51 protein-coding genes (2 of these 51 only partly in view) are annotated in these 57,671 nt (G+C 56.1%); 28 read left to right on the top strand and 23 right to left on the bottom strand.

Annotated elements, in window-relative coordinates; genetic code table 11:
- On the top strand, window positions 1-971 hold the 3' portion of the coding sequence (locus ABID47_RS09915) for a sensor histidine kinase (protein ID WP_354496298.1). Its footprint begins 391 nt before the window's first position; 971 of the gene's 1,362 nt are visible here — the last part of the coding sequence; its start codon lies beyond the left edge, outside the window; it ends in the stop codon at window positions 969-971.
- A 124-nt stretch (window positions 972-1,095) separates the two neighbouring features.
- Here the strand turns inward: ABID47_RS09915 and ABID47_RS09910 are convergent, their stop codons facing one another.
- Entirely contained in the window at window positions 1,096-1,422 is a 327-nt protein-coding gene (locus ABID47_RS09910; RefSeq protein ID WP_354496296.1) for an ArsR/SmtB family transcription factor, read from the bottom strand.
- A gap of 89 nt (window positions 1,423-1,511) precedes the next feature.
- On the opposite strand from ABID47_RS09910, the gene ABID47_RS09905 reads away from it, so the two are divergent.
- The gene (locus tag ABID47_RS09905) at window positions 1,512-2,972 is read left to right on the top strand and encodes an MFS transporter (protein ID WP_354496294.1); all 1,461 of its coding nucleotides are present in this window, start codon (window positions 1,512-1,514) and stop codon (window positions 2,970-2,972) included.
- Between the two features lie 8 nt (window positions 2,973-2,980).
- Here ABID47_RS09905 and ABID47_RS09900 read toward each other — a convergent pair whose 3' ends face one another.
- Window positions 2,981-3,946 (bottom strand): NADP-dependent oxidoreductase, encoded by a 966-nt coding sequence (locus ABID47_RS09900; RefSeq protein ID WP_354496292.1) that lies wholly within the window; start codon window positions 3,944-3,946, stop codon window positions 2,981-2,983.
- Window positions 3,947-4,104: 158 nt separating this feature from the next.
- Here ABID47_RS09900 and ABID47_RS09895 point away from each other — a divergent pair, with 158 nt between their 5' ends.
- From ABID47_RS09895 to ABID47_RS09870, 6 genes are all read left to right on the top strand, one after another.
- Window positions 4,105-4,677 (top strand): TetR/AcrR family transcriptional regulator, encoded by a 573-nt coding sequence (locus ABID47_RS09895; protein ID WP_354496290.1) that lies wholly within the window; start codon window positions 4,105-4,107, stop codon window positions 4,675-4,677.
- Window positions 4,678-4,801: 124 nt separating this feature from the next.
- Entirely contained in the window at window positions 4,802-5,302 is a 501-nt protein-coding gene (locus tag ABID47_RS09890; RefSeq protein WP_341874524.1) for a DinB family protein, read from the top strand.
- Between the two features lie 70 nt (window positions 5,303-5,372).
- Complete coding sequence (locus ABID47_RS09885; protein WP_354496287.1) at window positions 5,373-6,365, top strand: helix-turn-helix transcriptional regulator; 993 nt, start codon at window positions 5,373-5,375, stop codon at window positions 6,363-6,365.
- A gap of 88 nt (window positions 6,366-6,453) precedes the next feature.
- On the top strand, window positions 6,454-7,902 hold the full coding sequence (locus ABID47_RS09880; protein ID WP_354496285.1) for a spore germination protein: 1,449 nt from the start codon (window positions 6,454-6,456) through the stop codon (window positions 7,900-7,902).
- Window positions 7,899-9,002 (top strand): GerAB/ArcD/ProY family transporter, encoded by a 1,104-nt coding sequence (locus ABID47_RS09875; protein WP_354496283.1) that lies wholly within the window; start codon window positions 7,899-7,901, stop codon window positions 9,000-9,002. The genes ABID47_RS09880 and ABID47_RS09875 overlap by 4 nt, the downstream gene beginning before the upstream one ends.
- Entirely contained in the window at window positions 8,999-10,108 is a 1,110-nt protein-coding gene (locus tag ABID47_RS09870) for a Ger(x)C family spore germination protein (protein WP_354496281.1), read from the top strand. The genes ABID47_RS09875 and ABID47_RS09870 overlap by 4 nt, the downstream gene beginning before the upstream one ends.
- A 70-nt stretch (window positions 10,109-10,178) precedes the next feature.
- Here ABID47_RS09870 and ABID47_RS09865 read toward each other — a convergent pair whose 3' ends face one another.
- The 7 genes from ABID47_RS09865 to ABID47_RS09835 form a co-directional block, all read right to left on the bottom strand.
- The gene (locus ABID47_RS09865) at window positions 10,179-11,774 is read right to left on the bottom strand and encodes a glycoside hydrolase family 43 protein (protein WP_354496279.1); all 1,596 of its coding nucleotides are present in this window, start codon (window positions 11,772-11,774) and stop codon (window positions 10,179-10,181) included.
- 2 nt (window positions 11,775-11,776) lie between these two features.
- The gene (locus ABID47_RS09860; protein WP_354496277.1) at window positions 11,777-12,754 is read right to left on the bottom strand and encodes a pectinesterase family protein; all 978 of its coding nucleotides are present in this window, start codon (window positions 12,752-12,754) and stop codon (window positions 11,777-11,779) included.
- 37 nt (window positions 12,755-12,791) lie between these two features.
- Entirely contained in the window at window positions 12,792-13,682 is an 891-nt protein-coding gene (locus tag ABID47_RS09855) for a dienelactone hydrolase family protein (protein WP_354496275.1), read from the bottom strand.
- Between the two features lie 3 nt (window positions 13,683-13,685).
- Window positions 13,686-15,056 carry a glycoside hydrolase family 28 protein gene (locus ABID47_RS09850; protein WP_354496273.1) on the bottom strand — a complete coding sequence of 457 codons (1,371 nt, stop codon included), beginning with the start codon at window positions 15,054-15,056 and terminating at the stop codon, window positions 13,686-13,688.
- Window positions 15,053-16,198 carry a glycoside hydrolase family 88/105 protein gene (locus ABID47_RS09845; protein WP_354496271.1) on the bottom strand — a complete coding sequence of 382 codons (1,146 nt, stop codon included), beginning with the start codon at window positions 16,196-16,198 and terminating at the stop codon, window positions 15,053-15,055. The genes ABID47_RS09850 and ABID47_RS09845 overlap by 4 nt, the downstream gene beginning before the upstream one ends.
- A gap of 161 nt (window positions 16,199-16,359) precedes the next feature.
- Window positions 16,360-17,889, bottom strand: a complete 1,530-nt coding sequence (locus ABID47_RS09840; RefSeq protein ID WP_354496269.1) for an extracellular solute-binding protein — start codon at window positions 17,887-17,889, stop codon at window positions 16,360-16,362.
- A 77-nt stretch (window positions 17,890-17,966) separates the two neighbouring features.
- Window positions 17,967-18,932 carry an ABC transporter permease gene (locus tag ABID47_RS09835; protein ID WP_373309525.1) on the bottom strand — a complete coding sequence of 322 codons (966 nt, stop codon included), beginning with the start codon at window positions 18,930-18,932 and terminating at the stop codon, window positions 17,967-17,969.
- A 292-nt stretch (window positions 18,933-19,224) separates the two neighbouring features.
- Here ABID47_RS09835 and ABID47_RS09830 point away from each other — a divergent pair, with 292 nt between their 5' ends.
- Complete coding sequence (locus tag ABID47_RS09830) at window positions 19,225-20,115, top strand: carbohydrate ABC transporter permease (protein WP_076170336.1); 891 nt, start codon at window positions 19,225-19,227, stop codon at window positions 20,113-20,115.
- Window positions 20,116-20,181: 66 nt separating this feature from the next.
- Here the strand turns inward: ABID47_RS09830 and ABID47_RS09825 are convergent, their stop codons facing one another.
- Complete coding sequence (locus ABID47_RS09825; protein WP_354496267.1) at window positions 20,182-22,425, bottom strand: AraC family transcriptional regulator; 2,244 nt, start codon at window positions 22,423-22,425, stop codon at window positions 20,182-20,184.
- Between the two features lie 160 nt (window positions 22,426-22,585).
- On the opposite strand from ABID47_RS09825, the gene ABID47_RS09820 reads away from it, so the two are divergent.
- The 5 genes from ABID47_RS09820 to ABID47_RS09800 all read left to right on the top strand — a co-directional run bounded on the left by ABID47_RS09820 (window position 22,586) and on the right by ABID47_RS09800 (window position 28,895).
- Window positions 22,586-23,599, top strand: coding sequence for a LacI family DNA-binding transcriptional regulator (locus ABID47_RS09820; RefSeq protein ID WP_354496265.1), 1,014 nt, complete (start codon window positions 22,586-22,588; stop codon window positions 23,597-23,599).
- Window positions 23,600-23,705: 106 nt separating this feature from the next.
- The gene (locus ABID47_RS09815) at window positions 23,706-25,115 is read left to right on the top strand and encodes a tagaturonate reductase (protein WP_354496263.1); all 1,410 of its coding nucleotides are present in this window, start codon (window positions 23,706-23,708) and stop codon (window positions 25,113-25,115) included.
- Between the two features lie 11 nt (window positions 25,116-25,126).
- Window positions 25,127-26,614, top strand: coding sequence for a UxaA family hydrolase (locus ABID47_RS09810; protein WP_354496261.1), 1,488 nt, complete (start codon window positions 25,127-25,129; stop codon window positions 26,612-26,614).
- A gap of 52 nt (window positions 26,615-26,666) precedes the next feature.
- A complete protein-coding gene (uxaC, locus tag ABID47_RS09805) occupies window positions 26,667-28,088 on the top strand; it encodes a glucuronate isomerase (protein WP_354496259.1) in 1,422 nt (473 codons plus the stop codon).
- 96 nt (window positions 28,089-28,184) lie between these two features.
- A complete protein-coding gene (locus tag ABID47_RS09800) occupies window positions 28,185-28,895 on the top strand; it encodes a rhamnogalacturonan acetylesterase (protein WP_354496257.1) in 711 nt (236 codons plus the stop codon).
- Window positions 28,896-29,103: 208 nt separating this feature from the next.
- Here ABID47_RS09800 and ABID47_RS09795 read toward each other — a convergent pair whose 3' ends face one another.
- The 4 genes from ABID47_RS09795 to sigZ form a co-directional block, all read right to left on the bottom strand.
- Window positions 29,104-30,312: an MFS transporter gene (locus tag ABID47_RS09795; RefSeq protein ID WP_354496255.1), complete on the bottom strand. Its 1,209-nt coding sequence runs from the start codon at window positions 30,310-30,312 to the stop codon at window positions 29,104-29,106.
- A gap of 84 nt (window positions 30,313-30,396) precedes the next feature.
- Window positions 30,397-31,008, bottom strand: a complete 612-nt coding sequence (locus tag ABID47_RS09790) for a TetR/AcrR family transcriptional regulator (protein ID WP_354496253.1) — start codon at window positions 31,006-31,008, stop codon at window positions 30,397-30,399.
- 182 nt (window positions 31,009-31,190) lie between these two features.
- Entirely contained in the window at window positions 31,191-33,176 is a 1,986-nt protein-coding gene (locus ABID47_RS09785; RefSeq protein ID WP_354496251.1) for a copper amine oxidase N-terminal domain-containing protein, read from the bottom strand.
- A 160-nt stretch (window positions 33,177-33,336) separates the two neighbouring features.
- Entirely contained in the window at window positions 33,337-34,074 is a 738-nt protein-coding gene (gene sigZ, locus ABID47_RS09780; RefSeq protein WP_354496249.1) for an RNA polymerase sigma factor SigZ, read from the bottom strand.
- 368 nt (window positions 34,075-34,442) lie between these two features.
- On the opposite strand from sigZ, the gene ABID47_RS09775 reads away from it, so the two are divergent.
- Window positions 34,443-35,462 carry an aldo/keto reductase gene (locus ABID47_RS09775; RefSeq protein ID WP_354496247.1) on the top strand — a complete coding sequence of 340 codons (1,020 nt, stop codon included), beginning with the start codon at window positions 34,443-34,445 and terminating at the stop codon, window positions 35,460-35,462.
- Window positions 35,463-35,614: 152 nt separating this feature from the next.
- Here ABID47_RS09775 and ABID47_RS09770 read toward each other — a convergent pair whose 3' ends face one another.
- The 3 genes from ABID47_RS09770 to ABID47_RS09760 all read right to left on the bottom strand — a co-directional run bounded on the left by ABID47_RS09770 (window position 35,615) and on the right by ABID47_RS09760 (window position 39,280).
- The gene (locus tag ABID47_RS09770) at window positions 35,615-36,379 is read right to left on the bottom strand and encodes a class I SAM-dependent methyltransferase (RefSeq protein ID WP_354496245.1); all 765 of its coding nucleotides are present in this window, start codon (window positions 36,377-36,379) and stop codon (window positions 35,615-35,617) included.
- Between the two features lie 348 nt (window positions 36,380-36,727).
- Complete coding sequence (locus ABID47_RS09765; RefSeq protein ID WP_354496243.1) at window positions 36,728-37,951, bottom strand: amidohydrolase; 1,224 nt, start codon at window positions 37,949-37,951, stop codon at window positions 36,728-36,730.
- Window positions 37,952-38,056: 105 nt separating this feature from the next.
- Window positions 38,057-39,280, bottom strand: a complete 1,224-nt coding sequence (locus ABID47_RS09760; protein WP_354496241.1) for an amidohydrolase — start codon at window positions 39,278-39,280, stop codon at window positions 38,057-38,059.
- 161 nt (window positions 39,281-39,441) lie between these two features.
- Here ABID47_RS09760 and ABID47_RS09755 point away from each other — a divergent pair, with 161 nt between their 5' ends.
- Complete coding sequence (locus ABID47_RS09755) at window positions 39,442-40,332, top strand: LysR family transcriptional regulator (protein ID WP_354496239.1); 891 nt, start codon at window positions 39,442-39,444, stop codon at window positions 40,330-40,332.
- Window positions 40,333-40,467: 135 nt separating this feature from the next.
- Here the strand turns inward: ABID47_RS09755 and ABID47_RS09750 are convergent, their stop codons facing one another.
- Together ABID47_RS09750 and ABID47_RS09745 are read right to left on the bottom strand one after the other, a co-directional pair.
- The gene (locus ABID47_RS09750) at window positions 40,468-41,097 is read right to left on the bottom strand and encodes a nitroreductase family protein (protein WP_354496237.1); all 630 of its coding nucleotides are present in this window, start codon (window positions 41,095-41,097) and stop codon (window positions 40,468-40,470) included.
- Between the two features lie 109 nt (window positions 41,098-41,206).
- Window positions 41,207-41,806: a phospholipase D-like domain-containing protein gene (locus tag ABID47_RS09745; protein WP_354496235.1), complete on the bottom strand. Its 600-nt coding sequence runs from the start codon at window positions 41,804-41,806 to the stop codon at window positions 41,207-41,209.
- A 156-nt stretch (window positions 41,807-41,962) separates the two neighbouring features.
- Between ABID47_RS09745 and ABID47_RS09740 the strand changes: the two genes are divergently transcribed.
- The 9 genes from ABID47_RS09740 to ABID47_RS09700 all read left to right on the top strand — a co-directional run bounded on the left by ABID47_RS09740 (window position 41,963) and on the right by ABID47_RS09700 (window position 50,255).
- The gene (locus tag ABID47_RS09740) at window positions 41,963-42,148 is read left to right on the top strand and encodes a hypothetical protein (RefSeq protein WP_435530601.1); all 186 of its coding nucleotides are present in this window, start codon (window positions 41,963-41,965) and stop codon (window positions 42,146-42,148) included.
- 220 nt (window positions 42,149-42,368) lie between these two features.
- On the top strand, window positions 42,369-42,716 hold the full coding sequence (locus ABID47_RS09735; RefSeq protein WP_076170354.1) for a Na-translocating system protein MpsC family protein: 348 nt from the start codon (window positions 42,369-42,371) through the stop codon (window positions 42,714-42,716).
- Window positions 42,717-43,080: 364 nt separating this feature from the next.
- Entirely contained in the window at window positions 43,081-44,124 is a 1,044-nt protein-coding gene (locus ABID47_RS09730; RefSeq protein WP_354497278.1) for an ABC transporter substrate-binding protein, read from the top strand.
- A gap of 133 nt (window positions 44,125-44,257) precedes the next feature.
- Window positions 44,258-45,202, top strand: a complete 945-nt coding sequence (locus ABID47_RS09725; protein WP_354496233.1) for a nucleoside hydrolase — start codon at window positions 44,258-44,260, stop codon at window positions 45,200-45,202.
- 15 nt (window positions 45,203-45,217) lie between these two features.
- Window positions 45,218-46,039, top strand: a complete 822-nt coding sequence (locus ABID47_RS09720) for an ABC transporter permease (protein WP_076170355.1) — start codon at window positions 45,218-45,220, stop codon at window positions 46,037-46,039.
- 4 nt (window positions 46,040-46,043) lie between these two features.
- On the top strand, window positions 46,044-46,832 hold the full coding sequence (locus ABID47_RS09715; RefSeq protein WP_116232370.1) for an ABC transporter permease: 789 nt from the start codon (window positions 46,044-46,046) through the stop codon (window positions 46,830-46,832).
- A gap of 16 nt (window positions 46,833-46,848) precedes the next feature.
- On the top strand, window positions 46,849-47,904 hold the full coding sequence (locus ABID47_RS09710; RefSeq protein WP_145947083.1) for an ABC transporter ATP-binding protein: 1,056 nt from the start codon (window positions 46,849-46,851) through the stop codon (window positions 47,902-47,904).
- An 18-nt stretch (window positions 47,905-47,922) separates the two neighbouring features.
- Window positions 47,923-49,638 (top strand): adenine deaminase C-terminal domain-containing protein, encoded by a 1,716-nt coding sequence (locus ABID47_RS09705; RefSeq protein ID WP_354496231.1) that lies wholly within the window; start codon window positions 47,923-47,925, stop codon window positions 49,636-49,638.
- A gap of 329 nt (window positions 49,639-49,967) precedes the next feature.
- Window positions 49,968-50,255, top strand: coding sequence for a hypothetical protein (locus ABID47_RS09700; protein ID WP_163878269.1), 288 nt, complete (start codon window positions 49,968-49,970; stop codon window positions 50,253-50,255).
- A gap of 32 nt (window positions 50,256-50,287) precedes the next feature.
- On the opposite strand, the gene modB is transcribed toward ABID47_RS09700, so the two are convergent.
- Window positions 50,288-51,001, bottom strand: coding sequence for a molybdate ABC transporter permease subunit (gene modB / locus ABID47_RS09695; RefSeq protein WP_354496228.1), 714 nt, complete (start codon window positions 50,999-51,001; stop codon window positions 50,288-50,290).
- Window positions 51,002-51,004: 3 nt separating this feature from the next.
- Window positions 51,005-51,862, bottom strand: coding sequence for a molybdate ABC transporter substrate-binding protein (gene modA / locus ABID47_RS09690; RefSeq protein WP_354496226.1), 858 nt, complete (start codon window positions 51,860-51,862; stop codon window positions 51,005-51,007).
- Window positions 51,863-52,085: 223 nt separating this feature from the next.
- Between modA and ABID47_RS09685 the strand changes: the two genes are divergently transcribed.
- Window positions 52,086-53,039, top strand: coding sequence for a helix-turn-helix transcriptional regulator (locus ABID47_RS09685; protein WP_354496224.1), 954 nt, complete (start codon window positions 52,086-52,088; stop codon window positions 53,037-53,039).
- 193 nt (window positions 53,040-53,232) lie between these two features.
- Here ABID47_RS09685 and ABID47_RS09680 read toward each other — a convergent pair whose 3' ends face one another.
- A complete protein-coding gene (locus ABID47_RS09680; RefSeq protein ID WP_354496222.1) occupies window positions 53,233-54,453 on the bottom strand; it encodes an acyl-CoA dehydrogenase family protein in 1,221 nt (406 codons plus the stop codon).
- 395 nt (window positions 54,454-54,848) lie between these two features.
- On the opposite strand from ABID47_RS09680, the gene ABID47_RS09675 reads away from it, so the two are divergent.
- Both ABID47_RS09675 and ABID47_RS09670 read left to right on the top strand, forming a co-directional pair.
- Window positions 54,849-55,238, top strand: a complete 390-nt coding sequence (locus ABID47_RS09675) for a MerR family transcriptional regulator (protein ID WP_076170364.1) — start codon at window positions 54,849-54,851, stop codon at window positions 55,236-55,238.
- Window positions 55,239-55,304: 66 nt separating this feature from the next.
- Entirely contained in the window at window positions 55,305-56,132 is an 828-nt protein-coding gene (locus ABID47_RS09670) for an NAD(P)-dependent oxidoreductase (RefSeq protein WP_354496220.1), read from the top strand.
- A 187-nt stretch (window positions 56,133-56,319) separates the two neighbouring features.
- Here the strand turns inward: ABID47_RS09670 and ABID47_RS09665 are convergent, their stop codons facing one another.
- Window positions 56,320-57,671: the 3' portion of an ABC transporter ATP-binding protein gene (locus ABID47_RS09665; protein ID WP_354496218.1), read on the bottom strand. It continues 457 nt past the right edge of the window; only the last 1,352 of its 1,809 coding nucleotides appear in the window; its start codon lies beyond the right edge, outside the window; it ends in the stop codon at window positions 56,320-56,322.

Below are 57,671 nucleotides of genomic sequence, written 5' to 3'. Positions count from 1 at the left end.
TCAGCGTGATCTCCAAGGTGAAGCTTGGCATTTCACATGGCGTCGGCTTTCTGCTGATCGTCAGCGCGGTGGTGTTTATTGTTGATGCCCTGCTGGCTGCCTATTGGATCTCCCGCCGTCTGACTTCCCCGCTTCGCCGGCTGGTTTCTGCGATCGAGCAGATTAAGGAAGGCCGGCATGGTGTGCAGGTTCCGGTCACGACCAAAGATGAGTACGGCGAGGTCGCTTCCGCCTTCAACCGGATGTCCCTGCAGCTGGGCCGGGCCGAGGATGCGAGGCGCAATCTCGTGGCCGACGTCGCGCATGAGCTACGAACCCCCCTCTCCATCATGAGGGGAAAGATGGATATGCTGCAGCAGCAAGGCGAAGCGATCGAACCCGAGCAGCTGCTTCCGCTGCAGGATGAACTGATCCGGCTCACCCGGCTCGTGGATGACCTGCATCAGCTCTCACTGGCCGAGGCAGGCAAGCTGTCGTTTGAGTTCAGCCGGACGGACGTTCGTGCCCTGCTGGATCAGACGCTCGAGCGGCTTCTGCCCCGCGCGCAGGATGCCGGCATTGCCATGACGCTGGTGAGCCAAGCCGGCTCCACGATGATCCCGGTCGACTCCGGCCGGATAACCCAGGTCTTTCTCAACCTGCTGACCAATGCCGTCCGGCATACGCCGCATGGCGGTTTGATCCAAGTGATCCTGTCGGAGGCACAGGATGCAAACGGACGGCCATGGCTGGAGATCGCGGTGAAGGACACCGGCACCGGCATCGCCCCCGAGAATCTCCCGAACCTCTTCGACCGCTTCTACCGGGCCGATGCCTCCCGCTCGCGGCACAGCGGCGGAATGGGGCTTGGGCTCGCCATCGCCAAGGAGTTCGTCGCGGCGCATCAAGGCACCATCGAGGCCGAAAGCTCACCGGGCGAGGGGACCACGTTCCGGGTCCGGCTGCCATTCAGCCGGGAGGAGCAGGCCTGAACGCGGGTGACTGCCCTGTCTGGCCTCAAATCGAAACAACCCCCGACGTTGTCAGGGGTTGTTTGTGCTTACGGATAAGGGGCAGGCATCAGCTGATCTGTCTCCAAACGACCGCTCCGCTTTCCTATTCATACAGCCAGCTTAAATCTTTCGTGAACTGCTTCAGCCTTTCCGGCTGCAGCGAATAATAATGCCGTTTTCCCTCCCTGCATTCCTTGATATACCCCTCATCCTTAAGCTCCTTCAAGTGGTAGGACAGCTTAGACGGCGATACGTCTCCCAGCTTAAGCTGCAGGTCCGCGGGGCATACGGCCGCAGGCTCGAACGTACAGACAGGAGACTGGAAATCCGGCTGCCTGCCCATTTTAATCATCACCAAAATTTTCATCCGGATCGGGTCGCTGAGTGCTTTGGCCGCTTTGGCCATCTCGGTTTCGTAATGGGATCTCATAGAAAATATTATACACGCTCCGTATTGACATTTCAATTTTTGTTGAAATATAATCATTTCAAAACATTTTGAAATGAGGTGCTTTTCGCGTGTCATCACGAGACCCGTTGTCAGCAAGTCCAAGGGGCGAGGTCATTACCGCTGCCCATTCTGCCGCCACTCCGGCGATGTCAAAGAAAGCCTTGGGCTGGAGCCTCGCCATCCTCGCTTTCGCCCAGCTGATCTACTCCCTTGACATTAATATCGTCTTTGTTGCGCTCCCCGAAGTGGGCCGTGCACTGGGCTTTTCGGAACAATCCCTTCAGTGGGTCGTCAGTGCCTATACGATTTTCTGCGGCGGCTTCCTCCTTCTTGGCGGACGTGCCGCAGACCAGCTCGGGCAAAAAAGGATGTTCATATCAGCACTGCTCCTGTTCGCGCTAGCCTCCTTGCTTGGAGGGCTGGCATGGAGTCCGCTGGTCATCATCCTGGCCAGAGCGCTGCAAGGCATTGGAGCCGCTTTTCTTTTTCCGGCGACCCTATCCCTTATCAACCGGCTGTATGAAGAAGGACCTAAGCGCAACCGAGCCCTCGCAGTCTGGGGCGGAGCGGGAGCCAGCGGATTGACCTTGGGCTCTCTCCTCGGCGGCATTCTGACGAACGCCATAGGGTGGGAAGCCGTCTTCTTTGTCAACGTATTGTTTGCCGGCGGTGCAGCCCTGGCCGCACTCGCTGCCATTCCGCGGGACCCTGTCCGATCCGGAAAAGGCAGCTTCGATTTGCCCGGTGCGCTGAGCTTTACCGGCGCTGCGACTTTACTCGTGTATTGCCTCGTTCAGGGACCTGAGGCAGGGTGGGGCTCCGCCGGCATCCTGATATGCGCCCTTCTGTCCCTGGTGTTATTTCTCACGTTTGCCTGGATCGAAAACCGCACCTCCAATCCGCTGATGCCGCCGCGTCTTCTCCGGAGACGGAGCCTGGTCACGGGCATGATCATAACCTTTCTTTACATGGGTACCTTTGGAGCCATCCCCTACTTCCTGACGGTACTGTTCCAGAATGTGCATCAATTCAATGCCCTGCAAACCGGACTTGCCTTTATCGTGCCATCGCTATCCATTGCCCTTGGAACCCAATGGGGCGAAAGGCTTGCCACGCGCTACGGCATGCGCAGCACGATTCTGACCGGCATCATGATCGGCATCGTGGGCACCGCCCTCATCCCGTTGGGGGCGTATGCCGACTCCGGCTATCTGCTTATCGTGCCCGGATTGATCATTTCCGGCCTCGGCCAGGGCGTCGTATGGACCGGCATGTGGATCGCCGCTTCCGCGGGCGTGGCTCCATCAGAGCAGGGCGTGGCCTCGGGTATGGCCTCGACAACGCTGAATATCGGCAACGCCATCGGCATGGCCTTCCTGATCTTCATCGCCAATTCCGGTATCGCCGGTCAAAGCGGCGGCTCGCTTCTGGTCGCGCAGGCAGCAGGCGTCCGCACCGCCATGTATCTGGCTGCCGCCGGGATGATCATCGGTGGAGTCGCGGCCTTGTTCCTTCCGCGAAAAAAATAAGGATGTTGTTATCGATCCGCCGTGCTGCTTACACGAATAATGATCTTCCCCCTGGCTCGCCGGCTTTCGCTGAGCTCATGAGCCAGGGCGGTCTCTTTTAAAGGAAACATCCGGTCGATGACCGCTCGAAGCTGCCCTTCCTCCACTAAACGGGATATCCGGTCCAAATCCGCTGTCGTGACCGGCAGCATCGCAACTTCGTGAACCTCAATCTGCCCGGCGGCCGCCTGATCGGTGTCATAATTCCCCCACGTGACCGGAACCAGCGATCCTCCAGGCGTGATCACCTCCAAGAGCCGGTTTCCTTCGGTTCCGCCAACCGTATCGACCGCAAGCTGGACTGGATCAACGGCCTTCGTCCATGATCCGGACGAATAATCGGCAAATTGATCGGCCCCAAGCTCACGCAAAAATGCTTCATTCCTGCCGGAGGCTACGCCTGTCACCTCGGCTCCCTTCCATTTGGCGAGCTGCACGGCGAAGTGGCCGACGCCGCCGGATGCACCGTAGATCAGCACCCTTTGGCCGGCCTTCAGGCCTCCTTGAACGAACAGTGCGTTCCAGGCCGCACAGGCCGACTGCGGAAGGGCGGCCGCCGCTTCATGGCTGATGCTGCGGGGCTTTCGTGCAAGCTGCGCGGCAGGCAGAGCCGCATATTCTGCACACGCGCCGCTGTTCGCCGTCATGCCAAAAACCTCGTCACCGACCCGCAGAGACGTGACGCCCGCTCCGACCTCTTCGACGGTGCCGGAAATATCCCAACCGGGAATATACGGCAGCGGAAAACGGTCTCCCGCCATCCCCGAGCGGATCTGCCAATCTCCCGGATTGATCGATGCCGCATGCACGCGGACCAACACTTCGCGCTCGTTGACTAACGGAACCGGAACATCTTCATACTGCAGCACTTCGGGCCCTCCGTGCCGGTGATACCGGATCGCTTTCATGGTTTCTTTTCGCTGATAACCAGGCATGTTCACCTTACCTCCATAGATTGATTCTTTTCCTGCCACCCCCTACAATAGGGAAAACATGGGCCGGAGAAAATCGTCAATCCTCCGCGTTTGACCGTTATCCGACACCTGAGCCTCATTGTTGAATATTACATAGGTATAAAGGAGGCGGCACATACATGGAATACAGAGGCGTTCCGCAGGACCGGCGAAGCAGGCGCTCGGAGAATCTGCTGAAGCAGTCGTTCGCAGAGCTGATGAAAGAAAAGGGCTTTACCGCCATGACGGTTCGAAATATTACCGAACGTGCGGATGTCAACAGGGGCACCTTTTATTCGCATTATCCGGACAAATACGCCCTGCTGGAACAATCGATCCGAGATAAGCTCCATACCCGCCTGCAGCAGCATCTGCCCCCGGATGCCGGATGGAACAGCGATCATCTTCAGATGCTGGCCGTGAACCTCCTTGAGCATTTCCGGTCCCTTCACGGTCGCTGCAGTCCGGTGGAAACGATCAACCCTGTCTTTGAACGAACGATGCAGCAGGAAATCAAATCGCTGCTCACGGCCTGGCTGCAGCGGCTCGAACCGGAGGATTTCGGCTGGAACGTTCCATTGGATACCGTAGCCCTTGCGGCCAGCTGGACCCTTTACGGCGCTGCCCTTGAATGGAGCCGGGGAACAGCTGCGTGCCCCGCAGAAGAAACAGCCAGTCATATTGTCCAGTTGATCCTTCGAGGAACGGCTTAGCGGTTGCTCACATTAAAAATAAATAAATACAGCAGCATTCCAAAAATCACTGACCGAAACTGTCAGTGATTTTTGTGTATACTGCTATTAAACCGAACAAAACTTCAAAAAAATGGAGGAATGCATGATGTTTACAAGCATTAAAGATTTTGCAGCGGAATGGACCAACGAAGCGGAAATGACCCAGAAGATCATGAATGCGCTGACCGATGAATCGCTCGGGCAGGCCATAACGGACAAGCACCGGACCCTGGGCGGGCTGGCATGGCATCTCGTGGAATCCGTTCATTATATGACATCGCTCGGGCTGGCGTTTGATGCACCCGATAACAGTGACGAAGTAAAAAAATCGGCCGCTGCGCTTGCCGGCCAGTACGAGCGGGTCAGCCGGGCCATTCTCCAAGCGGTCGAGACGCAGTGGACGGACGCCAAGCTTCTGGAGACGCAAACCATCGCCGGCCAGGAGTGGAACAACGGAGGTTCGCTGCGCTTTACCCTCATGCACCAAGCCCACCACCGCGGACAGATGACCGTCCTGATGCGGCAGGCCGGATTGAAGCTGCCGGATTTGTACGGTCCGACTTACGATTCATGGGTGGAACAAGGAATGGAACCGCTCGCCTAGACGCGTTACAATGGAGCTGATACCCGGGATCGTATCCCGGGTAACTCTCTTTTACGAAAGGATTTCTCCGATGTCCAAAGCTGATAACATGCTCTCGATCCTCTGGATGCTCCGGTCCGGCAAAAAAATGACGGCACAGCAGCTTGCCGACGAGCTGGAGATCCATGTCCGCACAGTGTACCGGTGCATTGATTCGCTCTGCGCAAGCGGCGTCCCGATCATTGCCGATTCCGGCCCGAACGGGGGATTCCAAATCCTTGGAACCTTTGCCGACTCGCCGCTCATGTTCGATGCGGAAGAGCAGAAAGCCCTCGTCCATGCTTCGGTGTTTGCCCAGGAAGCTGGGTATCCTCACACCGATGCCCTTGGCAGGGCCGTGGACAAACTGAAACGGTATACGAACGAGAAGCAGCTCACGCAAATTGAACGCCACAGCAGCGGGCTGTCCGTCCTTCAGCCGCCCATCGATTCGGAGCAAAAAGGGCGGCTGCAATGCCTTGAGGAAGCCGCTGGACAAAGGCAGACCCTCCGGATGGTATACGGCGGCTCCAATGGAGATGCCGGAACCGGATCGGTACGGGAGTTCGATCCTTACAGCATCATCCATTGGAAAGGGCAATGGTACACCACTGGATACTGCCATCTCCGCAAGGATTTGCGGAACTTCCGCGTTGACCGGATTGTGAGCCTGGACGTGACGGATCGGCATTTTGAGCGCCCCGAGAACTTTTCGGCCAAGGACGTTCTGCTGGAACAGCTGCTGCCGGACCCGGCTGGCGATCCTTCCCTGGTTACGGTCCGGATTCAGGCTCACGATCATGTCCTGAACGAACTGAAGCAGCACTGGCTGCTCGGACATGCACTGATTGAGCGAAGCCCAGGGGAAGCGGTATACCGGCTTGATTCCACCTCTCTGCATTCTTACGTCCCCTACTTTCTTCTTCCCTACGGAAAAGCGCTGACCATCGCCGAGCCGGAATCGCTGGTGCTACGTATGGCCGAAGTCAGCCGGGGAATCGCGAAACACTACGGATCGATGCTGTCAGGATTGCCTTCAGAGTAACCTCACCATCCTCCTGCATAATTTGATGCAGGATTTGGAATAATTAGGGTCATTCGAAGGCAAAGTGTCATGCAAAGGATGATCGACCGTGGAACCCAGCAAAGGTGCAACGATGCTTCAGCATCTCCAGTATACGTCCTCTGAATTTCTTCTTCCCCGGCTCCAGGAGGCCTTTCAGCACGCGGCCGACTTCCAGGCCGTCTGCATCGGTGAATCGGACGCCGGCAAGCTGTATTTGTTGTACCTTACGACGCTTGTCGGCTCCGATCATTTCATATTCAATGTGAACCGGCAGCCGCAGGACGGTGTCCTGACCACACTGCACAGTTATTACGGCACCAGCTATTCGGCTGGTGATTTTTCCGCTTGCGAAAAAGCGGTATGCGCCGGCAAAACCGTGCTGTGCACTGCGGAGTCCGCCAACGGCCTGATTCTGGCAACGGAGAATCCGCAGCAGCGGGGGCTGCAACAGCCGCAGACGGAGAACGTGATTCAGGGGCCGATGTACGGTTTTATCGAGAACTATCAAACCAATATCGCCCTCATACGCCAGCGGATGCAAACCTCCCGTTTGAAAATTTGGGAGACCAGCGTCGGAGATCTGACCAATACGAAGGTGGGCGTGGTTTACCTGGAAGGGGTGACCGATCCGGGTCTCGTCCAATACACCTGCGGTCAAATCAGCGCCATCCAAGCGGACGGGATCCAGGAATCCGGCGAACTGCTGCGGTTCATGAACCCCGGATCCTCCCGCCTCTTCCCTGCCGCCGTCACGACGGAACGCCCGGACCGGGTAACGGCCTCCCTGTTAAACGGCAAGATTGTCGTTTTGATGGACGGAACGCCGTTTTCGATCATCGCCCCGGGGTCCTTCTTTGATTTCTGGGAATCCCCCGAAGATCAATATTTGACGCCGCTGATCGCGTTATTTTTAAGGTGGCTGCGGTTCATCGCACTCATGATCAATCTGTTTCTGCCCGCCTTCTACGTGGCGGTCACTTCGGTAAACATTGATCTCAACCGTCTGGAGATCAGTCTGGCCGCCGCCGGCAGCAGGGAAGGGGTCCCTTATCCCGTGTGGATCGAGTCCCTCATCATGCTGTTTCTTCTGGACTGCATCGTTGAGGCCGGCATACGCCTGCCAAGGTCGATCAGCTCCACCGTTACGATGGTTGGCGGGGTGGTGCTGGGACAGGCGATCATTCAAGCGAATATTGTGAGCAATTTGCTGGTGATCATCGTCGCAACGACGGCGCTGACCAATTTTATCGTCGTGGATTATCAGATGGGCCTGGTTCAGCGGATTTTGAAATATTTCATGCTCGCCGGGGCCAGCGTCATCGGAATTCTCGGCATATTCATCTGCTTTGCCATTCTGGTCATCTGCCTTTCCCGCATCCAATCGTTCGGCGTCTCCTATTTGACTCCGATCGGTCCCGGTGCCCGGATCCGGTCCATGAGTCTTGGGCTGATCGGCGGTTCCCGCAAATTTTCACTCAGCTACTGGATTACCTTCGGAAGAGGGTCGAGACAATGAATCCATCGAACGAGGAACTGAAGATCTCCATGCCCCAATACTTCGTCCTGCAAATGATGGTATTCGGGGCGATCTCCTTTCATGTGTACCCTTGGCTCGTCCTGCAGTCCACCACCCAGAGCTACTGGATCCCAATCCTGATCTGGATGCTGCTCGGACTGCTGGGAGCCTGGCTGTTCAGCCGGGTCCTCGCGCTGCATAAAGGAAAAGACGCCTATACGATTACAAAGCGCGTGCTTGGGTGGCCGGGGGTCATTCTTTTTATCGTTCCGCTGCTCTGGTTTATGTGGAGCGCCATGGTGATCATCGTCCGGGCTCACAGCGAGATCATCTCGATGACGATCCTTCACACCACACCGCAGTGGTTTTTGGACGGGATGATCTTTATTGGCGTCTTTCTGGCTTTCGGAGGAATCGGTTCGATTATCCGCGCTTCCGTCCTGTTTCTGCTTATCAGCTTTCCGCTGTCCGTCGGGCTCGTTTTGCTGGGCTTCGGTGATCTCGATTTTAATCTGGGCAAACCGTGGCTCTATACCAATGGGGATTTTCTGACCAGCCCGAAATTCTATACGACATCCTTCATCTGGGCCGGTTATCTTTACTATGCGGCTTGCGGCAGATACGCCAAACAGCCGAAGAAGCTGTGGCGGCCTTATACCGTGGCTGCGCTCTGTTTTCTGCCTTTACTGGCCGCCTCCGTCTATCAGCCGGCGCTGACGTTTAGTCCGGAGATGTCAAGAATTTTGACGCTTCCTTATATCAGCAAAATGGACTCGGTAAGCTATTACTGGCTGGTGATCGAAAATTTAACCGCCGTATTTATCGTCAGCTCCATCCTCTATTTGTTTTTATTGCTTGCCCTGATCCTGAACTGCATCGTAACGGCAATCAAGGCAGTATTTCCCAGCTGGAACGAAAAGCTGCTGTATGTGCTGGCAGGAGTCACGGCATACGTCGCCATCCGACTTATTCCTTCATGGGAATGGGTCGAAAGAGCCGTGGAGTGGGATACGGTTCTACGCCTTTACTTAATGTATGGCTTTCCTATGGCTGTGCTGGTCAAGTCCTTCATTTCCAACAAAATGAGGGCCCGCCAATGAGCAGACGCGCAGCCCGATGCCTGGCCATCTTATGCCTGCTTCTCTTCCTCCCCGGCTGCTGGGATGTCAAAGATGTCGACAACCGGCTCCTCGAGACCGCGATCGGTATCGAGCCGGCCGGTGGTGACCGGGTGCGGGTCTGGATGAGGTTCCCACTCCCTCAGTCGCAGGACGGAGCCCATAAGGATTTTTTCGTCATCAAGCAGGAGGGCAGCACCGTGATTGAAGCCATAGATCAGCTCCGCTTAAGGCTGCCCAAAAGCCTGGATATGTCGCAGAACCAGTCGATCTTTCTGGATCAGGCACTGGCGAAGAAAGGATTCATGCCCTATCTGGAATTCACGATCAGGGACCGGACCGTTCCTCTGGATTCGTTAATTGCGATTACGACAGGCGGCATGAAGTCGATATTTGAACGTCCCAACCCGACGGGCGAGCTCTCGGGTATCTACACGAAGCTGTTCTTTGAACGCTACGGCGGCGGAACCTCGCAAAAAAACGTCGTGTCGCTATGGGAAATTTTCAGGGGGTACTATGATCCGCTCGAGGAATGCCTCGTGCCAGTATTGGTTACGGATTCCGAAACGATATTCCGGGTCGCGGGCAATGCATTTTTTAAAAATGACGCCATGGTCGGCATGATCTCTCCGGAGGAAACCCTGATTTACGAAATCGTTACGGGCAAGATGTCCCCCTTCGAAATCGAAACCGCGGATAAAATGAACCTTAAAATTCTGAATTCGAGTGCCGATATCGACACGGACATGAACAATGGCAAGCCCGTCATCCGCATTCATGCCAAGCTTTCGATGACCCTCATGGATTCCGCGCGCGGGATCGACATCAAGGCAAAGCATCTGGAAGCCTCCATTAACCGCCTGATTGAGCAGCGGGCAGCCGCTGTATTCCGGATGACGCAGGTGCAGGAATCCGACATTTTTGGGCTTGGCAACCGCTTCAGAGGAAAGGTCCCGCCCAGCCAATACGACCGGTGGTCCAAGCTGTACTCGAAAGCGACGCTGGAGTTCAAGCTGGATTCCGAGCTGAAAAACACGGGCCTTCAGCTGAGACGCAGGCCGTTCATTAATCCGTCCAAGGAAAAGTAAGAACCGAAAAAGGGGCTGCTTCACCATAGAAGCAACCCCTGTTTCATCATTACCGATCATCCCTGCTCTTCTATGCTTCAATTCCCGTATAGCGAAAATGGGAAAAGTCCGCATAGCTTCCCCCAAAGGACTGCATATCATGGACAGCGATACCGACAAAGTTGCCGGTGAAGCCGCCGCAAAGGAAGCGGATGTCCTGTTCTTCAAACAGCGGGACCCAATCCTGTCCCGGGCTGAACCGGCCATAGAACCGTCCGCGGATGCCATGGACTTCCACGGCCAATCGAACGGTTTCGCCGGCATTCACCGGAATCATGTCCGGAATAACGGTGAACGCATCTTCCGCGCAGCGCATGAGCCGGATCACCTTGCCCTGCTCTTCGTCCTGCGTCACATAGGCATACAAATAATTTTCATCGTTCAAATAAAGCATCAGCCCGGCCATCTGCAAATAGCTTGCTGGTTCGAACTCCAGCGACGTCTCGGCCCGGAAATGGATATCCGCCTGCCGGACGGCCACAATGTGGTGATGAAACAGGCTTTGCGGCGATTCCCCGGAATGAAGGCGGAGATACCCCGGGCGCTCCGACAGCGAGCACCAGGATGGATCCGCCGGTATGCGGAGCGTATTCCAGGCTTTGGCAAGCTCCGGTCCGTCAAAGGTATCCTCAAACAAGCTCCGTTCAGCGGCCATCTTGGCCTCTGCCGGCGTGATCCCTTTCGGACGCGGGACCTCCATCTGCGGGGAATTTCCCCCGGCGGTCAGGCGAAGCCAGCCTTCCTCGTCCCAGTACACCTGCTGCAGCGCCGTTTCCCGGCCAAGGAGCGCGTACTGGCCTTCAACCGGACGCGTGCACAAATGGGCCATGTACCATTCTCCTTGCGGCGTCTGGATCAGGCTGCCGTGGCCAGCACACTGCAGCGGGAGCTCCGGGTTGTCCCGGGAGGTCAGCATCGGATTGCGGGGATCCACTTCGTAAGGGCCCATCAAGCTGCGGGAACGGGCCACCGTCACGGCATGGCCGCTCCCGGTGCCGCCTTCGGCCGTAATCAGGTAATAATAACCTTGATGCTTATAGATATGCGGCGCTTCGGTCTTCTTCAGATCCGTCCCGTCAAACAGCTTGAACGGTTTACCAACAAGCTTTTGCTGCTGCGGATCATACTGCTGAATAACGATACCGCTCGATTTATTCCCTTCCGGAATGCGGTAATCCCAGATTTCGTTCAGCAGCCATTTCCGTCCGTCTTCATCATGATACAGGCTCGGATCGAATCCGCTGCTGTTCAGATAGACCGGCTCGGACCAAGGCCCGTGAATCGAAGGCGCCGTAATCAAATAATTGTGAACATCTTTAAATGGGCGCTTGGTGCTTTTCACGTCGGTATAAATGAGGTAAAACAACCCGTCATGGTAGCTGAGCTGAGGCGCCCAGATGCTGCAGTTCTTCGGGTTTCCCCGCAGGTCGACCTGATCGGTCAGCACGTCGGTGCAGTGCTCCCATACCGCCAAATCCTTGGAGGCATATACCCTTACGCCAGGGAGCCACTCGAAGGAAGACACCGCGATATAATAAGTGTCCTTTGCCCGCACGATGCAGGGATCCGGATTAAAGCCCGGCAGCACCGGATTTCGAATGGTTCCCTTTTGGGTGGATATGGTCATGCTCATCCCTCTCCTTTTCGTTTCCAAAAGTCCGTTCCGGCAAAAACTTGTTCCTTCCGCGGAGCCCCTTCCAGCGTCTCCTGATAGACCGCCCACCCGGCCCGCTGTCCTCCCGGAGCCGGCGCGGCCGGATCAAAGCGGGTGCCGAATTCCCGGTATTTGACCGTCAGCCGCCGCCCCGGATCGTTCCAATCGTCCCAGCCCAGCGGTTCGATATGTCCGCCCATCCGGCAGTCGACGTAGTCAGTGCGTGCATATTCGCGCCACGGCCTTCCCAGATACACGCCCGATACGCCTGGCTCTGCCGTCAAATAACAGAGGTTAAAGACATACCCGTATTGCTGCCCCGCGGGAGTAGAAGCCGCGGCGATATAACCGGCATGCCCGCTCGAATGGCGCAGGCTGCGAATCTCGCAGCGGTCAAAGAAGGCGGCCGCGCCGCCGAATATAAAATCCACCGTCCCTTCGATACGGCAGTATTCGTACACCTGGCGGTACTCTCGGTGATGCTCCCGGAGCGGGATTCCTCCAAACACGCCGCCATGCTTGGGGGCAGGCGGAAGCGGTCCGGTAAACAGCGTGTCCTGGTGCCCTTTAAAGGTGCAGTAGCGAAAAACCGTTTCGTCGCAGTGCGCGTAGACCGCCACGGCCTGGCCGATGTCCTCGCCCTGCCCGGCCGAATTGGTCACGACCAAATTCTCGATCAGCAGCCGCCGGCCGCCAAGGAACAGCGTCGGCGTTGCAAATGTGCCAATCTCATTCCCGTCCTCGTCCAGTTCCTTGGCATACCGGCCCTTCGTGATTTCCACATATCCGATGCCGATCACGGCCAGATCGGACCGGTATATCCGTACCGCTTCCTCATAGACACCCGACAGGATGTACAGGGTTTCGGGCCGGTGCGGATCTTGCTTCTCCAACGCATCCACCGCTTCCTGAATCGTCGGATAATCGCAGTGGTCCAGCTTTCCTACAATCATGACCTTCCCCCCTTTCGTTTCGGGCTGCGGCCATCGCTTACAAGTGTTCCGCCAAAAACCGCTGCCAGCGGGCCCGCATTTCGGCCGTCTCCATATGGCCGCCGCCGGTCATGACCGTCTGCCAATGCTCCTCCTGTCCGGCGGCCCGGTATACCTCCCGCAAGCCTTCGGCCAACAGCACGACGCCTTCCTCCGGGGTCAGCCGGTCGCTGCGCCCGGTCAGGCTCATCCTTGGCCGCGGGGCGATCATCGCTTGGATTTCCAGCGTCGTGAAGTGCTTCAGCAAGCCCGGAACGTAGTAGTAGAAGCCGTGATGATCCAGCCCGCGCTTCTTCATCAAGGTATGTGCATCCACCTGTCCGCAGATGTCCACGGTCACCTTGATCCGCTCGTCCAGCGCCGCCAGCCACCAGGCCATCATCCCGCCCATGGACATGCCGAGGGTCGCGACCCGCGAGGCGTCGATATCTTCCCTGGAGCACATGTAATCCAGCATCCGCCGGTTGTCATACAGCATCATGCCCCACATGACGCGCCCCTGCCATAACATTTCCTTGACGATTTCACTCTCCGTCTTACCCGACCGCTCATGGAAACCCCACATGTCGATACAGCAGACGGCATAACCCATGCCGGTCAGTGTGCTGGCAAAAGACGGCTGCTGCAAATACGAGCTGCCGCTGATCAGCTCCCTGCGTCCATTCGTGTAATTGCCGCCATGCGAATGATTGAAAACGACGAGCGGATAGGGACCCTCTCCGTCTACAGGCAGCGCGACATAAGCGGGCACCTGCTCCAGACCGTTTAAATCCAGCAGCAGCGTCTCCAGCCGGTACCCGTCCGTCTCTTCCTGCTTGAGCAGCTCCGCCTCGATAGGCCGGTCCTCCGGCACATCGCCCAGCAGCTTCTTCAACCGTTCCCTCATCATTGGTTAAACCTCCTCTTCGCTGAGATCCTCCTCTTGCGGAACTACGCTTACCTGTTTTACAAGCTGCTCCGGCACCTTCGTATCCTTTGACCGGCACTGCTGCCATTCCACGTCTTCGCCGTTCTCGACATAGAAAGCCGGCCCTTCGTGGCCGCCAACCGTGACCCGGTCAAACCGAATGTCCCTCACATTGCCTAAATAAAAGCCGCGCGCTTTCATATCCTGGACGCCGGACATCATGGCCGGACGCCCCGGAACGGGGTTCTCCGCCATGGAAATATCGATATCGGCAAACGTTAATTCCGAAATATACCTTTCCGCAAGACCATAAACAAACCCTGCCGCCGCATGTACGTTCCTTGCGGTAATATTCGAAAAGTGAATTCGCCGGAACGTCGGCGTTTCCAGGGTGACCGGATAAGGCCGCTTATCCCAGACGTACTTGTCCTTGCCCCGCGGTCCGCAAAAATAATACAGGTTCAAAATGAACGGGCAGATGACTTCCTCCATGACGATGCCGCTGACCCGGATATCCTCCACCGTTCCTCCGCGCCCCCGCCGCGATTTCAGCCGGATGCCGCGGTCGGTGTGCTTAAAGATGCAGTTGCTGATCACGACGTTCCGGATGTCCCCGCTCATTTCGCTGCCGAGCACGACGCCGCCGTGGCCATGGATCATCGTACAGTTCGTGATCGTGATGTTCTCGCACGGAACCCGCTGCGCCGTGTCCTCCGTGCCCGCCTTGATGGCGATGCAGTCATCGCCGACGTCGATGTGGCAGCCGCTGATCCGAACGTTCTGGCACGACTCCGGGTCGATGCCGTCAGTATTCGGTGAATCCGCGGGATTGTATATCGAGACGTTGTCGATCGTCACGTTGTCGCAGAGAATCGGATTGACCGTCCAGCTCGGGGAGTTGATCAGCGTGACGTCGCGGATCGTCACCCGGGTGCAGCGGTCGAGGCTGATCAGCTTCGGCCTGGGGTGGGTCAGCTCCTCCGGGCGGCTGCGCATCTTGTCCCACCAGGGCTGGCCGTTGCCATCCAGCGTGCCGCTGCCGGTAATGGACACGTTCTTCAGCCCGTGTCCGTACACACAGGAGGCGTGCACCTCGCGCAGCACCCCTTCCCAGCGGGAGGTCACGACCGGATAATCCGCCGGATCGGTGCTGAAGGACAGGACCGCGCCCGGGTCCAGCCTCAGCTCGATGTTGCTGCGCAGGAGGATGGCCCCGGTCAGGTACGTGCCTGCGGGGACGAACACAGTCCCGCCGCCAGCGGCATCCGCCGCCTCGATCGCCGCAGCGATGGCCCGGGTCGCCGGCTCGGCGCCGCCGGGCACCGCCCCGAACTCGGTGATGCTGTACACGCTCATGGCTGTTCTCCTTTCGCCGCAGCGGCCGGAACCCTGGCCTCGTATTCGCCGCAGGCCTGCAGAAACGCCCCCAGCCCCTTCTGGTCGTTGGTGATGATCGGCTCGCTGATGTAATAGGCGTACGTGCCGTCGCGCCGGTCGGCTCCGCCCAGCCCGGCCACCTGGCAGTTTTTGTTCAGGTTCAGCCAGCCTTCCTTCGTCTCCAGCACAAACTCCTCCAGCAGCCCCCGATACGCTCTGTCCAGGCTGTCCTGCCATTCCTGCGGCGCAAGGACGCCGAGGCGAAGCCCTTTCGCGATGGCATAGGTGATCATGCTGGAAGCTGAGGCCTCCAAGTAATTCCCCTTGCGGCCGCCCTCATTGACCACCTGGTACCAGACGCCGCTGCCCGGATCCTGATAGGATCTCAGCGCACGCAGCGTATCGGTCAGGATGCGCTTCAGCTCAGGATAATCGGGATGGCTTCCCGGCAGCAGCTCCAGGCTGTCCGCCAGCGCCATGACAAACCAGCCAAGGGATCTTCCCCAGAAATTTGGAGATAAGCCGGTGGCCGGGTCGCACCACGGCTGGGCTTTTTTCTCGTCCCAGGCGTGATACAAGAGTCCGGTGGCCTCATCCTTCGTATGGAGCTCGCACAGCTTGAACTGCTTCGTCACGTCGTCCAGTCCCGCCCCGCCTTCAAACGTCAGCAGATATTCAAGATAGAAAGGCGAGCCCATATACAGGCCGTCCAGCCAAATCTGATACGGATAAATTTCCTTATGCCAGAATGCCCCTTCCGACGTCCGGGGATGGGATGCCAGCTGGGATCGCAGCAGCCCGGCGGCCTGCTTGTATTTTTCCTCCCCCGTCTCCCGGTACAGGGTGAACAGCAGCTTGCCGTTGTTGATATGGTCGATGTTGTATTCTTCGGGGCGGTACCCGCGGATACTCCCGTCTTCCTGAATAAAATGGTCCATGTTGTCCCGGATATACTCCCAATACCGGCGGTCTCCAGTTTGCTTCCAGAGCAGCTCGAAGCCCTTGAGCACCACGCCGTAATCATACGACCACTTGCCTTCATATCCCTTACCCTCGTACAGCTTCGGCGTCCGTGCCATGATGGACTCGGCCATGCGCTGCGCCGTGTTGAATGTCTGCATGCTGTTCCTCCTCGGATAAAATTTCCGGCTTTCTCTGATAAAATTATCATCTTCGCCGGGGATTGCTTTTTTACACCCTGCCGTCTTGGAAAAAACACAGTCCTAACCCCCATGCAGGCGGGATAGGACTTGTTGCCGTCTCCTAGCGTATGGCTCAGCCGTTATTTTTGCTGAGTGGCTTTGTAAGCGGCCTCGTATTCCTCGATAATTTTGCTGCCGCCGGATTTCTTCCAGTTCTCCACCGCAGCTTTGAATTCGTCCAGGTTGATTTTGCCGAGAATGTATTTGTAAGTCGCATCGGTGATGATCTTTTGCAGCTCGGAGCCCTGCGTCGTGTAGGTTTCGGATTCCAGGGAATATGCCGGGTTCAGCACCCCGTATTTTGCGTTTTCCTTGATCAGCTTGTCGGCCTCGGCCTTCAGCGGATCGGCGTCATGGATTTTGTAACCCGTTTCGCTCGGACGGGAAGAGGCAAACGGCTGCACTTCCTGCTGCCACAAATCGGTATTGGTAATCGTAACCGCGTCATTCGCATCCACGGTATAATGGACGCCTTCGATTCCGTATGTCATGAGGGCGTATACATCGTCGTCCATCAGGTCGTTGACGAATTTCAGAACGCGCTTCAGCTCGGCTTCATCCTTCACTTCAGATTTCGGGAAAGCCAGCAGTCCGCCGATTCCGTTGTTCGCCGCCCAAATCGCGCGGTCGCTTTCGTTGCCTGTCGATGTAATGTTGTTGACCAAGGCGAGCTTCATATTATCCTGAACGCCCTTGGCCATATTCAAGAGGTTCTTCCCGTCAAACAGGGCGCCGACGTAAATTCCGGCTTTGCCCTGGGCGAATTTTTGCTGCTGGTCGGTCTTGGCGGTCACCGCAAAGTCTTGATTGATATATCCTTTTTCGTACAGTGTCTTCATGTAATCCATCGTTTTGACGTACCCTTCGGTTTCGAATTCGGGGATCATTTTCCCGTCATCCGTCACCTGCCAGTTATTCGGCGTGCCGAAGTATGAGCCCAGCGTCTTGAAGGCGCCGTAGATCAGATCGCTCCGGTCCATGAAGCCCGTCGTATCCTTCTGCCCGTTGCCGTCCGGGTCCTGCTCGGTGAACGCCTTGGCGACGTTCATCAGCTCATCGGTCGTCTTCGGCACGGACAGTCCAAGCTTATCCAGCCAGTCCTTGCGGATGACGACGCCGTTGCGGGCGAGATCCTTCTGGAAAGGCACGCCGTACAGCTTGCCGTCGATCGAAGCCGATCTCCGCGTATCCTGCGAAATTTTCGCCAGGTTCGGGAACTCGTCCAGGAACGGTTCAACCTCCCAGAACATGCCGGATTTCAGGGCGTTGCGTACGGAGGAATTGTCGAGAATGGTGAGCGTAACGATATCCGCCAGGGAATCGGACGCCAGCGACGTATTGATGCGTTCTTCCTTGGAAGCATCCGGAATCCACGAAAATTTGATATCCGCGCCGGTCTTTTCCTCAATCTTGTTCAGCACCGTATCGGTCGGCGGCGACGCCGTGTGCAAAATGTTCAACCACGTAATCGTCGCCTTTTCGTCACCTGCCGCAGCGCTGCCTCCCGAGCCCTGGGCCGTTTCCCCTTTGCCGCCTCCCCCGCCGCAGGCCGAGAGCAGCAGCCCGCAGACCAGCGTAAACGCAGCCATCTTGCTTACCATTGGTTTCATGTGCCATTTCCCCTTTTCTATTATCCTTTGGATGGATCCTACATCCGTGGATGGATCCCACACCCGCCGTGCCTTGATTAGTACACGCCGTCCTCGCCGAACTTCTTCGCCAGCCGGTTGGAAGCCATGACCAGCACAAGTCCCACCAAGCCCTTGAACAAGCCTACCGTTGTACTGAAGCTCAGCTGTCCGTTTTTCAGTCCCGCCGTATAGATGTAGGTGTCGAAAATTTCGGCCACCTCGCGGTTCAGCGAATTGAGCAGCAGGTACATATGCTCGAATCCCAGATCAAGCGTGCTGCCGATCTTGAGAATGAGCAGGGTGATGATGACCGGCCGGATCGCCGGCAGCGTCACGTGCCACGTTTTGCGGAACCGTCCGGCTCCGTCCATTTCGGCTGCTTCGTACAGCTGAGTGTCCACCACCGTAATCGCAGACAGATAAATAATGGTGGACCAGCCGAGCTCCTTCCAGATGATCTGCCCGATGTACACGGTGCGCAGCCATTCGGGAGCGGTCAGGAAGCTGATTTTGTGCCCGCCCAGCCTGGCGATCAGCTCATTCAGCACGCCTCCGTCCACGGTGAGGAATACGTAGGTAATGGAGACGATGATGACCCAGGACATGAAGTGCGGGATGTAGATGATGGTCTGTACCCAGTTTTTGAACAGCCGGTGCCTGACTTCATTCAGCATCAGCGCCAATATAATGGGAAGCGGAAAAAAGATCACGATGTTGAGTGCAAACAGAATCAGCGTATTGCGCAGAAGCATGAAGAACGTCGGTTCTGTAAACAAGCGGACAAAGTGCTTCATTCCGACCCAAGGGCTGCCCGTGATCCCCTTGAAAGGCTGGTAATCCTGAAAGGCAATGACGAGACCGCCCATCGGCAGATACTTAAAGATGATGAAATACAACACGCCGGGCAAAATCATCAGGTACAGCAGCTTGTGACGTTTGATACGGTCCAGAGCGGTGTCCGTCCGTACCTTCCTGGCCGGTTTGACATTCATGTTCATGACGGCCGTGTTCGAGTCCTTCACCAGGTCGACCTCCTTGTAAGCGTTTCCTGTTACGACTCCAGCTTAGGCCGTTTTGGGAATTCCGTACATAATCATTTCATTGACACCGGCCATAAAACCGCATAACGGCGCCATTTTCGCCTTCCGCATCTCAGCTGATGATTACGGATTGAAGCTGATGATTATCCGGGTGACAGCCGCGGATTCCCCGCTCTCCCCCCTGCCGGACAACACCTCAGGAGCTGATTATATACGTAACCTGGTGCGCTTGGTACAGTCTAACTGTAAACGATTACAAGGAGGATACCCGCGTATGACACCATCCACAGCTTTGCGTAGAAAAGAGTCTTTCGGCAGCCGCCTGTTTACCGTCGTAAACAGCCTCCTGCTCATTCTGATTGCCCTCATTTGCCTGCTGCCTTTTGTAAACGTGATTGCGAGCTCCTTCGCTTCCACCCAGGAAGTGGTCGCCAAAAAATTCATTCTGTTCCCGACGACGTTCTCTCTCGATGCTTATAAGTACATTTTATCGACGCCTACGATTTTTAAAGGGCTGGGGGTATCGATCGGGATCACCGTAGTAGGCACGATCGTCAGCATGATCCTGACGGCGCTCATGGCCTATGGCCTGTCCAGGAGATATCTCTACGGCCGGGGCTTCGTCAACTTCATCGTCGTATTCTCCATGCTGTTCAGCGGCGGCATGATCCCGACGTTCCTGGTCGTAAAAAGTCTCGGCCTGATCGACTCCTACTGGTCTCTCATCCTTCCGGTCGCCATTAACGCGTTTAACCTGATTATTATGAGAAACTTTTTCCAGGCGCTTCCGGACGCGCTCGAGGAATCGGCCAAAATTGACGGATGCAACGATTTCGGCGTTTTCTTCAAAATTATGCTTCCGCTCGCCCTGCCATCGATCGCTACCATCTCACTGTTCTATGCGGTTGCTTACTGGAACACTTATATGAATGCGATCCTGTACATGACGGATTCGACCAAATGGCCGATCCAGGTGCTGCTCCGCCAAATCGTTATCGTCTCCAGCGGTATGCAGGCCGAAGGGACGTCCGTGGATGTCGTTCCGCCGGCGCAGACCATCAAAATGGCGGTCATCGTCATCGCGACCGTACCGATGCTGATCGCGTATCCGTTCGTGCAGAAGCATTTTGTCAAAGGGGCGCTGCTCGGCTCGGTCAAAGGGTAACGAACAGCAAAGTCTTGCATTCCGCTCAAGAAAGCAGCCCGGACGGAATAACAAGACTTTGTTTTTTTACTGAGCCTGCTTGACCTTGCGGTAATTTCCCGGCGTCACGAGTTCCTTCTTGCGGAAGGACCGGATGAAGTTTTGCGGATTGTGGTACTGGAGCCGCTCGGCGATTTCCTTGATCGTCATGTCCGTCTCAATCAGCCATTTCTTGGCCATCTCCAGCCGGTAATTCATCAGATACTCGCTGAACGTCATGCCAAACTCCTTTTTAAAAATGCTGCTTAAATAGTTCGGATTATAATGAAGCCGGTCGCTGATCCATTCCAGGGACAATTCCTGGTCGTACTCCGTGCGGACGATCGTGGCGATCTTCTCGGCGAGGGAACGGAACTGGCGGTTGGTCTTCTCCTTCATGCTGCGCACCATCGGCGAGATGACCTCCTCCACGAGGATCCGCTCGATCTCTTCCGGGTTGCGGATATCGAGCAGGCGGTGGTACAGCGCGTGATTGTCCTGCGTCAGCAGCACCTCTACGCCGAGCAGCTGCTCCAGTTGGATCAGGTTGTTGACGAAACGCACCAGGGCGACTTCAAAATTCATCGAGTTTTTGTTCTTCTTCATCATCTCGGCCAGCAGCGGATACAGTGCCCGAGGGACCTGCTCCTCGTCGCCCAGCCGGATCGCGTCGAACAGCTGGGTTTCCAGCTCCGTCGGATAATGCAAAAGCACCGGACCCGAGACGACCGTCTCGATGTCTTCATAGAAAATGATCGATTCTTTGCCCAGATTAAGCCGGTGCCGGAGCGCCTGCTTACTCATTTCGCAAGCCTCTTTGCTCTCCCACAGATGCCGGTACGTCTTGCTGATGCCGAAACTCACGGAGCAGTTCAAATAATCGCGCGCCGTTATCATAATCGTTTTCGAATAGGAGAGCACCTGTCTGCGTATCTCCTGTTCCTCCTGGTTCGTAAACGTCAGGATGGTCGCCTGCGTGTTGTCGTTTAAAATAATCGGCAGCATGCGCCCTTCCTTCGGCACGACTTCTTCGACCATTTTGTTGATGGCAAGCAGGAGCATATCCCGGTCCGACGCCTCCCGGCCGCCGTAACTGTCCATCTGGATCAGCATCGCGACGAACGACGGCTGCGTCAGTTCCGGATACCCGAACCGCGGCAGCATCCGCTCCAGCTCCTCCGGGGACACCCGGTTCCGGAACAGGTTCAGGATCAGCTGCGTTTCCAGCTGGGGCAGCTCGGCTTCCATCATGCTCTCCAGGTTTTTCTTCTCGGTGACGATCGTGTCGATGGAATGAAGGATGCCTTCGATTTCGTTCTTGTACGGCAAATGGGAACTGCGCGGCAGGCTGCGCTGGATTTGGCGGATCGGCTTCGTGAAATAAACGGAGATGCCGTAAGCCACCACGATGATCAGCAGCGTAATGACGGCCACCATCAGCATAATCCCGTATTTGGTCGTCTTCAGCGCGCCGGAAATTTCCTTCTGGTCCAGCAGCGTCACATAGATCCAATTGTTGTAGCTGGATTTTGCATAGATCGCTTCGGCCGACTGGCGCCCGGATGCCGTCACCTTCAGCCTGCCGGCCCGGTGATCTTCCCCGGCCGACTGGACGATGCGGACAAGCTGGTCAGCGGACAGCAGCTGCTTGTCGGGATCGGTCTCGTACATCAGCTCACCCTGTTTGTTTAAAATGATGACCGGTGCATTGTCCTCGGTCTTCAAGATCCGGTCGAGCGTGGACCGGGAAATATCTGAAAGGGCGATCGCCTGCTTTTGCTTGGAAAAGACCGGCAGCGTGTTCACGAAACGGATGCCGTCATCCGTTTTGATCCAGAACAGCCCTTTGTCTTTGTTATCGATGTAGGCCTCGTACAGCTTGCGCCGGTCGGCCTCCGTCAAATAGGACAGCTTTCCGCTCGTAATCTGCCAATTCTGCACGAGGCTGATGAGCGAATATTCGGTCCCTTCCAGGCCCATCGTGGCGATATAGTTCAGCTGTGTATTGACGTTCCGGTATTCTTCGAAATCCTGTTCCGTGATCGGCCTTTTTACGACGGCATCAAACGAGCTCGTCGTGCTGTATGTATTAAAGGCGTATTCGATCGTCTGGATTTTCTGCTCAAGCGAATTTTTGGTCTGGGTAATAAAGCTCTGCTTGCTGCCCGCCACCCGGTCGATCACCGAGTGGGTCGTATTGATATAAATGTAGCTGCCAAAACTGACGACCAGTCCGATCCCAAGGACCAGAATGGGAATAAACGTTTTATAAAACATGCGGCCTTTTTTCATTGTGATGCTCCTTTAGCCCGTTCTTGTTTCCAATTATAGCGTTTTCATGATTGGGTTGACAATATGATTCACGTGTGCATTTTTTCGGAATCGTATTGACTTGAACCCTGTCTGAACTTAAACTGAAACCGTTAACAAATATTTCTTGTCACGAGGTCATATGATTACGATTAAAGACATTGCGCGCGTTGCGGGGGTATCGCATACGACCGTTTCCAGGGCGCTGAACGGCAACCCGCTCATCAAGAAGGAAACCCGCGACCGCATTGAACGCATCGCCGCCGAACTTAACTACATTCCCAATTACAGCGCCAAGAGCCTGGTCATGAAGAAGTCCTACACGATCGGCCTGTTCTTCTCCAGCATCGACCAGGGAACTTCGGCCAGCTTTCTCGTGGACGCCATCAAGGGCATTCATCAGGTGCTCGACGAGAACTACAGCCTTACGGTCCACGGGATCGACAGCATCCGGCACTATGATGCTATAACGCCAAGGCGTTTCGACGGCGTGCTCGTCATGAGCCAGAGCGAAGCGGACAATGCTTTCATTTATCACCTGAAGCAGACCGGCATCCCCTTCGTCGTCCTGAACCGCCAGCTGGATGACCCCGGCATTCTGAACGTGGTCGCCAATGACCGCGAAGGCGTCCGGGAGGCGCTGGATTACGGCATCGGCCTCGGTCACCGGAAGATCGCCATCATTGAAGGCAAGGCCGGCTTCAAGTCGACAACGGAGCGGAAGCAGGGATTTATGGACAGTCTGATCGCCCACCGCCTCCCGCTGGTTCCGGACTATTTCACCGCCGGGGACTACGGGGTCGAAAGCGGCTATAACGCCATGATGTCGCTGCTCTCGCTGTCCGATCCGCCGACCCTGGTCTTCATCTCGAACGACGATATGGCCATCGGCGCGCTGAACGCCTGCTACGCGCGGGGCGTCGCGCTTCCCGGACAGCTGTCGCTGATCGGGTTCGACGATATTTTGTTCTCGCAGTATACGTACCCACCGCTGACAACGATCCGCAAGCCGATTGCCGATATCAGCAAGCTCGGCACCACGAAGCTGATCGAGCGGCTCGAGCAGCCGGACTCGGCGCCGGAACAGCTGTTTGTCCAGACGGAGCTGATCGTACGGCAAAGCGTTGCGGCTGTCACATATAAGGGACAGCTGTAATGCCCTCGATTTTTTCGAGGCCGTCATTTCAAACATGATTTTTTTACATCAAAATGTTAACGTGTGCATTATGTCCATCCATCTCTAAAGGAGGCTTGAAATACGTATGACATCACGTCTTTCCCGCAGCCTGCTTCCCGATCTCCCCGCCCTGCCCGAGCGCATGATCCAGTTTGGCGGCGGCAACTTTATGCGGGCTTTCGTAAACTGGCAGATGCAGCAGATGAATCTGAAGGGATTATTTAACGGAAGCGCCGTCGTTGTGCAGCCGACCGCACATGGCAAGAGCACTTCGCTCATGGAGCAGGACGGCTTATACACCGTACTGCTTAAAGGGCGGCTTCAAGGACAGCTGGTTAACTCAAGCGAAGTTATCGCCACCGTCAGCCGGGTCATCAATCCCTATACGGATTATGAGGCCTACTTGAAACTAGCCGAGCAGGACGAACTCGAGTTTATCACCTCCAACACGACCGAAGCCGGCATTGTTTATGAGGCCGGCCTGCGCCAGGAGGACGCTCCGCATTCCAGCTTTCCCGCCAAATTGACGGAGCTGCTCTACAGGCGGTTCCAGCTCGGCAAAGCCGGCTTTATCATCCTCCCCTGCGAGCTGATCGAGGACAGCGGCGAGAAGCTGCTCCGCTCCGTGCTGCAGCATGCCGCCGACTGGCAGCTTGGCGATGCTTTTGCCGCCTGGGTCACGGAAGCCAACACGTTCTGCTCCTGCCTGGTAGACCGCATCGTTCCGGGGTACCCGCGGGATCAGGCGGACGCCCTGGAGCAGAAGCTCGGCTATGAAGATCCCTTCATGGTCAGTGCCGAGCCCTATCATCTGTGGGTGATCGAAGGGCCGGCGTGGCTGCGGGAGAAGCTTCCCCTTGCCGAAGCCGGGCTGAACGTCATCGTCACGGATGACCTGTCGCCTTACCGCGAGCGCAAGGTTCACCTTCTCAACGGCCCGCATACGGCCATGGTGCCCCTGGGCCTCCTTGCCGGACTTGAAACGGTCGAGGACGTGATGAAGGATAGCGATTTGGGCCGCTTCGTCCAGGAGCTGATGGAAGACGAAATCCTGCCGGTGCTGAAGCTGCCGCGGGCCGAGCTGCTCGATTACGCGGCGGCTATCCGAGAGCGGTTCAACAACCCGCTGATCCGGCATGAGTTGGCATCGATTTCGCTGAACAGCATTTCGAAATTCACGGCGCGCCTGCTGCCGGTGCTGATCCGTTACCAGCAGACCCAGGGGAAGCTTCCCCGCCTGCTCGTCCTCTCCTTCGCCGCACTCCTCCTGACCTACCGCGGCGACCAGGTCGCCCGCCGCGATGTGCCGGAAGTGCTGGAGGCATTTGATCGGAACTGGATCGACCCTGAATCGTTCGTTCCCGGCATTCTGAAGGAAGAACGGCTGTGGGGCATGGATTTAACGGCAGTTCCGGGTCTTGAAGCACTGCTTAGGGAGCATATCGGCCTGCTGGAACGCGAAGGCGTCCGGGCCTCGCTCCATCAACTGACCTGAGGAGGATTGACATGAAATCATTGATGAAACTGAACCCGCGGGACAGCGTCGCCGTTGCCCTCCGGCCGATTCAGGCCGGGGAACCGCTGGAAATAGACGGTGCGAAGCTCGAGGCACTCCAGGAGATCCCGCAGGGCCACAAAATCGCCCTGACGGCGATTCGCCCGGGTGACATGGTGATCAAATACGGGTATCCGATCGGCCATGCGGTTTCCGCGATCGCTCCTGGCGATTGGGTGCATACGCATAATCTCCGGACCAACCTGGACGGTGAGGAAGAATACGAATACCAGCCGGACCTTCACCCGATTTCCTACCCGAACCGGGGCCTCACCTTTCAAGGATACCGGCGGGCCAATGGCAAGGCTGGGATCCGCAACGACCTGTACATCGTTCCGACCGTCGGCTGCGTGAACGGTGTGGCCGAGCTGATCCTGCAGGAATTCAAGGCCGTCCACCCGGACCTCGGTCCCTTTGACAATGTCACGATCCTGAAGCATCCGTACGGCTGCTCGCAGTTGGGCGACGACCACCGCCAGACCCGCAGCATCCTGCTGGACGCGGTCCATCATCCCAATGCCGGCGGCGTGCTCGTGTTTGGTCTCGGGTGCGAGAACAACATCGTCACCGAGTTCCGTGAACTGCTCGGAGACTACGACGAGTCCCGCGTCAAATTCCTCGTGGCACAGGAGGTCGGCGACGAGGTCGAAGCCGGCATGGCCCTGCTCGAAGAGCTGTATGAAGCCGCAAGCCTCGACAAGCGCGAGCCGATCCCGCTCAGCGAGCTGAACGTCGGCCTCAAATGCGGCGGCTCCGACGGCTTCTCCGGCATTACGGCCAACCCGCTGCTCGGCGCCTTCTCCGATTTCCTTATCTCGCAGGGCGGATCCACGATCCTGACCGAGGTGCCTGAGATGTTCGGCGCCGAGCGGATGCTGATGGCCCGCGCCGAAAGCCGCGAGGTCTTCGAGAGCATCACCTCGCTGATCAACGACTTCAAGCAGTATTTCATGTCCTACGGGGAGCCGGTGTACGAGAATCCGTCCCCAGGCAATAAGGCCGGCGGCATCAGCACGCTGGAGGACAAATCGCTCGGCTGTACGCAGAAGGCCGGCACCGCCCCGGTTGTCGACGTGCTGCAGTACGGCGAGAAGCTTCGCAAGAAGGGACTCAGCCTGCTGCAGGCGCCGGGCAACGATCTGGTCGCGTCCTCCGCTCTCGCCGCAGCGGACTGCCAACTCGTGCTGTTCACGACCGGACGGGGCACGCCGTTTGGCAGCTTCGTCCCGACCGTCAAAATCGCCACCAACCATGACCTGTACAACAAGAAAAAGCACTGGATGGATTTTAACGCCGGCTCGCTGCTGGACCGTCCGATGGAGGAAGTGCTGGAGGAATTTATCGCTTACCTGATCCAGGTGGCGAGCGGCCAACCAACGCGGAACGAGCAAAACGACGTACGGGAGCTGGCCATTTTTAAAACCGGGGTTACCCTGTGATGTCACTGGACGATTAAATCCATTTCGATTGTATCCAAAGGAGCTGTGGACCATGTTCTTGAACGACGATTTTCTGCTGACGACCGATACCGCCCGCAAGCTGTTTCATCAGCATGCCAAAGACATGCCGATCATCGATTATCACTGTCACCTCGACCCCAAGGAAATCTATGACAACCAGAACTTCCGCAACCTGACCGAAGCCTGGCTCGCCGGGGACCACTACAAATGGCGGCTGATGCGGGCGAACGGCATCCCGGAATCCCATATAACTGGCGACGCTTCCGATTACGACAAGTTTCTAGCATGGGCCCGGACCGTCCCGAAAACGGTAGGCAATCCGCTGTACAGCTGGACCCATCTGGAGCTGCGCCGCTTCTTCGGCATTACCGAGCTCCTGAACGAAGAATCCGCCCCGCGGATTTGGGAACAGGTGAACGCCAAACTGGCGACGGACGATTTCAGGCGGCGGAACATCATCAAAAATTCGGGCGTCAAGGTCGTCTGCACGACCGATGATCCGGCCGATTCGCTGGAATACCACCAGCTGCTGAAAAAAGAGGACACCAGCTTCCGCGTGTTCCCGGCCTTCCGCCCCGATAAGGCGCTGAACATCGACGCTCCCGGTTTTACCGATTGGCTGGAGCGCCTTGCGCAAGCCGCAGGCCAGCAGGTCACGACGTATGCCGAACTGCTGGATGCTCTGAAGCAGCGGATCGACTTTTTCCATGAGAAGGACTGCCGCCTCTCGGACCATGCGATCGATGTGCTGCGCTATCAGGAGGGCAGCGCGGAAGAGCTGGAGCGCATTTTTGCGAAAAGGGTGGCCGGCGAGACGCTCTCCCTGGAGGAAATCACCGTTTACCGCACGGAGCTGCTGAGCGCGCTGATCGGACTGTACCATAGCAAAAACTGGACGATGCAGCTGCATATCCATGCCTTCCGCAACAACAATACGCCGATGTTCAAGCGTCTGGGGCCTGACACCGGGTATGACGCCCTGAACGACCTGCCGCTGGCCGGCCCGCTGTCCCGGCTGCTCGACCGTGCCGAATGCGGCCAGGGCCTGCCGAAGACGATTCTGTATTCGCTCAACCCGAACGACTATCCCGTCCTGCTGACCCTGATGGGCTGTTATCAAAAGGATACGGCCGGCAAATTCCAGCTCGGTTCCGGATGGTGGTACAACGACACGCGCAGCGGCATGCGTCATCAGCTCACCCTGCTCGCCGACAACAGCCTGCTGGCCAACTTCGTCGGCATGCTGACCGACTCCCGCAGCTTCCTTTCCTATACCCGGCACGAATACTTCCGCCGCGTGCTGTGCGAGCTGATCGGCGAGTGGGCCGAGCGCGGGGAAGCGCCTGACGATGAGGCGCTGCTCGGACAAATCGTGGAAGATATCGCCTACGGCAACGCGGAGCGATATTTCGGCTTCAAGGAGCTCGGCATACCCGAGGCGCTGCGCTCCTAAGCATGAGCGTGAGGCATTGCTGAGCGATAACCACCTCAAGCCATGCCGCCAGACCACTTTTTGGTTTCTGGTAAAAGAAAGGGAGGACTCCGTTCTATGACCATGACGCTGTATATCGTCGGCGATTCCACGGCCGCCCTGAAGGGCGCCATCGAGAAACCCATGACCGGCTGGGGCGAATACCTCCAGCAGCACCTGGATCCGGCGATCCGGGTAGATAACCGGGCGATCAACGGGCGCAGCACCCGCTCTTTTATCGCCGAGGGCCGCTGGGCCGCCGTGGAGAACGAGCTTCAGCCCGGCGACTACGTGTTCATCCAGTTCGGCCACAACGATCAGAAGCAGGAAGATCCTTCACGCTTCGCGGATCCTGCTCCCGGCGGGGAATACCGCGCCAATCTGAAGCGGTTTATCGAATCGGCCCGCTCGCGCGGCGCCATCCCCGTGCTGCTGACTTCCGTCAGCCGCCGCCGGTTCACGGCGGAGGGACTGCCGGATCCCGACGCTGTCGGCCCTTACCCCGAGGCGATGCGCGAAACCGCGCGGGAGGCCGGTGTGCCTCTGCTCGACCTGTTCGCAGCTTCCCAGCAGCTGTATCACCGGATGGGCCAGGAGGAGTCGAAGCATCTGTTTATGCATCTGCCCGCCGGGTCCCATCCCAATTATCCCGATGGGATCGCCGACGACACGCACTTCTCGGACCGGGGCGCCCGGGAAATCGCTGGACTCGCGGCGGAAGCGATCCGGCAGTGCGAAGCGCTGCCCGGACTGCACCCGCTGCTGCGCAACCTTGCCCCGACAAGCTGATGCGGCGAGTGGCTGCCTGCTCATGGATGGCCGTTGTCTGCCCGCAAGCTTAGAGACTTTGCGGATTCACAGGGACCATGGCCATGACTTGCGGCTTTATTCCGCTAATAGACGCAAAAAAAAATCCTCCGGGCCCCATAGGGCTCGGAGGATTTTTCATCATAATATTCCGGTGTTTATTTATTTATCATTCTAACCTGTTTCTGAATTAACGCACCGATCTGGACTCCAGCTCATACTGCGTTTCCCGGGACTTGAAGGACAGCAGGAATCCGAACACCAGCACGATGCTCGCGAGAATGTACGGATAATTCACATTCATGTCAAACAGCGCCCCCGCAATGATCGGGCCGATAATGTTGCCAAGGCTCGTAAACGCGGAGTTCAGCCCCGCCACATAACCCTGCTCCTCGTTGGCAAACTTGGACATCTGCGTCCCGATGGCCGGGCGCAAAATATCCATCGCCAGAAACAGAACGAAGGTCACCGCGACCATAAGCCAGAACGTATGCACAAGCAGTGTGAAAATAATAAAGAGGATCGATACGAAAATGCTGAGCGTGATGACTCTTTTCTCTCCGAACCGGTTCAGGATCCAGCCGAAGATGGTTATCTGCACCACCGCCCCGCAGACCGAGCCGAACGTAATGATAAAGGCGATATCCTTAGGCGTAAAGCCGAATTTATGATCGACAAACAGCCCAAACACCGTCTCGAAATTGGCGAGTCCGAACGAAGCGACAAACACGACGATCAGACTGATAAAATAAGGGGCCCGGTAGGCACCTGCCAGCTGGCGCAGCAATCCGGCCGGTGCCATCTTGCTATCCGATCCGTCGCTGGTCTGCGCGGCTTTCGGCACCTCCCGCAGGAAGAACGCGGTAACCGCCATGGCCAGCAGCCCGCCGACCGCGGCAGCGTAGAAAGGAACCCGAATGCCATATTCGGCAAGATAGCCGCCGATGCCGGGTCCGATGATAAAACCGGTCGTAATGGCAGCGTTGATGAAGCCCATCCCTTTCCCGCGCTCTTCCTCACTGGTGACGTCAGCGGTATAGGCCATGACGGCTGGCATAACCAAAGCCGCACTCACCCCGCCCAGCATTCTCGCCAGGAACAGAAATGGCAGCGTGCTGGAGGCACCGAACAACCATTCCGACACGGCGAACAGCAGCAGTCCGGCCAGGATGACCTTTTTGCGGCCGATAGAGTCCGACAGCCTTCCGGCGATCGGAGAAAAGACGAGCTGCGTAATGGAAAAGGCCGCGACCAGCAGGCCCAGCACGCTTCCGTTAATATGCAGCAGATTCATATAACTCGGCATAATTGGAATGATAAGTCCGATGCCCGTAAAAATAATGAAGTTGTTTAGCATGAGGAGCAGAATGGCTCCCCGGTTTCTAACTAGCAGCGACATAAAAAAGCCTCCGTAAGCAAATTCAGCATGTATACTGAACGTTCGTTATGTATTATGGCGTGAGATAACGAAGACCATTCTCCGCTATCGTTCTTTTGCTTGCTTATCCGTCGCCACTCCGTTCAAAAAAACAGTGACGGCATCCCGGTACAGCAGGGTCGTCTTCTCAGGGTTTAATCTGCGCGACAGCTGATTGGCGCCGAGCAAGATCGCCTCCAGCACGGCCGCGAGCCGCTCCGCATCGCCCGGCATGAATTCGCCGCGGTCGATTCCTTCCTGCAGCAGGTTCTGATTAAACGCCAAATGCTTGACCTTCATCTCGGCCATACGGGATTCCACTTCGGATGTCTTTTCTTCGTTATGAAAAAATTCATCGGCTGCCTTCGTGAGCGGATGGTTCAAGTCGTCAGCCGCCAACTGCTCCGCCACGGCATACAGCTTCTCGGTAGTGGTCTTATACAAGTGCTCGTTTTGCTTCCAGTTCAGTTCCCATTCGCGGTCCCATTCTTCGAGCAGGTGAAGGAACAAGCCTTCCTTGCTCTTGAAGTGATAGTAGATGTTGCCTTTGCTGCTCCCGGTCGCGGCCACGATATCTTCGATCGAGGTCGCTTTATAACCCTTTTGAACAAACAGCGCATGTGCGGCATCTGCAATTTTTCTCTTCGTCTGTTCGCTTTGCATCTGCTTCTGGTTCATCACGCTCACTCCAATACATATATATACCGAACGTTCAGTCAGTATTGTAGCACGGCATTTTTCCCATGGCAAGCCGCAGTTTATTTTTCCTGTGACACGATCTAAAAAAACCGGTCACCGGGTATACCCGGCGCCGGTATATGTAAATGGACTGGCGGCTCAAATGATTGCTGTTCCAGCCGTTACATGATGATTAATGAAACCTTGCCATCAATGAAAGAGACAACATCGTAATTGGACCAGCCCCAGGTCTCGATCTTCGTTCCGTTCACGGACTGGATATCTTTAGCGGCAGGATTTCCCCATGACAGCAGCACCTGCTCCTTGGTCATGCCAAGCGTTACATTGCCCGCCTTAATCTGGCTCCAGACGGAAGATGACCATTTATACTTTGTATAGGGATCATATTTCAAAAAGTACGTCGAGTCGGCAAACAACTGCGTCACTTCCGACGTATTCATGGCGTAGCTCTTCAGCGTTTTTCCAGCAGCCGATTTGAAAACGACGACAAAGCTTCCGGTGTCTGTGGGAAGAACATCCGTCACCGTGACTTTGGAGAACCGTTCCCAGCCATCAAAGTCGTTCACCCAATACGTTTTCCCGATGAATTTGGCCAGACTGCCCTGCATTGCTTTCTTGATCAAGCCCGCAGTGTCTTGGGAGACGATCGTCATCTTGCCCTGACCGATTGCAACTTCGGCCTGCCGCCATTTGGCATCCCAGGTGACCTTGGCCCCCAGCGTATCGGCAAGCAGGGAGGCAGGGATGTACGTTTCGCCTTTGTCGATGATTGGCGATGCTTTTAATGTCAGATTACTGCCGTTAAATTGGGCTGCCTGACTGCCGGCCTTAAATGACAGCTTCGCATCCCCGAGAGCAGCGTTCCAATTTCCGCCCGATACCTCAGCCGTACCTCCCAGCGCCTTGAACACCGTTTTGGCCGGAAGATATACGGTTCCCTTGACCTGTTTGGCATATTTCAACGGATCGCGGAGGCTGACCGTCACCGTCACGCTGGAGGAGACGCTGCCAGAAGTCACCGTCAGCTTCGTCTCGCCTACGCCGGCCGCTTTCAGCTTGCCGTCAGGCTGCACTTTCAGCAGGTAAGGCTTGTCCATCTCAAGCTGCGCTTCCTTCAGAGGCACCTTCAGCTTGGCCCCGTTGGTATACGTCTCTTGAATATCGACCTGTACCGTATCGCCAACATACGGCTTCTTATCGGAGACGGACATGGACACCGCCTTAACGGCAGGCACCTCCAACGGCTGGACCTCGCCGTCCTTGCTGATGACCCACGTCCCGTCGGCACGCTGCGCGTAAATGCCTTCGGCCAAGTCATCCTTATACGTATCTACCGCCGTCTTGACCACGTTGCTCAGCCCCTGAACCTGCGTGGTCAGCTTCCAGCGGTTGGAGTATTCTCCCGTCTGCCATACGGTTCCATCCTTGCGAGTCACGATCAGCACGTCAGTTGGTTCTGCGGAAACATAAGAAATATGTACCGCATCAGTAGCAATGGTTACCGGGATAACCCGGCCATTGTCGTCAAAGTTCGACATTTGATAGACCACGACTTCTCCACCTGTGTACAGCAGAGCGACGCGGTCATCATGCACGGCCATCGACTTGACCGATGCGGCATTGTTTACGGTTCCGACTTTTTTGTATTGATCGGTCTTGTACGGATCCTTGAACAACAGCTCTCCGCTCTGGGTCAACGCGGCAAAATCCTTCTCCCCGTAACCAATCAGCGCTATGCCGCTAAGATTCTTCAGCTTGCTGCTGTCACCGTCCCAGACGGTACCATCGGCCTGAAGCCGGTACGGCCCGGACACCTGCTTGATTCCGCTTTTCCCCTCGACCACATGCGGCTTCATGCCGATATCCCATTCAACCAACCGGCCGTCACGCGTAATGCCCAAGCCTTCGTACACGTTACCCGAAATCTCTTCGACCGAGCCTTTCGTATAGATGGTCCGGTTTCCGTCGACCATGGACCACATTGAGCCGTCACTCATCAGATACGTATTTTTGCCGGCGATGTCTTTAATCTGCAGCTGCTGAGCCCCGTCGGCAGAAGCCGTCTGATGGCCGAAAGTCGGGACGGTACCCATCATCAAGGCGCCCAGCGCAATCGTGGACAGCCTTCTTTTCCATGTTACGTTCAAGTTCATAACCCCTCTTTGTCATGTCATATTTAGGCAAATCCTTGTATGATTCGACACCATGGTAAAATATCCCTTCAAATCAAAAAACACGCCACTCATTATTGTGACGTGTTCCTTACAACGAAGGTAATAACAACATTCGCTGACCCACTCAAAACCGTTAACGCTCCGCCCGGGTCGATGCTTTTCGCCGTGCCGGCTTCTTGGCAACCCTTCCGTAGACGACCGGCTTGGGCAGATTCACGCGATAATCGATGATGTTACCGTACCTGTCGGTTCGGATCGTGCAGCAGCTGTTCATCAGCTCCCGCACCAATTCCCGGCCCCGCTGGACCCTCGATTTGGCCCCCGAATAGGAGATGCCCAGCCGTTCGCTCAGTTCCTTCTGCGACATGCCCTTTAGTTCGGAGAGCTCGACGGCCACCCGGTACTTATCGGGGAGGTAAGGGATAACGCCTTTCATCCCGCAGATCGCCTCCTGCGAGTAGTCTTCGCTGTCCTCTTCCGCAACGCTTGGCAGCTGCTCCGGAAGTTCATCCAACACTCTCTCCTTGCGGAAGTGATCTGTCACCGCATTCCGGGCAATCTGATACAGCCAGGCCCTGAGCCGATCCGGGTCCTGCAGTTCCGGCAGGTGCAGGTAAGCCTTCATGAAGACCGTCTGCACGATATCTTCGGTATAGGGGTGGCGATTCGTCCGGCGCGCGACGAAAGCGGAAATCGGCTCGTGATATTGATCCCACAGCATTTCCGGCGTGATCGCCGGCTGGCAGCCATTGGCCTTCCATCCTGCTGCATCCGTGTATCCGGCCTGGTCTTCCGTCATCACGGAATGGTTCACGGCTGTGTGTACCTGCTTCGGTTCATATCCCTTTTCCTGTGCTGGTCTATCCTGCATTATGACATCTCCTTCCCCGTAGTACACGGCTTTTTGGTATCTATCCTGCGTTTAATATAATTTTTTTTAAAAAAATTCCCGCACTTTTGCGTCTTTGATCGGGTTTCCCCGTCTCCATCAATATAACAAAAACATTCATCGACGTACATTCACAGAAGACAGACTGCCTTTAGCGGAAGTTTTTCTTGCGAGATCAAGATGGATGACCACTGAAGCTTACATTCTGATCTCTTAACAAAAACATCTATCGACGTACATTCGCAAAAGAAAGAACGCGTTTGGTGGAAGTTTTTCTTGCGAGATCAAGATGGTATGACCACTGAAGCTTACATTCTGATCTCTTAAAACAAAACCTGGAGGGATAAAAAATGAAATACAATTTGTTGGGAAATACTGGTGTGCTGGTATCGGAGATCGGGCTGGGAGCTATGACGTTTGGCGGCGGCGGACAATGGGGCGTTTTCGGCGGGCTGGGAGAGCAGGACGCTGCGCATCTTATGTGGCAGGCGCTCGACGCGGGGGTCAACTTTTTTGATACCTCCAACATTTACGCCGGCGGACGCTCAGAGGAAATTCTCGGCAAAGCGCTTGGGGCGAAGCGGCAGGACGTCATTATCGCCACCAAGGTGAGGGGGCGTACGGGCAGTGGCCCGAACGACCTCGGCTTGTCCAGACTGCATATTATGCGCCAGGTCGAGGAAAGCCTGAAACGGCTCGGCACAGACTACATCGACCTGTATCAAATCCATAACCCGGACCAGCTGACCGATTGGGAAGAAACGCTGCGGGCGCTGGACGACCTGGTCCGCAGCGGCAAAGTCCGCTACATTGGCTCTTCCAATATGACCGGCTGGGAGCTGATGAAAGCCCGGGGCATTTCCAGAGAACTTGGCCTGCATGCTTTTAAAAGCAGCCAGTCCTACTATTCGCTGGCCGGTCGTGACATCGAAAGGGAGATCATTCCCGTTCTGAAGGATCAGAACATGGGCCTGCTCGTATGGAGCCCGCTTGCCGGCGGCTTTCTGTCGGGAAAATACACCCGCACGCGCACCGGAAATACTGATGACCGGCACACCAAGTTTGCTTTTCCGCCGGTAGATTTGGAAAAGGCGTACTCCATCATCGACGTGCTGGAGGACATCGCAAAGAATCGTGAGTCCACCGTGGCCCGCATCGCCCTAGCCTGGGTGCTGAACCAGCCGGCGGTAACCAGCGTAATCGTCGGCGCCAAGCGGCCGGATCAGCTGCAGGACAATCTCGAAGCCAGCGGCATCGTGCTGACGGATGACGAGCTGGCCCGTCTGGATGAGGTGAGCCGGCTGCCGATCGAATATCCGGCGTGGCCCTTCATGGAAGAGGATGATTCAATCATCCGCAAGCATCCTTGAGGCTTGGAGCCGTATGCCATCGAGCTGGGTTTACATGAAGCGGCCCCGCGTATGATCTTGAACAACCTCTAAATATAGCAAAAAGCCGCGGAGCCCTGCAGTTAGCCAGGTACCCGCGGCATTTCGCATTTCCGGACCGGATCGATCGTGTGCTACACTTCACCCCAGTACAATTCCGTTTCGTAATCGAAGCTGACCTTCCCGTCCACCTGGGTCCGCTCAAACAGCTCTTGCAGTCCCTGCTTCATCTGCGTGTGGTTCGGCTCGCCCTCGGCCGGCACATAGGAAGACGACATGGCCCTGCCAATCAGCTCCTCCACATTAAACAGCTGACGGTTGCCAAATACCGCGGTGTGCATGCCTCCATCCCGGAAAAACGGCTGCAGCTGCGCTCCGGAAATGTTTTTGTGGGTCATTTTCTCATAATCCTTACTGTACTGCTTCAGCAGCTGCTCGTATCCCTCCAGAAAAGGCGTGCCGCTCGTGAGCCGGGAGTTCCAGATCAGGACGGCTTTACCGCCGGGCTTCAGGATCCGGTGAAACTCCGCCTGTGCGGCCGGACGGTCAAACCAATGAAACGATTGGGCGCAAACGATAAAATCGACCGCGTCCGCAGGCAACCCGGTATCTTCCGCAGCGCTGGCGTGCGAGCGGTAATTCGGCGACCCGCCGAGCTCTTGCTCCGCCGCTTCCCGCATAGCTGCATTTGGCTCCACCGCGATAACGTTGCTGCCCCGCTCCAGCAGGAGCTTGGAGAAAATGCCGGTACCCGCACCGATATCGGCAATCACCGAATCGGCCGTCATGCCGACCACGGAGTAAAGGTAATCCACCGCCTCCGCAGGATAGCTTGGACGGTACTTGACGTAGTTCTCCACCCGGTTTGAGAATCTTGCCTTGCTGTCACTGCTCATCATACTTCACGCTCCTTTAGCATCGTTAGATCATGCCTCGCATCGAACCACGGACTTGCACCCTGCTACCTTCTCGATGATATGTTTCATACAATGAAACATAGTTCCATTTAATGCTGTCTTGATTATAGAAAACCCTGCGTTTTGTTGCAAGACCTAATTTAGATAAGCGAAATCATCCCACCTGTCGGCAGATCCCTCAAGCGCCAGACCGCAAGCACAAAAAAGCCGTCCACCCTGCATCGCAGAGGCTGACGGCTTTCATGTTTGTCCCCCGGCCCGCAGAGCCCGGCTGTCTATTTGGCTTCAGTCAGTCCTGCGGCACGGCAAGGACCGGCCCGACATACTGCTTCAGTCCAGCGCTCCGGCTACGACGCTCCCCCGGAACAATGTAGCCACCCGGGGTGATTTGCGGGCGACCGCTTCGGCCGAGCACGACGCGTCGACCAGCGCAAGGCTCGCTTCGTCGCCGATCCTCGGCCAAGCCTGGCGGCCTTCGGCATCAAGCGGCGTTACTCCGCCCGTGATGTACTGCAGGCCCTGCGCGAGCGCCTGCTCGTTCACCCAGCCGGAGATTTCGGCGAGGCGGCCGGCGCGCTCGAGAATGTCGCCGGTGCCAAACGGCGACCATACGTCAAAGACGTTGTCGCAGCCAACCGACACGGATACGCCCCTGCCTTGCAGCAGGCGTACAGGCGGAAACTTGCGGTTCATCGGCACGCTCGTGATGATGCCGATCCCGGCTTCCGCCAGCATGTCTGCAGCCGCTTCGGCCTGCCCGGCGGAAATGTCGCCGAGGCAGAACGCATGGCTGACAGCGACCTTGCCCGCCAGACCGGCTTCCCGGGTGAGGCTGGCCAGACGCTTCAGCGTAAACAACCCGAGATGATCCGGGTCGTGCAGATGCAGGTCGATCCCCGCGCCTTCGGAGGCCGCAAGCTCCACCATCGTCCGCAGGGATTGTTCCACATCCCCGTCGACCGTCGCCGGATCAACCCCGCCGACGAGCGAAGCCCCGCTGCGCAGCGCTTCCCGCACCAGCTCGGCAGACTGCGAGCGCAGGAGCCCCTGCTGCGGAAAAGCGACGATTTCATACGTCAGCTTGCTATCAAATGCCTGCAGCGCCTTCTGCACCTCTTCCATTTGCTTGAGGCCGGCCTCCGGGTAAATGTCCACATGGGTCCGGACGTGAGTAACTCCGGACCGCAATGCCGTCTCCAGATACAGGGAGGCCCGCTCAGCGATGGAAACGGCATGCTCCGCATGCAGGCGCTTTTCCTCGTCCAGCCGGTCAAAAATATGCTTTGCCGGCGTAACCGGCTGCCACTTGGAACCAAGCAGCGTCTTGTCCAGATGGCAGTGCTTCTCGATAAAAGAAGGAAGTGCCAGATTCGACTTGGCGTCCAGTCGCGGCAGATCGTCCGTAATCGCCTGATTCGCCGGAACTTTATCCGCGATCTTGCCGTCCCGGATCAGGAGATGGCACAGCTCCGTTTCTGTGCCGATCACCACGCCGTTATCGGTTTGGAGTCCGCTCTCCAGGCGGACATTGGTTAGCCAAAGAGCTGATTGCATCAATATCAACATCCTTTCTATTCTATAGATTGAACTAAAAGTTTCACATTGTATTTAGTTCATTCTGTGGGGTAAAAGAAATTCAAAGAAGTCACGCCATCATGTCTATTTCATACCGAAAACGGGTTTGCCCCGATGCAGCAGAGCTTTCCTCGCTGCCCGCCTTGCCACGGCTTCCGCCGAGCAGCTGGCGTCCACAAAGACGGCGCTGGCCTCGTCCCCTGGCATCGGCCACACCCGGCGGCCCTCCCCGTTCAGCGGGGTCCGTCCGCCGGTCACAAAGCCGAGGCTGGCGCCAAGCGCCGCCTCACTGCCCCATCCGAAACGTTCGGCAAGCGTTCCGGCCTTCTCCAGGCTGTCCCCTTTGCCGAACGGGGACCAATGATCGGTGATGCTGTCATGCCCCAGCTCCACCCGAACCCCCTGCTTCGCCAGCATCGGGATCGGAATCGTCCGCCCGAGCGGTACGGACGACGTGACCGAGATGCCAAGGTCCGCCATCCGGGCGGCTACTGCAGCCGCCTCCTCCGGCGGAATGTCCGCCAGCGCCAGCGCGTGGCTGACCGTGACTCTGCCCTGCCATCCGGCCTGCTCGGTCAGATCCGCGAGGCGCTGGATCGTAAACACGCCCAGGTGGCCCGGATCGTGCAGATGCAGGTCGACCCCGGCGTCCGCCTCCACGGCGAGCTCCATCATCGTGTTCAGCGACTTCTCGATGTCGCCGTCCACGGTAGCCGGATCGACGCCGCCTGCCAGGGAAGCCCCGCTGCGCAGCGCCTCCCGCACCAGGCCGGCCGCTTGGCTTCGCAGCAGCCCGTGCTGCGGAAACGCCACGATCTCGAAGGTGGCGCGGTCCTTATAGGTCTCGGCCGCACGCAGCGTCGCTTCCAGATTGTTCAGCCCGACAACCGGATCGATGTTGCAGTGGGTGCGAAAATGCGTCGTCCCGGACGCAAGCAGCAGCTCGATAAGCCGCTCCGCCCGATGCTGCGCCGTCGGCAGCAGCTTGGGCAGCAGCTTTTCCTCCTCCTCGATCCGGGAGAAGATGCCTTTAGGCGCCGGTCCCGGTGCTTTCCATGGGCCGCCGTAATACGTTTTGTCCAAATGAATATGCATGTCCCGCATCGCCGGAAGCATCAACGCCCCGCCCATGTCCGTGTGGGGAAAGCCGTCCTCCGGCAGCACATCCGCCGGCCGGATTTCGGCGATGCTCCCCTCGGAAATGCGGATATGGTACAATGCGGTTTCCGTGCCGCTGACAGCCTCTCCTTCGTAACGCCAGCCGGTCTCCAGCCGGACATGAGTCAGCCATAATGATGAATGTTCCATCAAGCCCTTCCTCCTTTGGTCGTCCTGCGATAGCAGCGCAGACTTTCCTGCCTCATATCCCGTATGCTAACATGGGATTTGATATATGAAAAATATTTATAATATTTGAAATGCAAAGGTTTTATATATACATTGAGCAGAAATGACTGGAGGGATGACCCATGGATATCAGACAGCTGAGGTATTTTACGATCATCGTAGAGGAAAAGCAGATTTCCGCCGCAGCCCGAAGGCTGCACATGTCACAGCCTCCGCTGAGCCAGCAGTTAAAAGCACTGGAGGACGAGCTTGGATCGGCGCTTGTGGAGCGGAGCGGCAAGCATCTGGAGCTGACCGAAGCGGGCAAGGCACTGTACAGCTACGCCCTGAAGCTGCTGCAGCTGATGGACGAAGCCAAGACCGAGGTTCAGGAGATCGGCAGCGGCTTTAAAGGGGTACTCCGCATCGGCATCAACACACTGTCGTCGGTGGGCCTCCCCGATACGCTGATGCGGTTCAAGGAGAACTATCCGCAGGTCACCTACAAAATCCAGCAGAACGAATCCGCCCAGCTGTGCAGCATGGTCAAGAGCAGGGTGCTTGAGCTTGCGATCATCCGTCTTCCGCTTGCGCTGGACGAGTTCTCGGTGCTTCATTTGAATACAGAGCCCTTTTATCTGATGGCATCCAGGCAGCTTATCCCACAGCCTCTTGCTCCGGAAATCCCGCTTGAGCAGATTCGAAACTACCCCCTAATCCTTCCGAGCACGGAAGGACTCGGCGTCCACTACACCGTCCTGATGGCCTGCGCGAAGCACCGTTTTGAGCCCAGGATCATCGCCGAATGCTCGGACATTCCCCTGCTGCTATCTTTAGTGTCGAGCGGCTTCGGGGCGGCGGTCGTCCCTGAGACGATCGTAAAGCTTCATGCCAGCCATGATGTCCAGGTTGCGAAAATCGCGGACCCGGACTTGTCATCGCCGTATGCTTTGATCTGGCTGAAGGAGCACCACCTGTCCCAGGCGGCGCGGCATTTTATTGATATGATCTCCCCGCCTGCATCCAGGGAATGACAGCGTATAAGCAAAGGATTGCAAACGAAAAAGCCCTCCCGCATACCGGAGAGGGCTTTGGCTTGACACTACTTTATGAATAATTGCATGAACTTACCGTAAAAAACGTTGGAACGGCAGCCGCTTCTTTTTTAATCAGTTAAACCCGTCGTACGTCACAAACTCCGCCACCGGCTTCCGGTAGCCGCGCGGTCTCTGTCTGCCCGTATCCTCCTTGCCGATCGTAATCAGCATGGCCGGCACATACCGGTCCGGAATGTTCAGCACCTTCCGCAGCGCTTCCGGATCAAATCCGATCATTGGGCAGGTGTCCCAGCCCCGGTCCTTGGCGATCAGCATAAACAGCATTGCGGACAAGCTGGCGTTCCGGATGGCCTCATCCCGCTTGAACGTGTCCCCTCTGCTTTCATACATGTCTGTTACGCTGCTGACCGTCTCCTCAAATTCGCGATGGTCGATAACGCCAAGGCTGAGCAACCCTTCGTTGATCGGTCCCACATTATTGTAGGCTTCAAGATCGCCCAATACGGCGATGACGGCCGAGCTCGTTAACACTTTGTACTGCTTGAATGCTGCTTCATGCACCTGTTCCTTCTTCGTTGGATCGATGACTGGAACGTAGTGAGCGTGCTGCAGGTTGAAGGCCGAGGGTGCAAATTTGACGAGGTTGAACATGTCGTCCAGCTCCTGCGGGCTGATGGTTACGCTCGGGTCGAATTTATTGGCGGATCTTCTTGCTTTGACAAGGTCTGTAAAGGACGTCATGCTGTTCGCCTCCGTATGTATAAATTTCCAACTTACTATGAAGTTATCATATCATACTAACTGTAAAAAAGTAAGTTACAATTCAAAAAATGTTCTGACCTCTGACATATCACCCGCTCCAGTCCGTGAAACGATCGGCATCGTCCCACAGATGGCTGAACGCCTGCTCAAACTTGGCGGCAACGGCCGCATCCTTGATAATCAGCACGACGTCGTCATTTTCCTGGGCAGAGGACTCCAAATAATTCATCGATCCAGCCTCCACCCGGCTTTGATCCGCAATCAGCATTTTCAGATGCATCTTCCCTTCATGCGCATTCACCTTGACCGGAACGCTGGCTTCCCGGATCCGCTTCAGCGCTTTCTTCTGTTTCCCTTTTTCTTCCGCATGCGCCCGGTCCGTAATCAGTCGTACCCGAACCCCGCGGTCCGCCGCATCGATGATGGCCGTCACAACCGGCTCGTAGCTGATGCTGTATACGGCAATATCCAGCGAGGATTTGGCCTCCTTGATGAGCTGTACGATCGCTTTCTCCGGACGTTCGCCTTCGCTCGTGAACAGGGCTTGAACGTCGGCTGCAGAGCCTTCTGTTACTGCACCGTTATGAGCAGAGCTTCCTTGCCCTTGTTGTTCATCCGACGCAGCGGAGCAGCCGGAAACGGCAGCACAGAGCAGAATGGCGGACACAGAGCTGTTGATGACTTTCATCGGATGACCTCCTTCAAAACATGGAAATTTTGATGTACAGGTAGGATAACATTCTTTTCCATCGATTCAAAATTTGCTGAGCAAGTGCGGCACGTAGCCTGATTTCATCGCTCGAAGAGCATTCTCGGGCCTTACGTTGACAAAAACGGAACCGACATGAAAAACGGCGGCGCGTCGGTCATCGACAGCGGAAACAGCGCTTGGGCCGGTCCCGGCGGACAGGACATCGAAGGCATCAGCATCATCGCACGCCACGCTTACAGCGCAGCCGAGAACGGCGCTCCCAAGCTGCTGGTCAGCGATCTGTATTGGGATTCAAGCGGCTGGCCGTATTATAATTGATCCTTTTTTAACCGTATTTTTCGTTTCGAAGCAGTCAATCAAACCTGACATGGGTTGAAAAGTTCGTGAATGGATTCAATTCAAATCATTTATGACATTAATTTATCAGCAAAAATCGACAAAACCCGAACGATGGTATTGCAAAAAACTCTTTTTTTATGTAATATAGACCTATCTGAACTCCTCATCACCAAAATAATCAACCGTTTGTAGGTGACCAATGGTTCATTTAGATTCCAACGAATTCAAGCAGAAGCTGAGTCAGGTATATAATGAAGTTTCCAAGGAGCTGTTCGGCTTTGGTACTTCTTTATTGAAGACAAGCATTCAGTCCGATGCGATTACCTTGTATGCCAGACACCGTCGGTCTCCCCGCTCCACTGTACTCGAGGGCGAGGTTCCGGCTTTGAAATACGAGGTCGATTTTTACATGTCGATGATTTATAAGAAGAAGCTGAAATCTCGACTGGAAGAGGAACTGGGACTAAACATCGAGGTTCTCCTTCGGGATTATGATCCCGCCACGCAGTGGGCAGTCACGAACATCATAATGTCACAACCGGAATGACACGGCCCTTTTCTTTTGATTTATCTTAAGGACTGGCCGAACCGTAACAAGAACGGATGCCGCTATTCTTTGTTTACATTGAAAAGCGCTCTAGTTAGAGATTTTCTTCTACCTAGAGTGCTTTTCTTTTTTTAGTTTATAGATTTAGTTATAGAATTTGTTTGATTTTTCTTGTGACATGCCAAAATGTCTATTCAAAAGGGGGATACAACAACCGTCCTGCAGGGAAAAACAATCATATACAGCAGAGAAAAAATTTCCCGGCGGCGGAAGCCCGGCATACGGCCTGCAGCAGAAAAACAAATAAAAAATAAACCATTACAGGAGTGAATCGATTGTGAAGAAACCATGGATTAAAGGACTCATGACTTGCACGCTGGCAGCGCTGGTACTTGCGGGATGCGGAAACGGAGGCGGCGAAGACAGCAGCTCCGGCGGATCGTCCGGCGGTCAGAAGAAGCTGGTCGTATCAACCTGGGGATTTGCCGAGGATTTCTACAATAAAGAAGTGTATGCCCCATTCGAAAAAGAGCACAATGTGAAAATCGTCCTGGAAACCGGCAACAACGCCGACCGCCTGAGCAAAATTTTGCAGGGCAGCTCCGACGTCGATGTCGTCTATCTGTCGGATTACTACGCACAGCAGGGCATTGAAGCGGGAGCCTTCGAAAAGATCGACCGCAGCCGGCTGAGCAATCTTGACTCGCTCTATGATATCGCCAAAGCGCCAAACGGCGAAGATTACGGTCCGGCCTACACGATTGGCCAATTGGGTATCGCTTATGACCAGAAGGCAGCCGGAACGACGATATCCTCCTGGGCTGACTTGTGGAAGCCGGAGCTGAAAGGCAAAGTAACGATGCCGAGCATTACGTCCACCAGCGGTCCGATGATGGTCGACGCCGCTTCCAAGGTAGCTGGAAGCACGGAATTCAATGAAGATAAGGCATTTGGCAAACTGGCCGAGCTCAATCCGAGCGTCGTGAAATACTACAGCCAGACGTCCGAGTTCATCAACATGTTCACGCAAGGCGAAGCCGCTGCAGGACCGATCATGCAAATGTATCTCGGCGACCTGAAGAAGGCCGACCCGAACGTTGAATTCGTAACGCCGTCGGAAGGCGCGTACGCCATCGTCAATACGCTGAACGTCGTCAAAGGAAGCAAAAACAAAGAACTGGCCGAAGACTTCATCAACTGGCAGCTTAGCCAGGAAGTTCAGGAAAAAGCGGCTAAAGCCAAGGTCGACTCTCCTGCCAACCGCAATGTCAGCCTCAGCGCAGAGGAAGCCGCTGCCGTAACGTACGGCTCCAGCGTCGTTGAGAAGCTGCAAAAGCTGGACATGGCGTTCGTCAACAAAAACCTGAAGAGCTGGACGGACCGTTTCAACCGTGAAGTGACGAAGTAACGCCAAGCCTTTTTTTGTAAATATAAGCAGCCTTACGGGGTTATGATTCAGCAGGGGCTGCCCGCCCCTGCTTTTTATTCACCGCTGCCTGGATACAAGGCAGCACATCTTTCATTTTGAAAGGGGAATCCATGTGAAGAAAGCCATCCTGGATGTCGATACCGGTATTGACGACGCGCTCGGAATTATGCTGGCCGTCCGCAGCGGCGAGCTAGACGTGCTTGGGATCTCGACGGTCAACGGCAACGTGTCGCTGGAGACTGCAACCCTGAACACATGCAAAATATTGGACTTCATCAAGGCGCCGGCGTCCATCTCGGTCTATCCCGGGGCATCCCGGCCGCTCCTGCGGGACCGTCTGTTTGAGCACCGCGTGCACGGCGAGGACGGATTGGGCGGCGCCCTCTTGGACATGCAGCCTGCCGACCGGACCGACCCGAATACGTTCGGGCCTGATTTCATCGTGGAGCAGGCCAAGCGCTATCCCGGCGAAATTACGCTCATCGCTACCGGGCCGCTCACGAATGTGGCTCTTGCCCTCGCCAAGCATCCGGGCCTGGTCCACGATATCAAGGAGCTGGTCGTCATGGGCGGTGCGGTCCGTACGCACGGCAACATTACGCCGACAGCGGAATACAACATCCATGTCGATCCGGAAGCGGCGCGCCTGGTCTTTCAGGCCGGATTCCCGTCCCTGACGCTGGTCGGACTCGACGTGACACGCAAGGCACTGCTGACCAGCGCGCACATCGATGCGCTCGGCTCCTCGGAGATCGCTGGTTACGTGCGCCAGAGCACATCCGATTACATGGAGCGCTACTATGAGCGCAACGGGGTCCGGGCCTGCGCCATGCATGACCCTTTGGCGGTCGGCGCCGCTATTTGGCCCGAGCTGGTTCGGACGGAGCGTCTATACGTCGATGTGGAGACCCGGAGCGAGCTGTGCGACGGGCAGACGGTGTGCGATTTCCAAAACCGTTTGCAGCGCCAGCCGAACCTGGACGTATGCCTTGATGCCGATTCAGACGCCTTTTTGAACCGCTTTATCGCCGTGCTGCGCGGTGGATCCTACCAATAACAGGAGATTACATTCATGAAAAAGCGATACTTGTACCTGCTGCTCGCACCCGGGCTGCTGTTTCTGACCTTGTTCATGATCGTTCCGCTGATCCTCACGGTCGGCTCGACGCTGTTCAAGGACGGGAGCTTCACGTTCGGCATCTACTTGCAATTTTTCAAGGACTCGTACTTCCTTGATATATTGGGAACGACGCTGCTCGTCAGCGTCGCGACCACCCTGCTGTGCATCCTGATCGGATTCCCTGTCGCCTACTATTTGTCCATGATGCCTCCGCGCAAAAAGGGCATTTTGCTGGCACTGGCGATTTTCCCGCTGCTCACGAGCTCGGTCGTCCGCTCCTTCAGCTGGATGATCATTCTCGGCAAAAACGGTCTGGTCAACAATGTGCTGATCAAGCTGGGCATCATTCACGATCCGCTCAGCATTCTTTATACGCCGACGGCGATGATTATCGGTCTGGTCCATCTGTTCCTTCCCCTGATTCTGATTACGCTGGTCGGGGTGCTCGAGTCCATCGACCACGATTTGGTCCGGGCGGCGCAGAGCCTGGGGGCGTCCAAGCTGACGGCTTTCCGTAAAATCGTTATCCCGCTCAGTATACCGGGATTGATCGTCGGCAGCATTCTCGTGTTCGTCGGCAGCCTGACCGCTTACACCACGCCTGCCCTGCTGGGCGGGAAAAAGCGCGTCGTCGCGACCTTCCTGTACCAGAACGCCATTACGCTGAATGACTGGCAGGCGGCTTCGGCCATTGCCACCATCATGATGATCATTACGTTCATCGTCATCGGGCTGATGAATAAAGCAGCGGCCAAATTCAATCCGAAGGGGTAGAACTATGAAGACCAAAAATCCGGGGCTCGCCCTCTTTTCCTTTATCGTTTACTTGTTCCTGCTCGGGCCGCTCCTGATCATCGCGGTGACGTCCTTCGAGCCGGGAACGGTGCTGAAATTTCCGCCGACCGGTTTTTCGCTGAAATGGTACCAGAATATTTTTGACGTGGAGATGTTCATGTCGACCTTCAAAACGTCGATCATCGTCTCACTGCTCGGCAACGTGATTGCGATTCTGCTCGGCGTTCCGGCCGCTTACGCCTTGAACCGGGTTACGTTCCGGGGCAAGGACACGCTGAATGCGGTGTTCCTGTCCCCCCTGCTCATTCCAGGGATCGTGCTGGGCTTTACGCTGCTCAAGTACGTCGTCATCACGTTCCACTTTCCGATTTATACGTCGCTCCTGATCGGCCATACGATCATTATGCTGCCGTTTATTATCCGGGTCATCGGCTCCAGCCTCGCCAACTTCGATTTCGCGGTCGAGGAAGCGGCGCTCAGCCTTGGATCCAGCCGGCTTGCGACCTTTTTCAAAGTCGTCCTGCCGAACATTAAATCCGGCATCATCGCTTCGGTGCTGCTCGCGTTCCTCGAATCGTTCAACAACGTGGATATTTCGCTGTTTATGACCGGTCCGGGCGTCAGCACGCTGCCGATCCAAATGCTGACCTACGTCGAAAACTATTTTGACCCGACCATCGCAGCCATCTCGGTCCTGCTCATGCTGATCACGGCCGTGTTCATGTTCGTCATTGAAAGGCTGCTCGGACTAACCTATTTCACCAAACAATAACGAAAGGCGTGAGACGATGGCACTACTACAACTTGAAAACGTATCGGTCGCCTATGACCAGCAGTATATTCTGAAAGACTTCAACCTTTCCATTGAGAAAGGCCACCTGATCTCCCTGCTGGGTCCCAGCGGCTGCGGCAAAACGACCACCCTTCGGCTCATCGCCGGCTTCCTCGAAGCGACGGACGGAGCCTTCAAATTCAGCGGCAAAGACTATACGCGCGTGCCGATCAATAAGCGGAATTTCGGCTTTGTTTTCCAGAGCTACGCTTTGTTCCCGCACCTGTCCGTGTTTGACAACGTCGCCTTCGGACTGCGCCAGCGCAAAGTCAAGGAAGACGAAATCAAGAAGCGGGTCATGAACATGCTGGAGATCGTCAACCTCGGCGGATTTGAAAAAAGATTCCCGCAGGCGCTCTCCGGCGGCCAGAAACAGCGCGTCGCCATCGCACGGGCCCTCGTCATTGAGCCGGATCTGCTCCTGTTTGATGAGCCGCTCTCCAATCTGGACGCCAACCTCAGGGTGAACATGCGCGTGGAAATCCGCCGCATCCAGCAGGAGCTTGGCATCACGACCGTGTACGTATCACACGACCAGGAGGAGTGCTTCTCCATTTCAGACCGGGTTGCCGTCATGAACAAAGGGATCATCGAGCAGCTGGATCAGCCGTCGGTCATTTTCCAGTATCCGAAATCCGAATTCGTCGCCCGCTTCATCGGCTTCAACAACTTCATCCATTTTGACGAGCGGGACAGCGAAGGCTCCTTCTTCTCCCTGCGCAAGGGAGACTACCATTTTCATGCCGCCAAGGCCGATGGCATGCCCGTCACGATGAAGGGCGCCATCCGCCCCGACGACCTCATTGCCGGTACGCTGCAGGAGATCAATCCCGGCGACAACGTACTGACCGGCAAGGTCAAAGTCAGCACGTATCTTGGACGCAGCTACCAATACGTCGTCGATACGCCGCTGGGCGAATTTACGGTCAACCAGGAAATGCAGCAGCCCTATGCGAACGGGCAGGAAATCCGTCTGTTGTTTCCATCGGATAAGCTCGTTCTTGTCGAATAACCATAGGGGGAACAACATATGCAAGCAGATTTGCTATTTCTTCAAGCCAAGGTGTACAACAGTTACTTTAAGCAGTGGTCTACCAACAACGTCGCCGTCAAGGACGGCAAGTTTTTCTATATCGGCCTGAGGGGCGAAGATACGTTCCAGGCCAAGCAGGTCATTAACGCGGAGGGACTCTATATGGTCCCCGGCTTCATCGACATCCATCTGCACATCGAAAGCACGATGGTGACGCCGGAATCCTTCTCGGCGGGTCTCCTGCGAAACGGCGTCACCACGATCGTACCCGAGCCGCATGAGATGGCCAACGTGTTCGGCCTCGACGGCGTTCTCGAGATGATCAAGGCGAGCCGGAACTGTCCGGTGGACATGTTCTACGCCATTCCAAGCTCGGTTCCGTCCACCTCGATGGAAACGACGGGCGGATCGATCGAAATCGAGGACATGGACGCCCTCCTGTCCACGGGCGATGTCATCTGCCTCGGCGAGATCATGAACTACGTCGACATCATTACCGACCCGGACTGCAAAACGAACCGCATCCTGGAGCATATCCGCTCGCATTATCCTGAGCTCGTCATCGAAGGCCACGTGCCGAAGCTGCTGGATCTGGACCTGCAGCGCGTCATTTACGCCGGCGTCAACTCGGACCATACGCATCAGACGCTGCAGGGGCTGGAGGAGCGGATTGCGGCCGGCATGTTCATTGAAATCCAGGAGAAATCGATGACGCCGGAAGTGATGGACTACCTGATCCGCCACGACGTTTCCGAGCATTTCTGCTTCGTGACCGACGACGTCATGGCGGATTCGTTCCGCGCCCGCGGCCATCTGAACCAGATCGTGCGCAAGGCCATCGGCATGGGGATGTCTCCGGAGCGGGCGATCTACGCCGCGACCTTCTCCCCGTCCCGCCGCATGCGGATGTACGATCGGGGCTCCATCGCACCGGGCAAAATCGCCGACTTCCAGCTAATCTCGGATTTGTCCGAGCTGAAGCTGGAATCGGTGTACAAAAAAGGGGCGGAAGTGTACTCCGCCGCCAAAGCCTTTGAGCCGCAGTCGAGCGGCTACCGGTTCCCGGAGCACTTCTACCACAGCGTCCAGCTGGACGAGCTGAGCGCCGCCGATTTTGAAGCGGCGGCCGGCGTGGAGGACGGCATCTACCGGTGCCGGGTGATGACGATCCAGGACGGCTCGACCTTCACCAAGGAGAGCCAGGTGGACGTGCCGGCCGCGAATGGCCGGCTGCTGTGGGAAGACAGCGGCTGCGGCATGATCGCCACGTTCGAACGGTACGGCAAAGGACGCCAAAAAGCGTTCGGCTTCATCGCGGGCGATACGATCCAGCGCGGCGCCGTGGCGACGACTTACTCCCACGACAACCACAACCTGCTGGTGATCGGCCACAACGTCGAGGACATGGTCCTCGCTGCAAACACCGTCATCCGCCAGCAGGGCGGCTTCTGTGTCACTCTGGACGGCGAGATTAAAGCCAACATGCACCTGCCGGTCGGCGGCATCCTGACCGAGGATCCGCTTGATCTGGCCGCCGAGTCCGTCCAGCAGGTGCGCGAGGCGATGGAAGAGCTTGGGTACAAGCACTACAACCCGATCATGTCGATCGCGACGCATTCCCTGCCGGTAAGCCCGTACCTCAAAATCACCGATCACGGGCTGATCGACGTCAACGCCGGCAAAGTCGTGCCGCTCATTATTGAGCAGGTGTAAGTTACTGGCCAGGTATAACATTTAACCGTTAGGTTTGGCATTGCCGTATATATCACAAAGGGCTGTCCCCGCCATTTTGGCGCGGGGACAGCCCTTTTTTTGTATGACAAAATCGATCAAGCACAAGTATACCTATCTTCGCCCTAAAGCCGCTTTATGGGCCAAAATCAAATCACTTATTCCAGATTATTTCTATAGGCATATAACGACCTATGCTATACAATATCCTACGGACTTTAGGCGATATACCGTACAAACATTAGTCTCGGCGTAATCCGCCCGTTTATATATACTGCTACAATATCCTGCTACATAGAAAGGAATTGCACATGAAGTGGTGGAAGCTTATACTCGTTGTCCTTATATGGATTGTATCGTTTATGGCGATTAGATCTGGCCTTGCCATTAAACGTGGAAAATCTAAGGGCAGCGTTACGGATGTGATGAATGTATGGCCCCTTGCCGATACGATTTCAGGAAATATCGCAGCAATAATCTGCAGCTTTATTGCAGGTTTGATCTATAAGCATTTTCCATGGTGGCTGAGAAAAACCTTCCTCTTCTTGATATCCACTATACTGTTTTGCCTGGGGCTATATATTCTTATCGATGCATGATCAACAAACAACCCGAAACCAATACTCCTCCGTTATCCCCGGCTTTCCCTCGATACCTCTGTGCCCCCTCGCGGCCGCTCCGCTTCCGGTGCTTTCCTTCCGGTCAGCAGCAGCATGACAAAAGACATTGCGACGATCGCCAGCGTCCACGCCCAGGCCATCGGCATGTTGCCGGCGTCGACCGCCACGTAAATGGCCGTTGGCACCGTCTGCGTCTTGCCGGGAATGTTCCCGGCAACCATGAGCGTAGCGCCGAACTCGCCGAGCGCGCGCGCAAACCCGAGCACGAGCGCGGTCAGCAGCGAGGAGTAAGTGAGCGGCAGCGTAATGGAGCGGAACACCCTCCACTCGCCTGCCCCGTCAGAGCGGGCTGCCTTTTCCAGATCCGGATCAACGGCGGCGAAGCCGTTCTTCATCGTCTGATACACGAGCGGGAATGCCACGACGATGGTCGCCACAACAGCGGCCCACCAGGAAAAAATTATCGGCGCATCCCACAGCCATTCGATCAGCTGCCCCACCCAACTGCGGCGGCCAAGCAGCATCAGGAGCAGAAACCCCACCACGGTCGGCGGCAGGACCAGAGGCAGCATGAACAACGTCTCCAGAACGATTTTTCCCGGGAAATGATGCCTTGCCATCCACCAAGCAGCTCCCGTACCCAGGACGATCACGATCAGACTCGAAAGCAGGGCAACCTGTAGGGACAGTCTGACCGGATCCCAAAACGCCTGCCAGTCCATCATCTGTTAACCCTGCTGCGGCACGGAAAATCCGTATTTTTTAAAAATGTCCAGCACCGAATCTGTCTGGAGGTACTCGTAAAAATCCACCGCCTCCTGGCTGTGCTTCGTCGCCTTAACGATTCCGACCGGGTAAACGATCGGCGTATAGGCAGACGGGTCGACAGTAAGCGCCACTTTGACCTGATCCGAAGTCAATGCATCCGTTTTATACACAAAACCCGCATCCGCATTGCCAGTTTCTACGTACTGCAGCACCTGCCGCACATCCTTGGCCTGCACCAGCTTCGGCTGGAGCGTGTCCCACAGGTTGGCGTTCGTCAGTGCTTCCTTGGCGTAGTTCCCTGCCGGAACGCTTTCCGGAATGCCGATAGCGATTTTTTTCAAGCCGGTTCCTTTCAGGTCCTCCATGCCCGAGACTTGGGCCGGTTCTTTGGCGTTCACGACGGCCACAAGCTCATTGGCGAGTAGGTCTTTCTCATGCGAAGAATCGATGAGCTGCTTGTCCTCCAGGGCCTTCATGTTCTTCACGGCAGCCGAGAGGAACAGATCCGCCGGTGCGCCCTGCTCGATCTGCTGCTGCAGCGCACCCGAAGCGCCAAAGTTAAAGTTCAGTTTGACGTTCGCATGCTCCGCCTCATACGCTTGTTGAATCTCCTGCAGCGCATCCGTCATGCTGGCGGCAGCGGAGATAATCAGTTCCACCTGCTGCGCAGCCTCTCTATTAGAAGTTTCCGCAGCGGCTCCTGAGTCGGCCGATTTCGGGTCTGCAGCCGAACCGGAACTCGATCCGCAGCCTGCCAGCATCAGAACGAGGGTAGCGAGGATCAGCCAAACACCTGGTTTCTTACCCCTTTTGATCATCCGTAATCTCCAATCCTTAATCGTTATATTTAGTTATAATTAGATATAATTGATTATATCCAGTGGGCCGCGAGGTTGTAAATACGGTTTGCACAATTTTCACATCCGGGTGTGATACAATAGAAGACACTATGTTCACAGGGTTCAGACCTAAGCCATAACAAGGAAAGATAACATATAACGAAACGTTTAGCGAAACATACAACGTACAAGGAGGAAGCTCATGTCCAGCGACATTTCGTATACGACCGAGGAGATTGCCAAGCTCCTGAAAATATCCAAGCTCACCGTTTACGACCTGATCAAAAAAGGCGAGCTGCCTTCGTATCGGGTGGGCAAGCAAATGCGCGTCGATGCCGCAGATTTGGAAGCCTACAAGCAAAGGGCTAAAGGACTGCAGGCGGCCGAACACCGCCCGGCTCCGCCGGAGCCGGTTTCCTTTCAACCTGCCGCTGTCGGAGCCGGCGGAACCCGTTCGGTAGTCATTACCGGGCAGGATATCAGCCTTGACATTCTCGTTAAGCATATGGAAAAGCATACGCCCGGCATCCGTCCGCTCCGCGCATATGTCGGGAGTCTGGACAGCCTGATTGCGATGTACCGCGGAGAGTCCGACATCGTGAGCACCCATCTGCTAGACGGTGATACAGGCGAATACAATTTGCCTTACATTAAGCGGATTTTGGTCGGCTTTCCGTATTTGGTCGTCAACCTGCTATCGCGAAAGGCGGGACTCTATGTCCAAAAGGGGAATCCCCTTGAGCTAAAAGACTGGGCCGATCTTTCCCGTCCGGGGCTGCGGCTCGTCAACCGCGAAAAAGGGTCGGGTGCCCGCGTTCTGCTCGATGAACAGCTGCGGCTGCACGGGATCCGGCGGGATCAGCTGCAGGGCTACGGCGAGGAGCAGACCAACCATATTGCGGTCGCCGGCACGGTCGCTTCCGGGGAGGCTGATGTCGGGATTGGCATCGAAAAGGCGGCAGCAATCGTAGGCGGCGTGGATTTTATCCCGCTGATCGAGGAACGCTACGACCTGGTCGTGCTCAAATCGGCGGAAAATATGCCTTGGATCGAGTCGCTGATGGGCATTTTACGTTCGGAGGAGTTCCGCCGCGAGCTGCAGAGCATCGCAGGGTATGATCTGTCCCGTACCGGGGAGATCTTGCTTGAGACATAGACGTATATTGCGGAAACGGCTCCTTATCACACGGTGCCCCCTCAAAATGAGGAGTGCACCCATTGCCGTTGCCGTTCATTAGAGGGTAGAAGTTCAATCTCATAAAAGAAAAAGGCAGCCGGAATCATTCCGGCTGCCTTTACTGCTGTTTCGAAGTCCTGCGATTCTACGAGCATGAGCCTACGGGCCGATCCTACCGGTTGGTTCCGGTACTCCCTTCTCCGGCTGCGATTACGTCAGCGATCGCCCGGCGGGCGAGCATCGATGTGACCGTATCGTCCATCGGCGGGTTGTGCAGACCCGCCCGCACGTCGCGGTACATCCGCTCCAGCGGGAGCTGGCGCGACAGGCTGGCCCCGCCCACAATGCGCATCGCCAGATCGACGATGCGCAGGGCCGCATGGGTCGCCGTCGTCTTCACGAGCCCGAGATCGGGCCTCATGCCCGGCCGCAGCTCCGGGTGGCGGTCCCAGCGGTCCGCCACACTGTACATGAGCGTGCGGGCGGTGATCAGCTCGGACTCCATCTCCCCGATCTTCTGCTGAATATGCGGAAGGTCGGCAATGGGCCCCGGCAGGCTGTTCGGCCGGTAATTGGCGGCGTAACGCACCGCAAAATCCCGGGCAGCCCAGGCGATGCCGATATAACATGCCGGGATATGCAGCAGCGCCCCTCCATGATCGGACATCTTACCTGCCGGCTGTCCTCCTAAAGGATCCTCACTATCGATCCGTTCCCCGTCCGGCACGAACACCTCCTCCATCACCAGGTCGTGGCTGCCGGTCGCCCGCATGCCCATCGTATTCCACGTTTCGTCAATGCTGACACCTGGACCCTTCCGCACCAAAAACGTTCCGGTCTTGTCTTCTTCCTCCACAAATGCAGTGACCGTAAACTGATCCAGCACCGGAATGAGCGAGCTGAACGTTTTGCGGCCAGTCAGCAGCCAGCCCCCTTCCGTTCGCTCCGCTTTCGTTCCCGGACGGCCGCCCCGGCTCGGACTGCCGGTCGACGGTTCGCTGGCAAACTGGTTGATCATCGCCCCATCATGGACGATTTGCCTGCAGAAGTCGGCATACAGCTCGCGCGGCCACGACTGGCCGATGCGCATCTGCAGTACCTGGCTCACATGCCAGCCGACCGCGAGCGTCGTCGAGCCGTCCCCTTTTCCCAGCCGTTCTTGGGCAAGGATCATTTCGTACAGCGACGCTTCCTCACCGCCAAACTCCGCCGGCACCGTCAGCTTTAAATAACCCGACTCCTTCAGGTCAGCAAAATTTTCAAACGGGAACGATCCTTCCCGGTCATGTTCCGCAGCCCTCTCCGCAAATACCGCCGCAAGCCGCTCGGACCTGGACGCGATCTCGGCCTCACGATTATTTCGTATAAACGGATCCGTTTGCATGGAATTCATCCTGTACTCTCCCCTCGCCTGTATCTTTTCTCCTAACGAAATCAGTAAGCATCAAAATGGACACCTGTATTCTGACTTCCCAAGAAAACGAACCCGCCAAACGTGGTCTGTCTTCTGTCAGGTTATTTCGAAAGATGTTTTCTTCATTGTATAATGCAGGGGCTGTGTTGTCCAAAGCAGAACCTGTTTCTTTTTATAAAAGCTGAACGAATAAGCTTTGGTGTCTCATGGGCCGGTTAAAGGCAACCTGTGACCTATTTTGCGTTTGTTTTGCGATCATTTTACTCAACACCGCACGGGATGCAGCCGGCACAATATGCGTACGCGCTTTACAAAGCCGGATTAAGATGATATTTTATAAACACGACGTTAACGTCATGTTTGGAGGGCAAGATATGAAGGATCGCATGCGCATAGGGGATTTATCGGAACGAGCGGGGGTTACTCAGCGAACGGTTCGATATTACGAAAAAATGGGGCTGATCCCTCCAGGCGAGCGCGAAGGCAATGGGCAGCATTACTATACAGACGAGACCGTTGCGCGGCTGCGCAAGATCGACCAATTAAAGAAGCTTGGGCTCAGCTTGGAGGAAATACGGGACGTGATCGACCTCTATTTCATGGACCCCAGTGGTGTACAACCTAAACAGAAAGTGCTCGGCATCTTGAAGCAGCACCTCGCAGAGACGGATCAGAAGATCGAGGGGTTACAACAATTCCGGACCGATTTGCTGACCCATATCGACCGCTTTGAGCAATGGCTCAAGGACGCAGAGCAGCATTAATTTTTTTTGCCACAAACATGACGTTAACGTAATGTTTATAACATTCACATTTCCAGGAGGATAAACATGATGAACGAGACGATCGGATTTATCGGACTTGGCAGCTTAGGTCTGCCGCTGGCTAACAATCTCCTCGATGCAGGGTATCCTTTGGTGGTGCATAACAGGACGGCCAGCAAAGCCGAACCTTTGATTGCCCAAGGTGCCCGGCTGGCATCCAGACCCGACGAGGCCGTTACCGCTGGCGGAATCGTCGTCACCATTTTGTGGGATGATGCGTCCGTGGAGAGCATCGTCATGAGCGATAGCTTTTTAGAGAAGCTTGGTAAAGGGGGGATTCATATCTCGATGAGCACGATATCGCCGGATACATCCAAAAAGCTGGCAGCTGTTCACGCAGAGCATGGCAGCACCCTGGTTGAAGCCCCCATCTTTGGAGTCCCGGAGGCTGCAGTAGCACGTCAGCTCTCCATCCCCATGGCTGGGCCTCGGCAGGCTAAAGACCGCGTCCGCCCGGTTTTGGAGGCTATGGGAGGGCTGAATATTTTCGATTTTGGTGAAAAAGCCGGGGCAGCGAATCAGGTGAAACTGGTTGGAAACTTCATGATTACTTCCGCCGTGTACACCATCCGTGAAGCTCTCTCCATGGTCGAAAAGAGCGGTGGCGATCCCAAGCCTGTGATGGATATGCTGACCCAAACGCTGTTTAACGCCCCGATTTATAAACGTTACGGCCAGATGGCTGCCGAGAACATGGATCATCTCTTTACTCAAAGCCATATTCCGTTAAAGGACGTGGGCATTTTTAAACAAGCATCACAGCGGGCCGGGGCCCCCGCACCTTTGTCAAACCTGTTGTATGACCTGTTAAGCAGCGAGCATAAACAAGGCTAATATCGATAAAATCTTATCCAATATACGTTCATGGAGAAAAGGAGTATGCATGCGGTTCCGTTCGAAAATAAGGAAGGAAAGGCTGAGGTTACAGGGACAGCTTCACTTTGGACGCCATCTTACATGAAATATAACAGAAGCCCCCGCAGAAGCGCGAACGCCTCCCGGGGGCTGCTTTTCATCCGAATCATACCTGCATTTGAGCTCCGCTCTGGTAGCTCAGCAATTTACTGAAGGAACCTTTGCTCTCCTGCGACAGCTGCAAATAACCGCCCTGCTGAATCACCTTGCCCTGCTCCATCACGATCACATGGTCCGCGTTCCGGATGGTGGACAGCCGGTGGGCGATCACGATCATCGTCATGCTTCCTTTGAGTCGCTCCAGCGCCTGCTGGATCAGAAGCTCATTTTCGCTGTCGAGCGCGCTTGTCGCTTCATCCAATACAAGAATGCTCGGCCGCTTCAAAATCGCGCGGGCCAGCACTAGCCGCTGGCGCTCTCCACCTGACAGGCGAACGCCCCGGTCCCCGATGACCGTGTCCAATCCCTGCGACAGCTTGCGGACGAACTCGGCCGAGGCCGAGAACTCCAGCGCCTGCCATAGATCGTCATCCTGCGCATTGGGGTCCACTAGCTGCAAATTGTAGCGGATGCTCTCGTTGAACAGGAACGGATCCTGCGCTACGTATCCGATCGAGCCGCGCAGCGCCAGCAGCTGGCGTTCGCGCTGGAGCGAAACGCCGTCCGCCCGCACTTCTCCCTCTTCGGGATGGATCAGCCCCATTAGCAGGTCGACTAGCGTGCTTTTCCCGGCGCCGGATTTGCCGACAATGGCGGTCATGCGGTTCGCCGGAATATGGACATGGATATCGCGCAGCGCGTATTGCGGCTCCTTGGGGTTGTACCGGTAGCTGACATCGGTGCAGCTGATTCCGTCTACCAAGGCAAGCTTCGAAGCCCCCACTTCTTCCGGGCTGATCAGCTCCTGCTCGGCTTCGTATTCCTGCTGCAGCTTCCGCATGTCATGAAACGCCGGCAGATTCGAGCTGAGCTGCTCCATATTCGACTGAATGCCGATAAATCTTGGCCACAGTCGGGTAAAAATGAGCACGACCGTAATCAGCTGCTCCGCCGGGGTATGCAGTACCGCGATCGCCACGTACATAAATGCCGCGATCAGCACGACGGAGGACAGGCGGTAAATAACCTGCGACATGGAGTTCACCCGGCCGAACTCGAGGAAGTTATGCTCCATTTGATCGGTCAGCTTACGGAACCAATGGATGTGGGACGCCTCCAGCCGGTTGCTTTTGATATCCTTAATGCCGCCGAAATGGTCGCTGATGCCCGCAAAATAATGCTTGGACAGCTCGGTGGTCTCCTCGCCGATCCGCTTGGACCTGCGCACGAACCTCCGTGCGAACAAAGCAAGCACAATCCCGCTGACCAGCACCATCACAGTCAATGCCGGCGACAGCCACAGGGCCAGGGCAATCTGAAGCACCGTAAAAATCAGCGACGTCACCATCTGCAAAAATA

It is taken from the genome of Paenibacillus favisporus (assembly GCF_040545415.1).
Taxonomy (GTDB): Bacteria; Bacillota; Bacilli; order Paenibacillales; family Paenibacillaceae; genus Paenibacillus_AQ; species Paenibacillus_AQ favisporus.
The sequence above is the reverse complement of the archived record's forward strand: the minus strand, read 5'-3'. Positions and strand labels throughout refer to the sequence as shown.

What these genes read in the sequence shown, in the direction of transcription:
- ABID47_RS09910 (WP_354496296.1), bottom strand. Translation starts at nt 1,422, where the DNA reads ATGAGATCCCATTACGAAACCGAGATGGCCAAAGCGGCCAAAGCACTC.
- ABID47_RS09900 (WP_354496292.1), bottom strand. Translation starts at nt 3,946, where the DNA reads ATGCCTGGTTATCAGCGAAAAGAAACCATGAAAGCGATCCGGTATCAC.
- ABID47_RS09895 (WP_354496290.1), top strand. Translation starts at nt 4,105, where the DNA reads ATGGAATACAGAGGCGTTCCGCAGGACCGGCGAAGCAGGCGCTCGGAG.
- ABID47_RS09890 (WP_341874524.1), top strand. Translation starts at nt 4,802, where the DNA reads ATGATGTTTACAAGCATTAAAGATTTTGCAGCGGAATGGACCAACGAA.
- ABID47_RS09885 (WP_354496287.1), top strand. Translation starts at nt 5,373, where the DNA reads ATGTCCAAAGCTGATAACATGCTCTCGATCCTCTGGATGCTCCGGTCC.
- ABID47_RS09875 (WP_354496283.1), top strand. Translation starts at nt 7,899, where the DNA reads ATGAATCCATCGAACGAGGAACTGAAGATCTCCATGCCCCAATACTTC.
- ABID47_RS09870 (WP_354496281.1), top strand. Translation starts at nt 8,999, where the DNA reads ATGAGCAGACGCGCAGCCCGATGCCTGGCCATCTTATGCCTGCTTCTC.
- ABID47_RS09865 (WP_354496279.1), bottom strand. Translation starts at nt 11,774, where the DNA reads ATGACCATATCCACCCAAAAGGGAACCATTCGAAATCCGGTGCTGCCG.
- ABID47_RS09860 (WP_354496277.1), bottom strand. Translation starts at nt 12,754, where the DNA reads ATGATTGTAGGAAAGCTGGACCACTGCGATTATCCGACGATTCAGGAA.
- ABID47_RS09855 (WP_354496275.1), bottom strand. Translation starts at nt 13,682, where the DNA reads ATGATGAGGGAACGGTTGAAGAAGCTGCTGGGCGATGTGCCGGAGGAC.
- ABID47_RS09850 (WP_354496273.1), bottom strand. Translation starts at nt 15,056, where the DNA reads ATGAGCGTGTACAGCATCACCGAGTTCGGGGCGGTGCCCGGCGGCGCC.
- ABID47_RS09845 (WP_354496271.1), bottom strand. Translation starts at nt 16,198, where the DNA reads ATGCAGACATTCAACACGGCGCAGCGCATGGCCGAGTCCATCATGGCA.
- ABID47_RS09840 (WP_354496269.1), bottom strand. Translation starts at nt 17,889, where the DNA reads ATGAAACCAATGGTAAGCAAGATGGCTGCGTTTACGCTGGTCTGCGGG.
- ABID47_RS09830 (WP_076170336.1), top strand. Translation starts at nt 19,225, where the DNA reads ATGACACCATCCACAGCTTTGCGTAGAAAAGAGTCTTTCGGCAGCCGC.
- ABID47_RS09825 (WP_354496267.1), bottom strand. Translation starts at nt 22,425, where the DNA reads ATGAAAAAAGGCCGCATGTTTTATAAAACGTTTATTCCCATTCTGGTC.
- ABID47_RS09820 (WP_354496265.1), top strand. Translation starts at nt 22,586, where the DNA reads ATGATTACGATTAAAGACATTGCGCGCGTTGCGGGGGTATCGCATACG.
- ABID47_RS09815 (WP_354496263.1), top strand. Translation starts at nt 23,706, where the DNA reads ATGACATCACGTCTTTCCCGCAGCCTGCTTCCCGATCTCCCCGCCCTG.
- ABID47_RS09810 (WP_354496261.1), top strand. Translation starts at nt 25,127, where the DNA reads ATGAAATCATTGATGAAACTGAACCCGCGGGACAGCGTCGCCGTTGCC.
- uxaC (WP_354496259.1), top strand. Translation starts at nt 26,667, where the DNA reads ATGTTCTTGAACGACGATTTTCTGCTGACGACCGATACCGCCCGCAAG.
- ABID47_RS09800 (WP_354496257.1), top strand. Translation starts at nt 28,185, where the DNA reads ATGACCATGACGCTGTATATCGTCGGCGATTCCACGGCCGCCCTGAAG.
- ABID47_RS09795 (WP_354496255.1), bottom strand. Translation starts at nt 30,312, where the DNA reads ATGTCGCTGCTAGTTAGAAACCGGGGAGCCATTCTGCTCCTCATGCTA.
- ABID47_RS09790 (WP_354496253.1), bottom strand. Translation starts at nt 31,008, where the DNA reads ATGAACCAGAAGCAGATGCAAAGCGAACAGACGAAGAGAAAAATTGCA.
- sigZ (WP_354496249.1), bottom strand. Translation starts at nt 34,074, where the DNA reads ATGCAGGATAGACCAGCACAGGAAAAGGGATATGAACCGAAGCAGGTA.
- ABID47_RS09775 (WP_354496247.1), top strand. Translation starts at nt 34,443, where the DNA reads ATGAAATACAATTTGTTGGGAAATACTGGTGTGCTGGTATCGGAGATC.
- ABID47_RS09770 (WP_354496245.1), bottom strand. Translation starts at nt 36,379, where the DNA reads ATGATGAGCAGTGACAGCAAGGCAAGATTCTCAAACCGGGTGGAGAAC.
- ABID47_RS09765 (WP_354496243.1), bottom strand. Translation starts at nt 37,951, where the DNA reads ATGCAATCAGCTCTTTGGCTAACCAATGTCCGCCTGGAGAGCGGACTC.
- ABID47_RS09760 (WP_354496241.1), bottom strand. Translation starts at nt 39,280, where the DNA reads ATGGAACATTCATCATTATGGCTGACTCATGTCCGGCTGGAGACCGGC.
- ABID47_RS09755 (WP_354496239.1), top strand. Translation starts at nt 39,442, where the DNA reads ATGGATATCAGACAGCTGAGGTATTTTACGATCATCGTAGAGGAAAAG.
- ABID47_RS09750 (WP_354496237.1), bottom strand. Translation starts at nt 41,097, where the DNA reads ATGACGTCCTTTACAGACCTTGTCAAAGCAAGAAGATCCGCCAATAAA.
- ABID47_RS09745 (WP_354496235.1), bottom strand. Translation starts at nt 41,806, where the DNA reads ATGAAAGTCATCAACAGCTCTGTGTCCGCCATTCTGCTCTGTGCTGCC.
- ABID47_RS09740 (WP_435530601.1), top strand. Translation starts at nt 41,963, where the DNA reads ATGAAAAACGGCGGCGCGTCGGTCATCGACAGCGGAAACAGCGCTTGG.
- ABID47_RS09735 (WP_076170354.1), top strand. Translation starts at nt 42,369, where the DNA reads ATGGTTCATTTAGATTCCAACGAATTCAAGCAGAAGCTGAGTCAGGTA.
- ABID47_RS09730 (WP_354497278.1), top strand. Translation starts at nt 43,081, where the DNA reads ATGACTTGCACGCTGGCAGCGCTGGTACTTGCGGGATGCGGAAACGGA.
- ABID47_RS09720 (WP_076170355.1), top strand. Translation starts at nt 45,218, where the DNA reads ATGAAAAAGCGATACTTGTACCTGCTGCTCGCACCCGGGCTGCTGTTT.
- ABID47_RS09715 (WP_116232370.1), top strand. Translation starts at nt 46,044, where the DNA reads ATGAAGACCAAAAATCCGGGGCTCGCCCTCTTTTCCTTTATCGTTTAC.
- ABID47_RS09710 (WP_145947083.1), top strand. Translation starts at nt 46,849, where the DNA reads ATGGCACTACTACAACTTGAAAACGTATCGGTCGCCTATGACCAGCAG.
- ABID47_RS09705 (WP_354496231.1), top strand. Translation starts at nt 47,923, where the DNA reads ATGCAAGCAGATTTGCTATTTCTTCAAGCCAAGGTGTACAACAGTTAC.
- ABID47_RS09700 (WP_163878269.1), top strand. Translation starts at nt 49,968, where the DNA reads ATGAAGTGGTGGAAGCTTATACTCGTTGTCCTTATATGGATTGTATCG.
- modB (WP_354496228.1), bottom strand. Translation starts at nt 51,001, where the DNA reads ATGATGGACTGGCAGGCGTTTTGGGATCCGGTCAGACTGTCCCTACAG.
- modA (WP_354496226.1), bottom strand. Translation starts at nt 51,862, where the DNA reads ATGATCAAAAGGGGTAAGAAACCAGGTGTTTGGCTGATCCTCGCTACC.
- ABID47_RS09685 (WP_354496224.1), top strand. Translation starts at nt 52,086, where the DNA reads ATGTCCAGCGACATTTCGTATACGACCGAGGAGATTGCCAAGCTCCTG.
- ABID47_RS09680 (WP_354496222.1), bottom strand. Translation starts at nt 54,453, where the DNA reads ATGAATTCCATGCAAACGGATCCGTTTATACGAAATAATCGTGAGGCC.
- ABID47_RS09675 (WP_076170364.1), top strand. Translation starts at nt 54,849, where the DNA reads ATGAAGGATCGCATGCGCATAGGGGATTTATCGGAACGAGCGGGGGTT.
- ABID47_RS09670 (WP_354496220.1), top strand. Translation starts at nt 55,305, where the DNA reads ATGATGAACGAGACGATCGGATTTATCGGACTTGGCAGCTTAGGTCTG.